The sequence below is a fragment of the Micromonospora sp. NPDC049060 genome, assembly GCF_040649055.1.
Lineage (GTDB): Bacteria > Actinomycetota > Actinomycetes > Mycobacteriales > Micromonosporaceae > Micromonospora > Micromonospora reichwaldensis.
This window is the reverse complement of the sequence record NZ_JBEZEV010000010.1, coordinates 56928-113475: the sequence shown is the minus strand read 5'-3', so window position 1 is coordinate 113475 and position 56548 is coordinate 56928. Positions and strand designations below refer to the sequence as shown.

54 protein-coding genes and 1 pseudogene (2 of these 55 only partly in view) are annotated in these 56548 nt (G+C 74.3%); 37 read left to right on the top strand and 18 right to left on the bottom strand.

All coding sequences use genetic code 11. The features are described from left to right. The 7 genes from AB0B83_RS07280 to AB0B83_RS07250 all read left to right on the top strand — a co-directional run. A protein-coding gene (locus tag AB0B83_RS07280; RefSeq protein WP_357577417.1) for an EAL domain-containing protein crosses the window boundary here: on the top strand, positions 1 to 1636 show its 3' portion. It extends 539 nt beyond the left edge of the window; the window shows 1636 of its 2175 coding nt (coding positions 540–2175); its start codon lies off the left edge, out of view; it ends in the stop codon at positions 1634 to 1636. Next, positions 1633 to 2133: a DUF456 domain-containing protein gene (locus AB0B83_RS07275; protein ID WP_151456927.1), complete on the top strand. Its 501-nt coding sequence runs from the start codon at positions 1633 to 1635 to the stop codon at positions 2131 to 2133. The genes AB0B83_RS07280 and AB0B83_RS07275 overlap by 4 nt, the downstream gene beginning before the upstream one ends. A gap of 586 nt (positions 2134 to 2719) precedes the next feature. Beyond that, a complete protein-coding gene (locus AB0B83_RS07270) occupies positions 2720 to 4081 on the top strand; it encodes a glutamine synthetase family protein (protein ID WP_357577416.1) in 1362 nt (453 codons plus the stop codon). A gap of 19 nt (positions 4082 to 4100) precedes the next feature. After that, complete coding sequence (locus AB0B83_RS07265; protein ID WP_357577415.1) at positions 4101 to 5456, top strand: aldehyde dehydrogenase family protein; 1356 nt, start codon at positions 4101 to 4103, stop codon at positions 5454 to 5456. 4 nt (positions 5457 to 5460) lie between these two features. Continuing rightward, positions 5461 to 6228, top strand: a complete 768-nt coding sequence (locus AB0B83_RS07260; RefSeq protein ID WP_327030800.1) for a 3-oxoacyl-ACP reductase — start codon at positions 5461 to 5463, stop codon at positions 6226 to 6228. Next, positions 6225 to 6938: a gamma-glutamyl-gamma-aminobutyrate hydrolase family protein gene (locus tag AB0B83_RS07255; RefSeq protein WP_357577414.1), complete on the top strand. Its 714-nt coding sequence runs from the start codon at positions 6225 to 6227 to the stop codon at positions 6936 to 6938. Before AB0B83_RS07260 ends, AB0B83_RS07255 begins: the two co-directional genes overlap by 4 nt. Positions 6939 to 7256: 318 nt before the next feature. Further along, on the top strand, positions 7257 to 10925 hold the full coding sequence (locus AB0B83_RS07250; protein WP_357577413.1) for a SpoIIE family protein phosphatase: 3669 nt from the start codon (positions 7257 to 7259) through the stop codon (positions 10923 to 10925). A 56-nt stretch (positions 10926 to 10981) separates the two neighbouring features. Here AB0B83_RS07250 and AB0B83_RS07245 read toward each other — a convergent pair whose 3' ends face one another. Then, a complete protein-coding gene (locus AB0B83_RS07245; RefSeq protein WP_357577412.1) occupies positions 10982 to 11299 on the bottom strand; it encodes an STAS domain-containing protein in 318 nt (105 codons plus the stop codon). Positions 11300 to 11394: 95 nt separating this feature from the next. On the opposite strand from AB0B83_RS07245, the gene map reads away from it, so the two are divergent. After that, entirely contained in the window at positions 11395 to 12252 is an 858-nt protein-coding gene (gene map / locus AB0B83_RS07240) for a type I methionyl aminopeptidase (RefSeq protein WP_357577411.1), read from the top strand. Continuing rightward, positions 12249 to 12965 (top strand): VIT1/CCC1 transporter family protein, encoded by a 717-nt coding sequence (locus AB0B83_RS07235; protein WP_357577410.1) that lies wholly within the window; start codon positions 12249 to 12251, stop codon positions 12963 to 12965. Before map ends, AB0B83_RS07235 begins: the two co-directional genes overlap by 4 nt. Before the next feature lie 50 nt (positions 12966 to 13015). Here AB0B83_RS07235 and AB0B83_RS07230 read toward each other — a convergent pair whose 3' ends face one another. The 7 genes from AB0B83_RS07230 to AB0B83_RS07200 all read right to left on the bottom strand — a co-directional run bounded on the left by AB0B83_RS07230 (position 13016) and on the right by AB0B83_RS07200 (position 19278). Next, the gene (locus AB0B83_RS07230; protein WP_357577409.1) at positions 13016 to 13741 is read right to left on the bottom strand and encodes a nucleotidyltransferase domain-containing protein; all 726 of its coding nucleotides are present in this window, start codon (positions 13739 to 13741) and stop codon (positions 13016 to 13018) included. A gap of 9 nt (positions 13742 to 13750) precedes the next feature. After that, on the bottom strand, positions 13751 to 14251 hold the full coding sequence (locus AB0B83_RS07225) for a nitroreductase/quinone reductase family protein (protein WP_357577408.1): 501 nt from the start codon (positions 14249 to 14251) through the stop codon (positions 13751 to 13753). Positions 14252 to 14279: 28 nt separating this feature from the next. Continuing rightward, complete coding sequence (locus AB0B83_RS07220) at positions 14280 to 16982, bottom strand: FtsX-like permease family protein (protein WP_357577407.1); 2703 nt, start codon at positions 16980 to 16982, stop codon at positions 14280 to 14282. Beyond that, the gene (locus AB0B83_RS07215; RefSeq protein WP_357577406.1) at positions 16979 to 17737 is read right to left on the bottom strand and encodes an ABC transporter ATP-binding protein; all 759 of its coding nucleotides are present in this window, start codon (positions 17735 to 17737) and stop codon (positions 16979 to 16981) included. Before AB0B83_RS07215 ends, AB0B83_RS07220 begins: the two co-directional genes overlap by 4 nt. Continuing rightward, on the bottom strand, positions 17734 to 18321 hold the full coding sequence (locus tag AB0B83_RS07210; protein WP_151455950.1) for a PadR family transcriptional regulator: 588 nt from the start codon (positions 18319 to 18321) through the stop codon (positions 17734 to 17736). Before AB0B83_RS07210 ends, AB0B83_RS07215 begins: the two co-directional genes overlap by 4 nt. A 64-nt stretch (positions 18322 to 18385) precedes the next feature. Next, positions 18386 to 18832, bottom strand: coding sequence for a ferritin-like domain-containing protein (locus AB0B83_RS07205; RefSeq protein WP_357577405.1), 447 nt, complete (start codon positions 18830 to 18832; stop codon positions 18386 to 18388). Further along, positions 18829 to 19278 (bottom strand): hypothetical protein, encoded by a 450-nt coding sequence (locus tag AB0B83_RS07200; RefSeq protein ID WP_357577426.1) that lies wholly within the window; start codon positions 19276 to 19278, stop codon positions 18829 to 18831. The genes AB0B83_RS07205 and AB0B83_RS07200 overlap by 4 nt, the downstream gene beginning before the upstream one ends. Before the next feature lie 229 nt (positions 19279 to 19507). On the opposite strand from AB0B83_RS07200, the gene rimP reads away from it, so the two are divergent. The 9 genes from rimP (at position 19508) to AB0B83_RS07155 (ending at position 27492) form a co-directional block, all read left to right on the top strand. After that, complete coding sequence (gene rimP, locus AB0B83_RS07195) at positions 19508 to 20209, top strand: ribosome maturation factor RimP (RefSeq protein ID WP_357577404.1); 702 nt, start codon at positions 19508 to 19510, stop codon at positions 20207 to 20209. Next, positions 20206 to 21249 (top strand): transcription termination factor NusA, encoded by a 1044-nt coding sequence (nusA, locus tag AB0B83_RS07190; RefSeq protein ID WP_357577403.1) that lies wholly within the window; start codon positions 20206 to 20208, stop codon positions 21247 to 21249. Before rimP ends, nusA begins: the two co-directional genes overlap by 4 nt. Before the next feature lie 16 nt (positions 21250 to 21265). After that, positions 21266 to 21598, top strand: coding sequence for a YlxR family protein (locus AB0B83_RS07185; protein ID WP_132232814.1), 333 nt, complete (start codon positions 21266 to 21268; stop codon positions 21596 to 21598). A 93-nt stretch (positions 21599 to 21691) separates the two neighbouring features. Beyond that, the gene (gene infB, locus AB0B83_RS07180) at positions 21692 to 24664 is read left to right on the top strand and encodes a translation initiation factor IF-2 (RefSeq protein ID WP_357577402.1); all 2973 of its coding nucleotides are present in this window, start codon (positions 21692 to 21694) and stop codon (positions 24662 to 24664) included. 87 nt (positions 24665 to 24751) lie between these two features. Then, positions 24752 to 25045: a DUF503 domain-containing protein gene (locus AB0B83_RS07175; RefSeq protein WP_101414636.1), complete on the top strand. Its 294-nt coding sequence runs from the start codon at positions 24752 to 24754 to the stop codon at positions 25043 to 25045. A gap of 157 nt (positions 25046 to 25202) precedes the next feature. Continuing rightward, positions 25203 to 25709: a 30S ribosome-binding factor RbfA gene (gene rbfA / locus AB0B83_RS07170; RefSeq protein ID WP_357577401.1), complete on the top strand. Its 507-nt coding sequence runs from the start codon at positions 25203 to 25205 to the stop codon at positions 25707 to 25709. Between the two features lie 101 nt (positions 25710 to 25810). Beyond that, the gene (locus AB0B83_RS07165; RefSeq protein WP_357577425.1) at positions 25811 to 26788 is read left to right on the top strand and encodes a bifunctional oligoribonuclease/PAP phosphatase NrnA; all 978 of its coding nucleotides are present in this window, start codon (positions 25811 to 25813) and stop codon (positions 26786 to 26788) included. 87 nt (positions 26789 to 26875) lie between these two features. Next, on the top strand, positions 26876 to 27283 hold the full coding sequence (locus AB0B83_RS07160) for a hypothetical protein (RefSeq protein WP_132232822.1): 408 nt from the start codon (positions 26876 to 26878) through the stop codon (positions 27281 to 27283). Continuing rightward, entirely contained in the window at positions 27283 to 27492 is a 210-nt protein-coding gene (locus tag AB0B83_RS07155; RefSeq protein ID WP_357577424.1) for a DUF6186 family protein, read from the top strand. Before AB0B83_RS07160 ends, AB0B83_RS07155 begins: the two co-directional genes overlap by 1 nt. Before the next feature lie 1263 nt (positions 27493 to 28755). On the opposite strand, the gene AB0B83_RS07150 is transcribed toward AB0B83_RS07155, so the two are convergent. Then, positions 28756 to 29385: a TetR/AcrR family transcriptional regulator gene (locus AB0B83_RS07150; protein WP_357577400.1), complete on the bottom strand. Its 630-nt coding sequence runs from the start codon at positions 29383 to 29385 to the stop codon at positions 28756 to 28758. A 61-nt stretch (positions 29386 to 29446) separates the two neighbouring features. On the opposite strand from AB0B83_RS07150, the gene AB0B83_RS07145 reads away from it, so the two are divergent. The 6 genes from AB0B83_RS07145 to AB0B83_RS07120 all read left to right on the top strand — a co-directional run bounded on the left by AB0B83_RS07145 (position 29447) and on the right by AB0B83_RS07120 (position 34747). Continuing rightward, a complete protein-coding gene (locus AB0B83_RS07145) occupies positions 29447 to 29749 on the top strand; it encodes a hypothetical protein (RefSeq protein ID WP_357577399.1) in 303 nt (100 codons plus the stop codon). Continuing rightward, a complete protein-coding gene (locus AB0B83_RS07140; RefSeq protein WP_357577398.1) occupies positions 29746 to 30729 on the top strand; it encodes an ATP-binding cassette domain-containing protein in 984 nt (327 codons plus the stop codon). Before AB0B83_RS07145 ends, AB0B83_RS07140 begins: the two co-directional genes overlap by 4 nt. Then, positions 30726 to 31553 (top strand): ABC transporter permease, encoded by an 828-nt coding sequence (locus AB0B83_RS07135; protein WP_357577397.1) that lies wholly within the window; start codon positions 30726 to 30728, stop codon positions 31551 to 31553. The genes AB0B83_RS07140 and AB0B83_RS07135 overlap by 4 nt, the downstream gene beginning before the upstream one ends. Positions 31554 to 31625: 72 nt before the next feature. Beyond that, positions 31626 to 32189 (top strand): SAM-dependent methyltransferase, encoded by a 564-nt coding sequence (locus AB0B83_RS07130; protein ID WP_357577396.1) that lies wholly within the window; start codon positions 31626 to 31628, stop codon positions 32187 to 32189. A gap of 232 nt (positions 32190 to 32421) precedes the next feature. Then, positions 32422 to 33375: an EamA family transporter gene (locus tag AB0B83_RS07125; RefSeq protein WP_357577395.1), complete on the top strand. Its 954-nt coding sequence runs from the start codon at positions 32422 to 32424 to the stop codon at positions 33373 to 33375. Positions 33376 to 33421: 46 nt separating this feature from the next. Further along, on the top strand, positions 33422 to 34747 hold the full coding sequence (locus AB0B83_RS07120) for an MATE family efflux transporter (RefSeq protein ID WP_357577394.1): 1326 nt from the start codon (positions 33422 to 33424) through the stop codon (positions 34745 to 34747). Between the two features lie 3 nt (positions 34748 to 34750). Here the strand turns inward: AB0B83_RS07120 and AB0B83_RS07115 are convergent, their stop codons facing one another. The 3 genes from AB0B83_RS07115 to AB0B83_RS07105 are packed head-to-tail and all read right to left on the bottom strand — an operon-like array spanning position 34751 to position 37180. Then, positions 34751 to 35839, bottom strand: a complete 1089-nt coding sequence (locus AB0B83_RS07115) for a hypothetical protein (RefSeq protein ID WP_357577393.1) — start codon at positions 35837 to 35839, stop codon at positions 34751 to 34753. A 10-nt stretch (positions 35840 to 35849) separates the two neighbouring features. Next, a complete protein-coding gene (locus AB0B83_RS07110) occupies positions 35850 to 36149 on the bottom strand; it encodes a hypothetical protein (RefSeq protein ID WP_357577392.1) in 300 nt (99 codons plus the stop codon). Between the two features lie 17 nt (positions 36150 to 36166). Then, positions 36167 to 37180, bottom strand: a complete 1014-nt coding sequence (locus AB0B83_RS07105; protein WP_357577391.1) for a hypothetical protein — start codon at positions 37178 to 37180, stop codon at positions 36167 to 36169. A gap of 232 nt (positions 37181 to 37412) precedes the next feature. Between AB0B83_RS07105 and truB the strand changes: the two genes are divergently transcribed. The 7 genes from truB (at position 37413) to AB0B83_RS07070 (ending at position 45265) form a co-directional block, all read left to right on the top strand. Further along, positions 37413 to 38297, top strand: a complete 885-nt coding sequence (gene truB, locus AB0B83_RS07100; protein ID WP_132232838.1) for a tRNA pseudouridine(55) synthase TruB — start codon at positions 37413 to 37415, stop codon at positions 38295 to 38297. 57 nt (positions 38298 to 38354) lie between these two features. Beyond that, on the top strand, positions 38355 to 39284 hold the full coding sequence (locus tag AB0B83_RS07095) for a bifunctional riboflavin kinase/FAD synthetase (protein ID WP_132232840.1): 930 nt from the start codon (positions 38355 to 38357) through the stop codon (positions 39282 to 39284). Positions 39285 to 39464: 180 nt separating this feature from the next. Then, entirely contained in the window at positions 39465 to 39734 is a 270-nt protein-coding gene (rpsO, locus tag AB0B83_RS07090; protein ID WP_357577390.1) for a 30S ribosomal protein S15, read from the top strand. Positions 39735 to 39960: 226 nt separating this feature from the next. Continuing rightward, on the top strand, positions 39961 to 42336 hold the full coding sequence (locus tag AB0B83_RS07085; protein ID WP_357577389.1) for a polyribonucleotide nucleotidyltransferase: 2376 nt from the start codon (positions 39961 to 39963) through the stop codon (positions 42334 to 42336). A gap of 50 nt (positions 42337 to 42386) precedes the next feature. After that, entirely contained in the window at positions 42387 to 43811 is a 1425-nt protein-coding gene (locus tag AB0B83_RS07080; RefSeq protein WP_357577388.1) for a pitrilysin family protein, read from the top strand. A gap of 137 nt (positions 43812 to 43948) precedes the next feature. After that, complete coding sequence (dapB, locus tag AB0B83_RS07075) at positions 43949 to 44722, top strand: 4-hydroxy-tetrahydrodipicolinate reductase (protein ID WP_357577387.1); 774 nt, start codon at positions 43949 to 43951, stop codon at positions 44720 to 44722. A 48-nt stretch (positions 44723 to 44770) separates the two neighbouring features. Continuing rightward, complete coding sequence (locus AB0B83_RS07070) at positions 44771 to 45265, top strand: GNAT family N-acetyltransferase (protein ID WP_357577386.1); 495 nt, start codon at positions 44771 to 44773, stop codon at positions 45263 to 45265. A gap of 5 nt (positions 45266 to 45270) precedes the next feature. On the opposite strand, the gene AB0B83_RS07065 is transcribed toward AB0B83_RS07070, so the two are convergent. After that, a complete protein-coding gene (locus tag AB0B83_RS07065; RefSeq protein ID WP_357577385.1) occupies positions 45271 to 45651 on the bottom strand; it encodes a VOC family protein in 381 nt (126 codons plus the stop codon). Between the two features lie 309 nt (positions 45652 to 45960). Next, positions 45961 to 46518, bottom strand: a pseudogene (locus AB0B83_RS07060) (GNAT family N-acetyltransferase); the annotation flags it as partial. 35 nt (positions 46519 to 46553) lie between these two features. Here AB0B83_RS07060 and AB0B83_RS07055 point away from each other — a divergent pair. Continuing rightward, a complete protein-coding gene (locus AB0B83_RS07055; protein ID WP_357577384.1) occupies positions 46554 to 47861 on the top strand; it encodes a glycosyltransferase 87 family protein in 1308 nt (435 codons plus the stop codon). Here AB0B83_RS07055 and AB0B83_RS07050 read toward each other — a convergent pair. Further along, entirely contained in the window at positions 47760 to 48311 is a 552-nt protein-coding gene (locus tag AB0B83_RS07050) for a GNAT family N-acetyltransferase (protein ID WP_357577383.1), read from the bottom strand. The genes AB0B83_RS07055 and AB0B83_RS07050 overlap by 102 nt on opposite strands. 78 nt (positions 48312 to 48389) lie before the next feature. Between AB0B83_RS07050 and AB0B83_RS07045 the strand changes: the two genes are divergently transcribed. The 5 genes from AB0B83_RS07045 to AB0B83_RS07025 all read left to right on the top strand — a co-directional run bounded on the left by AB0B83_RS07045 (position 48390) and on the right by AB0B83_RS07025 (position 54297). Then, positions 48390 to 49619, top strand: a complete 1230-nt coding sequence (locus AB0B83_RS07045) for a crosslink repair DNA glycosylase YcaQ family protein (RefSeq protein WP_357577382.1) — start codon at positions 48390 to 48392, stop codon at positions 49617 to 49619. A 5-nt stretch (positions 49620 to 49624) separates the two neighbouring features. Further along, the gene (locus AB0B83_RS07040) at positions 49625 to 50248 is read left to right on the top strand and encodes a DUF2752 domain-containing protein (protein WP_357577381.1); all 624 of its coding nucleotides are present in this window, start codon (positions 49625 to 49627) and stop codon (positions 50246 to 50248) included. Between the two features lie 591 nt (positions 50249 to 50839). Beyond that, entirely contained in the window at positions 50840 to 51583 is a 744-nt protein-coding gene (gene thyX, locus AB0B83_RS07035) for an FAD-dependent thymidylate synthase (protein ID WP_151457408.1), read from the top strand. Between the two features lie 46 nt (positions 51584 to 51629). Then, complete coding sequence (dapA, locus tag AB0B83_RS07030; RefSeq protein ID WP_357577380.1) at positions 51630 to 52556, top strand: 4-hydroxy-tetrahydrodipicolinate synthase; 927 nt, start codon at positions 51630 to 51632, stop codon at positions 52554 to 52556. A gap of 52 nt (positions 52557 to 52608) precedes the next feature. Beyond that, positions 52609 to 54297, top strand: coding sequence for a ribonuclease J (locus AB0B83_RS07025; protein ID WP_132232860.1), 1689 nt, complete (start codon positions 52609 to 52611; stop codon positions 54295 to 54297). Between the two features lie 175 nt (positions 54298 to 54472). Here the strand turns inward: AB0B83_RS07025 and AB0B83_RS07020 are convergent, their stop codons facing one another. The 3 genes from AB0B83_RS07020 to AB0B83_RS07010 all read right to left on the bottom strand — a co-directional run. Then, the gene (locus AB0B83_RS07020; protein ID WP_357577379.1) at positions 54473 to 55543 is read right to left on the bottom strand and encodes a hypothetical protein; all 1071 of its coding nucleotides are present in this window, start codon (positions 55541 to 55543) and stop codon (positions 54473 to 54475) included. Between the two features lie 78 nt (positions 55544 to 55621). Then, complete coding sequence (locus AB0B83_RS07015; RefSeq protein ID WP_357577378.1) at positions 55622 to 56455, bottom strand: isocitrate lyase/phosphoenolpyruvate mutase family protein; 834 nt, start codon at positions 56453 to 56455, stop codon at positions 55622 to 55624. Between the two features lie 82 nt (positions 56456 to 56537). Next, positions 56538 to 56548, bottom strand: the 3' end of a protein-coding gene (locus tag AB0B83_RS07010; RefSeq protein ID WP_357577377.1) for a YbjN domain-containing protein. Its footprint extends 1639 nt past the window's final position; the window shows 11 of its 1650 coding nt (coding positions 1640–1650); its start codon lies beyond the right edge, outside the window; it ends in the stop codon at positions 56538 to 56540.

The window sequence follows — 56548 nt, the reverse complement described above, 5'->3', positions numbered from 1 at the left end:
GATCATCGACGTCAACCAGGCGTTCGCGGACATGCTCGGCTACTCCATCGAGGAGCTGCGCGAGACCAACGTGGCCGCGCTGTTCCACGCCGACGACGCGGCCGGGATGTGGGAGCTCTACCAGGAGCTGATCGAGGGCAAGCAGGACCGGGCCCGGGTGGAGAAGCGCTACTACCGCAAGGACGGCAGCGTGGTCTGGACGGACCTGTCCGTCTCGCTGATCCGCCACGACGACGGCCGGCCCCGGTTCACCGTCGCGATGATCGAGGACATCACCGAGCGGCACGAACTCCAGCAGCGGCTGCGCTTCCAGGCGCTGCACGACCCGCTCACCGGCCTGCCCAACCGGACCCTGTTCTTCGAGACGCTGGGCCGGGTCTTCGACGTCGCCGACGCGGCCCGACGGGTCGGGGTCTGCTTCCTCGACCTGGACGGCTTCAAGGCGATCAACGACAGCCTCGGCCACGACCTCGGCGACCGGCTGCTCGTGGTGATCGCCAAGCGGCTGGCCGACTGCGTCGCGGGCCGCGGCCACCTCGTCGCCCGGATGGGCGGGGACGAGTTCGTCATCCTGGTCGACGACGGCGCCGGGATCGACGACGCGGTGGGTGTCGCCGAGCTGGCCCTGGCGGCGGTCTCCGCCCCGGTCCGCATCGGCGAGCAGCAGCTCGCGGTGTCGGCGAGCGTCGGGATCGTCGAGTGCCCGGTCGGCGGGACGAGCGCCTCGGAGCTGATGAAGGCCGCCGACACCACGCTCTACTGGGCGAAGGCGGAGGGCCGGGGCCGGTGGGCGGTCTACGACCCGGAGCGCGGCGCCCGGGACATCGCCCGTTCCGCCCTGGCCGCCGGGCTGCCGGCGGCGCTGGACCGGGGCGAGTTCGTCGTGCACTACCAGCCGATCGTGTCCCTGGTCGAGGGCTCGATGCTGGCCGTGGAGGCGCTGGTCCGGTGGCAGCACCCGGAGCTGGGGCTGATCGGGCCGGACCGGTTCATCGGGCTCGCCGAGGAGACCGGCCTCATCGTCCGGCTCGGCGAGTGGGTGCTGCGGCAGGCCTGCCGGGACGCGGAGGCGTGGCGGCGCGAGTTCCCCCGGGCGCAGCTGGTGGTCAGCGTCAACCTGGCCGCCCGGCAGGCCGACGACCCAGGGATCGTGGACACCGTGGCCGACGCGCTGGCCTCCACCGGGCTGCCGGCGGATCTGCTGCAACTGGAGCTGACGGAGAGCGCGGTGATGGGCACCGCCGGGGAGCCGCTGCGGTCGCTGCACCGGCTGGCCGCCCTCGGCGTACGGATGGCGATCGACGACTTCGGCACCGGCTACTCCAACCTGGCGTACCTGCGCCGGCTGCCGATCCACTGCCTCAAGCTGGCCGGGCCGTTCGTCGAGGGCATCCGGGGTGAGGACGTCGAGGCGGTGCCCGACCACCGGGACGAACGGATCGTGGACGCGTTGGTGCGGCTGGCGCACGCGCTGGAGCTGTGGGTGACCGCCGAGGCGGTGGAGACCGGGGTACAGGCCGAGCGGCTGCGCGCGCTGCGCTGCGACACCGGGCAGGGCCGGTTCTTCGGCCCGCCCGCACCGGCGGCGGAGATCACCGCCCGGCTACGCGACGACGACCGGGGAGCGACGGCATGAGCCTGACGGACAGCGAGGCGGCGGTCGCCGTACTCGCCGGGTTGGCGATCCTCGCCGGGCTCGCCGGGGTGGTGGTGCCCGGCCTGCCGGCGCTGCCGCTGTGCTGGGGCGGGGTGCTGGTCTGGGCGATCTTCGGCGGTGCCGGGCCCGGCCGCTGGGCGGTGCTCGCCGCCGCGACCGTGGTCGCCGCGGGCGGCACCGTCGTCAAGTACGCCTGGCCGGGGCGGAACCTGAAACGCACCGGGGTGCCCACCTCGTCGCTGCTCGCCGGTGGGCTGCTGGGCCTGGTCGGCTTCTTCGTGGTCCCGGTGATCGGGCTGGTGCTCGGCTTCGTCGGCGGGGTGTGGGCGGCGGAGCGGCTGCGGCTGGGCGACTCCCGGCTGGCCTGGCCGGCGACGAAGCAGGCGGTCGCGGCGGCCGGCCTGTCCATGCTCGTCGAGTTCCTCGCCGGCCTGCTCGTCGCCGCGCTCTGGGTCGCCGGGCTGCTGCTCACCTGAGCAGACGCGGGCGGCCGCGCCGGATCGGACCGGTGCGTGCCGCTTGCTCCGACGGAATCGGTGCGGTGTAGTGCGGATCGGACCGGTGCGGGCCGGGCCGGTCGCTCGGTTCGAGCCGATGCGGGTGCGGTGCGGGCGGCGCGGGGCGGGCGTCGGGTACGGCGCAGCGCCGTACGGTGAGAGAGAGGTGACGTGCCCCGCGCCGCCGCGTGCCGGGCGGTCCGAGCGCCCGGCGGTGGCCCGTCGCGATCGGGCCTGGTCACGGGCTCAAGCATGCGGTCCACGAGCCGGCGCGGCAAGGTAATTTGCCCGGCTCGGCCGGCCTGCCCACCCGCAGCGCCGGCCTGCCGGCCGGGGCCGCCGTGTGCCGTCTGGCACCCTGTCGAGCTGCCCCACCGCACGGGGCAGCTCGACAGGGGGCCGGTCGGACAGGGCGGGCGGCAAGGGCGGACGGACAGAGGCAGGGCGCAAGGGCGGGCGCTGCGAGGCGGGCCCGGGTGCGTTCCGGGGCGGTTGCCGGGATGCCTGGCGGGGCATTGACGGTCGACCGGTTCAGCCAGTAGACCTTGGTGATGGAGGCCCGCCGATGAGGAAAGCTCCGCTCACGTTGGAACAGCTGCGGGTCGCCGTCGCAGAGGGCGAGATCGACACCGTGGTGCTGGCCCTGGTCGACATGCAGGGCCGGTTGCAGGGCAAGCGGTTCCACGCGCCCTACTTTCTCGACCAGGTGGCCGCGCACGGCAGCGAGGGCTGCAACTACCTGCTCGCCGTCGACGTCGACATGAACACCGTAGACGGGTACGCGATGTCGAGCTGGGAACGCGGCTACGGCGACTTCGCCATGGTGCCGGACTTCGACACCCTGCGCCGGGTGCCCTGGCAGCCGGGCAGCGCGCTGCTCCTGGCCGACCTGGCCTGGCTGGACGGGGCCCCGGTGGTCGCCTCGCCCCGGCAGATCCTGCGCCGGCAGCTCGACCGGCTGGCCGCGCACGGGCTGACCGCGTACGCCGGCACCGAGCTGGAGTTCGTGCTGTTCCGGGACTCGTACGAGGAAGCCTGGCAGCGCGGCTACCGGGACCTGACCCCGGCCAACCAGTACAACGTGGACTACTCCCTGCTCGGCACCGCCCGGGTGGAGCCGCTGCTGCGCCGCATCCGGCGGGAGATGGCCGGGGCGGGGCTCACCCCGGAGAGCGCGAAGGGGGAGTGCAACCTCGGCCAGCACGAGATCGCCTTCCGTTACGACGAGGCGGTGGCCTGCGCCGACCACCACGTGATCTACAAGAACGGGGCGAAGGAGATCGCCGCCCAGGAGGGCATGTCGATCACCTTCATGGCGAAGCCGAACGCGCGCGAGGGCAACTCCTGCCACATCCACTTCTCGCTGCGCGACGCCGACGGCCGCTCGGCGATGCTCGGCGACGGGCCGGCGCACCTGTCGACGACCGGGCAGCGGGTGCTGGCCGGGCTGCTGGCCACGATGCGTGAGTTCAGCCTCCTGTTTGCCCCGAACATCAACTCGTACAAGCGCTACCAGCCCGGGTCGTTCGCCCCCACCGCGCTGCGCTGGGGCACGGACAACCGCACCTGCGCGTTGCGGCTGGTCGGGCACGGCCAGGGCATGCGGGTGGAGAACCGGGTGCCGGGGGCGGACGTGAACCCGTACCTGGCGATCGCGGCCCTCGTCGCCGGCGCGGTGCACGGCATCGAGCGCGAGCTGGAACTGGGCGAGGAGTGCACCGGCAACGCGTACGACGATCCGGCCGCCGAACGGGTCCCCGGCACGCTCCGCGACGCCCTGGCCCTCTGGGAGGGCTCGACGGTGGCCGCCGAGGCGTTCGGTGACGAGGTGACGGCCCACTACGCCAACCAGGCGCGCATCGAGCTGACGGCCTTCGACGCCGCCGTGACGGACTGGGAGCTGATCCGTGGCTTCGAACGCCTCTGACGGAGGGGAGGGGCCGGGCTTGAGTGAGGTGGTGGATCCGGCCACCGGGGAGGTCGTCGGGTTCGTGCCCGCCACGTCGGTCGGGGAGGCCGATGCGGCGATCGCGCGGGCGGACGCGGCCTTCCGGCGCTGGCGGGCGGTGGCGCCGGGGGACCGGGCGCGGGTGTTGCGGCGGTTCGCGGCGGTGGTCGACGCGCACCTGGAGGAGCTGGCGCGGCTGGAGGTGCGCAACTCCGGGCACACCATCGGCAACGCGCGGTGGGAGGCGGGCAACGTCCGCGACGTCCTCGACTACTACGCGGGCGCGCCCGAGCGGCTGACGGGGCGGCAGATCCCGGTGCCGGGCGGGCTGGACGTGACGTTCCACGAGCCGCTCGGCGTGGTCGGGGTGATCGTGCCGTGGAACTTCCCGATGCCCATCGCCGCCTGGGGCTTCGCGCCGGCGCTCGCGGCCGGCAACACGGTGGTGCTCAAGCCCGCCGAGCTGACCCCGCTGACGGCGCTGCGCCTGGCGGAGCTGGCGCGTGAGGCGGGCGTGCCCGACGACGTGTTCACCGTGCTGCCGGGCGCCGGGTCCGTGGTGGGGGAGCGCTTCGTCACCCATCCCGCCGTCCGCAAGGTCTGCTTCACCGGTTCCACGGAGGTGGGCACCCGGATCATGGCCGGCTGCGCCGCGCAGGTGAAGCGGCTGACCCTGGAGCTGGGCGGCAAGAGCGCCAACCTCGTCTTCGCCGACGCGGACCTGGAGCGGGCGGCGGCCACCGCCCCGTACGCCGTCTTCGACAACGCCGGCCAGGACTGCTGCGCCCGGTCGCGGATCCTGGTCCAGCGGCCGGTGTACGACCGGTTCCTGGAGCTGCTCGAACCGGCGGTGCGCGCGCTGCGGGTGGAGGACCCGGCCCGGGACACGGCCGAGATGGGCCCGTTGATCTCCGCCGCCCAGCGGGACCGGGTGGCCGGGTACGTCGACGGGGCGAAGGTCGCCTTCACCGGCTCCCGCCCCGACGGCCCCGGCTTCTGGTACGCCCCGACGGTGCTGCTCGCCGACTCGACGGCGGACCGGCACTGGCGCGAGGAGATCTTCGGCCCGGTCGTCTCGGTGCTCCCGTTCGACGACGAGGCCGACGCGATCCGCCTCGCCAACGACACCGAGTACGGCCTCTCCGGCTCGGTCTGGACCCGGGACGTGGGCCGGGCGGTGCGGGTGGCGCGGGCCGTGGAGGCCGGCAACCTCAGCGTCAACTCGCACTCCTCGGTGCGCTACTGGACGCCGTTCGGCGGGATGAAGCGTTCCGGGCTGGGCCGCGAGCTGGGCCCCGACGCGCTGCACGCCTTCACGGACGTCAAGAACGTGTTCATCGCGACGGAGGAGTGATCAGGTGCGGGGTCGACTTGAGGGCCGGGTGGCCGTGGTCACCGGGGCGGGCAGCGGGATCGGGCTGGCCACCGTGCGGCGCTTCGCCGCCGAGGGGGCCCGGGTGGTCTGCGTGGACGTCGACGCGGAGGCGGGTGGGCGGGCCGCCGAGGAGGTCGGCGGCGAGTTCGTCGCCACGGACGTCGCCGACGAGGCGGCCGTACGGGACCTCTTCGACGGCGTGGCCGAGCGGCACGGACGCATCGACGTGGCGTTCAACAACGCCGGCATCTCCCCGCCGGAGGACGACTCCATCCTGACCACGGGGCTGGACGCCTGGGAGCGCGTGCTGCGGGTCAACACCACGAGCGTCTACCTCTGCTGCAAGCACGTCATCCCGCACATGCGCCGGCAGGGCAAGGGCTCGATCATCAACACCGCGTCGTTCGTGGCCCTGATGGGGGCGGCCACCTCGCAGATCGCGTACACGGCGAGCAAGGGCGGGGTGCTGGCGATGACCAGGGAGCTGGGCGTGCAGTTCGCCCGGGAGGGCATCCGCGTCAACGCGCTCTGCCCCGGCCCGGTCGCCACCCCGCTGCTGCTGGAACTCTTCGCCGCCGACCCGGAGCGGGCCGCCCGCCGGCTGGTGCACGTGCCGATGGGGCGGTTCGGCGAGCCGGAGGAGATCGCCGCCGCGGTGGCGTTCCTGGCCAGCGACGACTCGTCCTTCATGACCGCCGCGCAGTTCGTCGTGGACGGCGGCATCACCGGCGCGTACGTCACTCCGCTGTGAACCGGCCACTGATCGGGATCACCGCGTACGTCGAGCCGGTCGGTTGGGGGGTGTGGCGGGACGTGCCGGCGGTGCTGCTGCCCGAGGCGTACGTCCGGGCGGTCACCGCGGCCGGGGGCCGGGCGGTGGTGCTGCCCCCGGACGACCGCGACGCGGACGTGCTGCGGGTGCTCGACGGGCTGGTCCTGGCCGGCGGCGCGGACGTCGACCCGGCCCGGTACGGCCAGCCGCCGGCGCCCCGCACCGAGAGCCGGCCCGGCCGCGACGCGGGCGAGCTGGCCCTGCTCACCGCGGCGCTCGACACCGACCTGCCGGTCCTCGGGGTCTGCCGGGGGATGCAACTGCTCGCCGTCGCCGCCGGTGGGGCGCTGCACCAGCACCTGCCGGACCTGGTGGGGCACGACCTGCACCGCCCCGCCCCCGGCGTCTACGGCGGGCACGGCGTGCGGTTCGCCCCGGCCAGCCTGGCCGCGACGGTGATGGCCGGGGTGGACCGGGTCAACTCCTACCACCACCAGGCGGTGGCCGACCCGGGCCGGCTGGCGGTGACCGGCTGGTCCGACGACGGGGTGGTCGAGGCGGTCGAGGATCCGCACCGGCCCTTCCTGCTGGGCGTGCAGTGGCACCCGGAGAACGAGCCCGATCCGCGACCGATCGCCGCCCTGGTGCGGGCCGCCCGGGAAGGCCGGGTCGGCCCGGCGCGCCGGTGACACACTCCCCGCCACCGCTGCGGCGGGCGGGTGGGGTGTCGCACATCACAGTCGCCTCCCGGGGTGGCTCCCACCCGGGGCCGTATCGTCCCGTGCACGGGACTGACATGCGGCGCTGGTCCAGATTCGGGTGACCAGCCGTCCTGTGTGGACCCGGCCCCGCGACGCCGCGGTCAGGGGGTGCCGGCCCGGTGCGGCGGACGTGAACAGCGCACGCCGGGCGGTATGCGTTACGTTGCTCGTCCGTCGGGGTACCAAGCGGGGCACGGCCGGTCGGATCACCGGGCCGAGGCGGTGACGGCCGGAGCGGGAGGAACTATGAGCTCGGCCCAGGGGGGCATGGACGAGGGTTGCCCGTCCGAGGTGGGCCAGGAGGTTGATCTTCCCCCGTTGCTGGCTGCCGCCTTCGCCGGTGGCGGCGAGATGGGCGGGTTGATGGGCAGCCTCGACTGGTCCGCCCACCCGCTCGGCACCCCCGACCGGTGGCCGCCGGCGCTCTGCTCGGCGATCGGCCTGATGCTCGCCTCCAGCGCGCAGATCGTCATGTTCTGGGGCGAGGACGAGCTCGCCTTCTACAACGACGCCTACCGCCCCACGATCGGTGGCAAGCACCCGGACGTGCTGGGCCAGCCGGCCCGCGAGCACTGGGCGGAGACCTGGAGCGTGCTCGGGCCGCTGCTGGAGGGCGTCCGGCGGGACAGCCGGTCGTACCGCGCGCAGGACCACCCCTTCCCGCTCGACCGGCGCGGCTTCCTGGAGGAGACGTACTTCGACGTCTCCTACGACCCGATCCTGGCCGCCGACGGCACCGTCGCCGGCGTCTTCTGCATCGTCAACGAGACCACGGGCCGGGTGGTCGGGGAGCGCCGGCTGCGGCTGCTGGCCGAGCTGGGCACCGACCTGGCCGAGGTGGACAGCCGGCCCGAGCTGGGCAGGGTCGCGGCGGCGGTGCTCGACCGGCACCGGCCGGACGTGCCGTTCTCGCTGGTGTACCTGCCCGACGAGGCCGGGAACCTGGTCCTGACCGGGTGCGGCGGCGTCGGCCCACGGGCGGTCGCCACGCCCCCGCCGGCGCGGCTCGCCGAGGTCACCGTCGCCGGCACCGCCGCCACCGTCGCCGTCACGGACCTGCTCACCGAGGTTCCGGCCGACGCGACCGGTGAGGCGCTGGTGCTGCCGGTCACCGCCGGGAACGAGACAGTGGGCGCGCTGGCCGTCGGCGTCGCCCGCCGACAGCCGCTCACCGACGAGTACCGGGACTTCTTCGACCTGGTCGCCGCGCAGCTCTCCCGGGCCGTCGGGCGGCAGCAGGCGTACGAGCAGGAACGCACCCGCGCCGCCGAGCTGACCGCCCTGGACCGGGCCAAGACCAACTTCTTCGCCAACGTCAGCCACGAGTTCCGCACCCCGCTGACCCTGGTGCTCGGCCCGCTGGAGGACCTGCTGGCCGACCCGGCGCTGCCGGAGGCGTACACCGAACGGCTCACCACCATGCACCGCAACGCGCTGCGGCTGCTCAAGCTGGTCAACACGGTGCTCGACTTCTCCCGGCTGGAGTCCGGGCGGCTGGCCGCCCGCTACCAGCCCACCGACCTCGCCGACTACACCGCCCGCCTGGCCAGCACGTTCCGGTCGGCCACCCAGCGGACCGGGCTGCGCCTGGTCGTGGACTGCCCGCCGCTGCCGGCGCCGGTCTTCGTGGACCGGGACATGTGGGAGAAGGTCGTCCTCAACCTGGTCTCGAACGCGGTGAAGTTCACCTTCGACGGCGAGATCCGGGTGCGGATCCGCGCCGTCGACGGGGCCGCCCGACTGGAGGTCACCGACACCGGCGTCGGCATCGTGCCGGAGGAACTGCCGCAGATCTTCGAGCGCTTCCACCGGGTGCCCGGGGTGCGTTCGCGCAGCCACGAGGGCACCGGGATCGGCCTGGCACTGGTCCGCGAGCTGGTCGAGATGCACGGCGGCGAGGTGGCCGTGCGCAGCCGCGTCGACGAGGGCAGCACGTTCACCGTGACCGTTCCGTTCGGCGCCGGGCACCTGCCGGTCGAGCGGGTCGTCGACGCCGGCCCTCCGGCGCAGGTCGAGCTGGCGCGGGCCGACCTCTACGTCGCGGAGACGGCGCTCTGGACCGGCGCCGCCGGGTCGGCCGACGGTGCCGGCTCGGCCCGGGGGACCGGCGCCGCCGGCCGGATCCTGGTCGCCGACGACAACGCCGACCTGCGCGAGCACGTCACCCGGCTGCTCTCCCCGTCCTGGGAGGTGGTCGCGGTCACCGACGGCGTGGAGGCGCTGCGGCACGCCGTCGACGGCTCGTTCGACCTGGTGCTGACCGACGTGATGATGCCCCGGCTCGACGGGTTCGGGCTGGTGGCCGCGTTGCGCGCGGATCCGCGTACCCGGCACCTGCCGATCGTGCTGCTCTCCGCCCGGGCCGGCTCCGCCGAGGAGGTCGCCGGGCTCGCGGTCGGCGCCGACGACTACCTCACCAAGCCCTTCTCCGGCCAGGAGCTGACCGCCCGGGTACGGGCCAACGTCGAGCTGGGCCAGCTCCGCGGCCAGATCATCCGTGGGCTGAGGGCCCTGGCCGACGCGGCGGTCGCGGTCAACACCGCCCGCTCCACGGCCGACGTGCTCCAGGTCGCCGCGCGGCACGCCCTGAGCCTCGCCGAGGCCGCCCGGGTGGTGGTCTCCGCCACCGGGATGCGCTTCGAGGCCGACGGCGGCGGGCTGGCCTCGATCGAGCCGTCCTTCGTGCTGCCGCTGACCGGCACCACCGGCGAGCGGCTCGGCGAGCTGCGGGTCTGGCGTCCGGACGGCGACGGGACCCACACCGACGAGGCCGCGCTCACCCAGCTCGCCCGGCTGGTCGGCGTGCGGCTGGAGAACGCCCAGCTCTACGAAGCCGAGCACCGCATCGCCACCACGCTCCAGCACAGCCTGCTGCCCCGGTCGCTGCCGCAGCTGCCGGGCGCCCTGGTGGCCAGCCGCTACCTGCCGGGCAGCGCCGACGCGGAGGTCGGCGGGGACTGGTACGACGTCGTCGCGCTCGGCGACGACGAGCTGGTGCTGGCGATCGGCGACGTGGTCGGCAAGGGCGTGCGGGCGGCCGCCGCGATGGGCCAGCTCCGCAACGCGCTGCGGGCGTACGTCCTGGAGGGCTTCGGTCCCGGCGATTCGCTGACCCGGCTCAACCGGCTCGTCGGCACCAACGAGGGCCGCTCCTTCGCGACGGTGTTCTGCCTGTGGTTCAGCCCCCGTACCAGCCGGATGCGGTACGCCAGCGCCGGTCACCCGTCCCCGCTGCTGATCCGGGGAGACGACGTGGCGTTCCTGCACGACCGGGCGCTCGGGCCGCCGGTCGGGGCGATCCCCGACACGGCCTACCGGACGGTCGAGGGGGAGCTGGCCGCCGGGAGCCGGCTGCTGCTCTACACCGACGGGCTGATCGAGGACCGGCAGCTCGGCATCGACGCCGCGCTGGCCACCCTGCGGCAGGACGCGGCCACCCCCGGCGAGCACGTGACCGACCTGATCGACGCCGTGGTGGAGCGGGTCGCCGGGCGGCCGTTGCGCGACGACGTCGCGGTGCTCGCCCTGGAGGCCGCGGAACTCAACCGGTTCGCGCTGCGGCTGCCGGCCGATCCCACCCGGCTCAGCGTGCTGCGCAAGCGGCTGGAGGACTTCCTCGTCGCGCACAAGGTCAGCGAGACGGACCTGTTCGACCTGACCGTCGCCGTCTCCGAGGCGGCCGCCAACGCCATCGAGCACCCGGTCGACCCGGTCGAGCCGACGATCGGCGTCGAGGTGACCATCTCCGACCGGACGGTGGTCGCCACGGTGCGCGACAGCGGCCGGTGGCGGGAGTCGACCGGATCGGGCTTCCGGGGGCGGGGGCTGTCCCTCATCGAGGCGCTGGGGGAGCTGTCGGTGCACCGTACCGCCGAGGGGACCGAGGTGACGCTGCGCCGGCGGCTGGCGGACTGAGCGCGGCCGGCGGTGCTCCGGCGCGCGACCGGCCGTGCGGCGCGGGGCGTGGGGGTTCAGGCCGGGCGGAGCCAGGCCTGGTCGGCCAGGCCGGAGATGTCCAGCACCCGGTGGACCTGCCGCGACGGCAGCACGGTGAGCGCGCCGGGGAGGTGCTGGGCCAGCCGGACCACGGCGTGGATGGCCGCCGAGTCGAAGAAGGTGACCGCCCGCAGGTCGAGCGTCACCCGCTCGGCCGGCTCCCGCAGCGCGGTCTGGAACATGACGTCGGCGGTGGCCATGTCGACCTCGCCGGTGACCAGGACGCGGAGGTGGTCACCGTCGATCTCCGCGCTGGCGGAGAAGACGGGAGACGTGCCGCCCCCTTGATCCACGGAGCCACAATCGCACAGCGGACCGGGCACGGCAACAACCGCTCCGGGCGGGCGGTGGCGGGGGTCACCACCGGGCGCGGCGATAAACTCGCGTCATGACCGTCCGTGCGCCGCTGACCCCCGGCACGCTCACCCCGTTGCGGCCCGTGCCCGCCCACATCGTCCGCCCGGAGTACGTGGGCAAGAAGCGTCCCCTCCAGTGGCGCGGCTCGCACGTGCAGACCCCGGAGACCATCGAGAAGATGCGGGTCGCCGGTCGGCTCGCGGCGCAGGCCACCCAGCTCGCCGGCGAACACTGCAAGCCGGGCGTGAGCACCGACGAGATCGACCGGGTCGTGCACGAGTTCCTCTGCGACCACGGCGCCTACCCGTCGACGCTGGGCTACCGGGGCTTCCCGAAGTCCTGCTGCACCAGCCTCAACGAGGTGATCTGCCACGGCATCCCCGACTCCACCGTGCTCGCCGACGGCGACATCATCAACGTCGACGTGACCGCGTACCTCGACGGGGTGCACGGCGACACGGACGCCACCTTCTGCGTGGGCGAGGTCGACGAGGAGGCCCGGCTGCTGGTCGAGCGCACCCACGAGGCGATGATGCGCGGCATCCGCGCCGTCGCCCCGGGCCGCCAGATCAACGTGATCGGCCGGGTCATCGAGTCGTACGCGAAGCGCTTCGGCTACGGCGTGGTGCGCGACTTCACCGGCCACGGCATCGGCGAGGCGTTCCACAGCGGGCTCTACGTGCCGCACTACGACAGCCCCCGCCCCACGGACGTGATGGAGCCGGGGATGACCTTCACCATCGAGCCGATGATCACCCTCGGCACCCACGAGTACGACATGTGGGACGACGGCTGGACCGTGGTGACGAAGGACCGCAGGTGGACGGCCCAGTTCGAGCACACCATCGTGGTGACCGAGGACGGCCACGAGATCCTCACGCTGCCGTGACGGAGACCCCGGCGGCGCTACGTGAGGCGCACCACGCGGACGTCTCCGGCGGTTGGCTGCGCCCCGCCGTCTTCGGGGCGATGGACGGGTTGGTCACCAACATCGCCCTGATCGCCGGGGTGGCGGGCGGCGGGGTGTCGCCGCGCAGCGTCGTGCTCACCGGCGTGGCCGGCCTGGTGGCCGGCGCCATCTCGATGGGGCTGGGGGAGTACACCAGCGTCCGATCGGCGAACGAGCAGGTCGCGGCCGAGGTCGCCAAGGAGCGTCGCGAGCTGGAGCGGCACCCTGAGGCGGAGGCGCGCGAGCTGGCCGAGGCGTGGGTCGCCCGGGGACTGCCGCCCGACCTGGCCATGGAGGTCGCCCAGGCCGTCCGGCGCAACCCGGAGGAGGCGCTGCGGGTGCACGTCCGGGAGGAGCTCGGCGTCGACCCGGACGAGCAGCCCAGCCCCTGGGCCGCCGCGATCTCGTCGTTCCTGTTCTTCTCGGTCGGGGCGCTGGTGCCGCTGCTGACGTACCTGTTCGGCGCGACGAGCCTGGGGCTGGCGCTCGCGGTCGGCGGGCTCGGGCTCTTCGTGGCCGGGGCGGTGGTCGCCCGGTTCACCGCCCGGCCCTGGTGGTCCGGCGGTCTGCGTCAGCTCCTGCTCGGCGCGGCGGCGGCCGGCGCCACGTATCTCGTCGGCACCCTCATCGGCGTGCAGGGCGGGCTCGGCTGACCGTCCCGCGCCGGCTCTCCCGCCACCGACGGGCGCCGTCGGGCGCGGTGTCAGCCGTCGAGAAGGTCGTCGACCGTGCCGTCGACGGGGCGGCCCCGGGCTGCCAGCTCGTCCGCCTGGCGGGTCAGGACGACGCCCACCTCGGTCATGTCCGCGCCCGCCAGTCCCGTCCGACGCACCGCGTCGCCCGGGTCGCGGAAGTAGGTGCGGCTGAGCAGGCCGGCGACCGTGGCCGCCGCCAGCCGCGCCTCGCCGAGCATCAGCAGCGCCTGGTCGGTCTCGTACCACTCGGCCAGCCGGGCGGCCCGGGCGTGCGCCGCGCCGCCCCGGTACCAGGCCCGGCGGGCCGCCGTGCTGAACTCGGCCGGCCGGGCCCGGGCCAGCCGGCCCAGGTGCTCGTCGCGCAGCGTGCGCAGCCAGCCGGTGGGGTCGTGCAGCGCCCGGGTGCTGACGTACCGGTCGGCGGTCAACGGCCAGAGCGGGGAGATCACCCGGGCCTGGCACAGGTAGTCGTCGGCGCAGGCCACGGTCAGGTCGACAAGCACGCCGTCGACCCGCCGGGTCGCCGGGGACGGCCCGCCGCCGGGCCGGTACGTCACCACCAGCAGCCCGACCTCGCCGTCCCCACCGCCGTCGTCGTCGCCGTGGGCGAGCGGGCCGTGCACCGCGACCGCCAGCACGTCGGCCGGGAACCGTCGACGCACGGCGTCGGCGACCCGTTCGGCCACCGCCCACCGTGGATCGTCGGGGTGGGGTTCGCCGTCGGCGCCGGTCACCGCACCAGCCTATTCGCGGGCGGTCGACCCGCCCGGCACGCCGCGCCCGGTGGGCACCAGCCGGAAGACCATGATCTCCCGGCCGCCGGCCCGCTGGGCGTACGCGCGGTAGGCGGGCCACTCGGTGACCAGCAGCGTCCAGAGGCGGTCCCGTTCGGCGCCGGTGGCCACCTCGGCGCGCACCGGGACGCGGCGGCCCTTGACGGCCACCTCGGCGGCCGGATCGGCGCGCAGGTTCATCGCCCAGCCGGGCTGGTGGGTCTGGCCGAAGTTGGAGCCGACCACCACGTACGCGTCGCCGTCGGGCACGTAGAGCAGCGGATTGCTGCGCGGCTTGCCGGAGCGGCGGCCGGTGGTCGTGATGACCAGCGACGGGATGAGCCCGAGCGCGACCACCCGCCCCCGGGTGAGCCGCCCCACCATCCGGTCGGCGGGGACGAGCAGGCGGACGGCGGCGCCGAACCAGCGGTGGTGACCGACACGGCGGGTCAGGGCTCCCAGTACGGGCACGGCGACCAGTGTGCCCCTTCGCGGCCCGTCAGTCGAGACGTCGCTCGACCGGCAGCCGGGACCGGGTGAAGAAGCCCGCGCCGAGCATCGCGACCAGCGGCACCACCACCAGGACGCCGAGCGTGGTCCAGGGGACCACCACCGGGTACGGCTCCGTGACCGGCCACAGCGCGGCGTACCGGCGGTTGAGGGCGGTCAGGATGATCGACGCGGAGCCGAGCCCGGCGACGATGCCGAGCGCGGAGCCCAGTACGGCGATCACCCCGGACTGGCAGAGCGAGAGCAGCCGGCGCAGTCCCGGGCCGGCGCCGACCGCCGCGAGGGTGGACAGGTCGGCCCGCCCCTCGGCCGCCGCCAGCCCGGTGGCGATGGCGGCGGCGCCCAGGGTGATCACCCCGGCGGCGGCGGCCAGCAGGAGCAGCAGCGGCCGCCCCGCGTCGCCCTGCGTGCCCCGGTCGATCTCGACCTGCGCGTGCAGCGGGCGTACGGCGGCGACGAACCGGTCCTGCCGGTCCTCGTCGGGCACGCCGTCGGCGGCGATCGCCCAACCGAGCGGGTGGACGTTCAGGCCGAGCCGCCCGGCGGCCGCCGGGGAGAGCAGCAGCCGCTCCGCCCCCAGCGCGGTGGGCAGCGGGTACCCGGCGACGGTGGTGACGGCCCGGGGGTCGGGCCGGGCCTGCCCGGCGCGGGTCACCCGCACGTCGACCCGCCCGTCGCGCACGTAGCGCGGATCGGTCACGACCGCGCCGCCGGCCCGCAGCACGGCGGTGGCGGCGGCCACGTCGGCGGGGGCGGCTCCGGTGAGCGCCGGCAGGGCCGTGCCGTCGTCCACCAGGACGTGGAAGTACCGGCCGAGGTGGTCCTCGGGTTCCGCGCAGCGGGCGTCGGCGCGGGCGCGGCGCTGCTGCTCCGGGGTGAGCCTGTCGCCCGGCGTCCACGGGCAGACGCGCTCGGCGGGCAGCACCGGCGAGACCACGCACAGGTCGGTGGCCGTCCCGCACCGGGGCTCCGCCAGCGGCGCCACCGTCCGGACCCCCAGGTGGGCGCGCGCGGCCTCGCTGACCCCGGGCAGGTCGGGCAGGGTCTCCCCGTCCGACCCGGTGACCAGCACCGTGGTGGCCGGCAGGGCCGGCAGGTACATCGTGGCCGACCGGGCGTCGTCGCTGGCCAGGTACACCCCGATGGCGACGCTGCCGGCGACCGCGGCCATCACGGCGGAGATCGCGGGCGCGGTCGACGACCGGTTGCGGCTGGCGTCGCGCAGCGCGATCCGGGGCGCCAGCGGCAGCGACCGCCCGAGGCGGGCGAGCAGGCCGACAAGCGTCGGGGTGGCGAAGACCAGGCCCAGCTCGCCGAGGACGAGGCCGGCCAGGATGACCGCCGGCGCCGTCCGGGCCGCCCCGAACGCGGCCACCGCGGCCCCGGCGGCGGCCAGGACCGCCCCGACGGTCAACCAACGTCGCCGGTGCGCCGGCGGGGTGCGCCGGCCGGCCAGCCCCGCCACCACGTCCTGCCGGGCGGCCGTCCAGGCCGGGGCCAGCGCGGCCAGCACCCCGGCCAGCACCGCGACGGCGGCGATCGCCGCGAGCGCCTCCGGCCAGCAGCGGTACGCGCCGAAGCGCGCGCCGAAGAGGTGCTGCTCCACCAAAGAGCGGCCGGCGAACGCGGCGGCGACGCCCAGGGCGACCCCGAGGGCGGCGCCGACGGCACCCAGCACCACGCCGTCGGCCAGCACGATGCGGCGCAGGTGGGCGTCGTCCCCGCCCGCCACGGCGACCAGCGCGAGGTCCCGGCGCCGTCGCCGTACGCCGACCGCGAAGGCCGGCCCGACGAGCAGCACCACCTCCAGCAGCCCCAGCCCGCCGACGAGCACCGAGACGCTCATCCCCTCCACGTCCATGGCGGAGCGGCCGTACGGCGCGAACGTGACGCTGTCCGACGCCGGTGCGGGGACCCGGGCGTGCACCACGACGCCGTGGGCGTTGAGCCGGCGGAACAGCTCCTCGTCGGGGTCGCCGGGCAGGTCGACCAGCCAACTCGTGCCCGGCTCGGCCTCCATCCGTCCCTCCGACGGGTGCAGCGTCACCACCGGGCCCAGGTCGTCGGGGTACTCGGCCACCCCGACCACCCGCCAGGAGCGGGCGCCGTCGCCGGAGGTGACGGTGCCGCCGAGGCGGGCGTCGAGGCGGCGCAGGGCCGCCGGGCTGACCACGATCTCGTCCGGCCCGGCCGGCGCCCGCCCCGAGTGGAACCGGACCAGCCCCCGCCCGAGCGGGTCGGTGAGGTCCACGGCGCGGCCCGTGAGCGTGTCGTCGACCCGCTCGCCGACCAGGGCGTCGAACGACACCCAGCGGCGCAGCGGGACCACCCGGCTCCCGGCCGGCAACAGGGCGGCCACCTGCCCGGCGGTGACGGGCCCGGCCGAGGGACCGTCGTCCGGGTCGGTACGCCAGGTCTCGGCCCAGGTGCTCTGCGCGAGGGGGGTCCGCGTCACCCAGCTCAGCTCCGCGTCGGCCGCGCCGAGCTGGCGGTCGGCCCGCTCCACCGGGGTCAGCTCGGACATCCGCCAGCTCACCGCGGTGAAGCTCAGCACCAGCACCGGCAGCGCGATCATCGCGAGCACCAGCGCCGTACGCCCCCGGGCCCGCCGGGCCTCCCGCCGGGCGATCCGCAGCGCGGCCCACCAGGAACCGGCGGCCCGGGCGAGCCGGCCGCCCCGGCCCGCGCTCACCGACCGCTGCCGCTCAGCAGCTGCTCCACGCTGCCCAGCGGGGCCGTCGTGTCGACAAGCACCCCGTCGCGCAGGAAGACCACCCGGTCGGCCCAGGCGGCGTGGCGCGCCTCGTGGGTGACCAGCACGGCGGCGGCCCCGGCGTCGACGCGCCGGCGCAGCAGGTGCAGCACCGCCTCGCCGGTCTGCGAGTCCAGCGCGCCGGTCGGCTCGTCGGCGAGCACCAGCCGGCGCTCCCCGACGAGCGCGCGGGCGATGGCCACCCGCTGCTGCTGCCCGCCGGAGAGCTGGTCGGGGAACCGGTCGCCCAGCTCGGGCAGTCCCACCTCGGCCAGCGCGTCCAGCGCGAGGCGGCGGGCCCGGCGTACGCCCGTGCCGTCGAGTTCGAGGGGGAGGGCGACGTTCTCCACGGCGCTGAGGCTGCCGAGCAGGTTGAGGTCCTGGAAGACGTAGCCGATGCGGCGGCGCCGCACCTGGGCCAGCCGCCGCCGGTCGAGGGCGCCGAGCGGCTCGCCCTCCACGTACACCTCGCCCGCGGTCGGGCCGTCCAGCCCGCCGGCCAGGGCGAGCAGGGTCGACTTCCCCGAGCCGGAGGGTCCCATCACGGCGACGAGTTCCCCCGCGCGCACGGCGAGGCTCACCCCACGCAGCGCGTGCACGGCCGCCGCGCCGGCGCCGTGGGTGCGATGCACGTCACGCACGTCCAGCACCGGCGTGGTCGGGCTCCCGTCCGCCGGCCGGTTCCCCGTGCTCACCGTCGCGCCTCCTCGTCCGCCCGGTCCACCGCCTCGGCAGGCGTCGTCGGGACGCGGCCGGGCTCCGCCGGACGGTAGCGCACGAGGCTGGTCTCGCAGTGGTCCAGCCAGCGCACCTCGGCCTCGGCCTGGAAGACCATGGCGTCCAGCACCAGCCGCCACGGCAGGTCCTCGGGGCGGTCGCTGGCGTACTTCAACCGGGTCAACTCCTGCAACGTCCGCATGGTCGCGCTGCGCTGGGTCTGCACCACCGACCGGACGTCCACCCCGGGGGTGGTCAGCGCGAGGGCGAGCTTGATCGCCAACTCGTCCCGGGGCCGGTCGGTGCGGCTGATCGGAGTGGCGAACCACAGGGCCAGGTCCGTCCGCCCGGCGTCGGTGATCTCGTACGGGCGCTGCCCCGTCTCGCTCTCGGGCAGCGACCGGACCAGCCCGTCCCGCTCCAGCCGGGACAGGGTGGTGTAGACCTGCCCGATGTTCAGCGGCCAGGTCGAGCCGGTCGACTCCTCGAACGCGGCGCGCAGCTGGTAGCCGTACATCTGGCCGCGTTCGAGCAGGGCGAGCAGCCCGTGACGGATGGACATGGCAACGGAGTATGCATACCTGGTATGCGACCCGCAACCGGAGTGGGCGTCGGGGGCCGTCCGGTCAGGCGGGTCGGCCCGGGAACGGCACCGTCAGCGGGGTGATCCCGGCCGTCCGTCGCCAGCGGGTGGCCCGTACGGCGTACTCGACCAGGGCGGCCAGGGCCCTGTCCCGGTCGGCGCCGCTGGTGACCGGCACCACCGCCCGCCAGAACGCGGCCGTGCGCTCCTCCACCTCGGCGGCCAGCCGCAGCGCGCTCGCCCGGTCGGTGACCGGGAACGGCAGCGTGTAGCCGGCCCGGTCCGGCGGGACGTTCCCGCCACCGGCGCTCAACTGCACGATCAGGTCGTCGCGGCGGCGCCGGTGCGCGGCCTCCGCCTCCTTCGCGGCGGTCCGGGCGGCGCCGGTGAGGCGTACCCCGATGGGCCCGTAGGCCCAGATCGCGGCGTACTCGGCGGAGAGCGCCGCACCCAGCGCCCCGGCCGGCCCCGGCGGTGTCGGCGCGGTCACCTCAGCGCCTCCACGTGCGTGGCCCGGGCGGCGGCGATCGAGGCGAGCAGCGCGGCCCGCTCCGCCGGCGCCGTCGCGCAGGCCCGGGTCGCCGCCTCCCGGGCGGCGCGTTCGTCCTCGCGCAGCGCGGCCCGCGCCGCCGCCGGATCGCCCGGCGCGGCGGGCGTGGCCGCGGCGGAGGCCGAGGGCAGCGGTACGCCGATGAGCCGGGCCAGTTCGGTCGCGTGCGCGCGGTGCGCCTCGGCGATCGGCGTGAGCAGGCCGGCGAGCGTGGGGTGCGCGGCGGCGGCGTCCCGGTGCCCGGCGGCGAGCCGGAGCGACTCGTCGAGCAGCGGCGTGAGCGGATCCGGCCCGGGGGCGGGGTCGTCGTCGCGGCTCAGGAGGCCGCAGCCGGTCAGCGGCGCCGCCGCTCCGCCGAGCGCCAGGAGCATCCCGGCGCGCAGCACCTTTCGCCGGGAATGCCCGGTTGCCTCGCCGCGTCGTGTCGTTCTGCCCGTCGCCACCGGACAAGTCAACACCATCACCGGCCGTACGTGGGCGACCGGCGTCGGTGCGCCGCCCGGCCCGACGCGCGGCAGGCGCGTTACGCTCTGCGCAGCCGCCGGCGCGTCAGCTCCGGTGGCGTGCCGGCATGGCGGCCGACCGGGTGCCGTCGATCAGCAGGAGGGTGCGGAGATGACGCAGCGTGGCCGTGCCACGAGGTCGACGGGTCCGGCGGGGAGACCCCGACGCGCCGACGCCCCACGGGGCGGGGAGCGTGCCGGCGGCCCGCGCGGCGACCTCGCCGCCCGGCGGGCCCGGCTGCGCGAGGTGATCGAGCCGGTGATCATCGGCGCCGGTTACGACCTGGAGGAGCTCTCCGTCTCCCGGGCCGGCCGGCGGCACGTGGTGCGGGTGATCGTGGACGCCGACGGCGGGATCAACCTGGATGCCGTCGCCGAGGTCTCCCGGGCCGTCTCCGCGGCCCTCGACGCGGCCGAGGAGGCCTCCGGTGACCTCGTCGCCGGGGAGTACCAGCTGGAGGTCAGCTCCCCCGGCGTGGACCGGCCGCTCACCCTGCCCCGGCACTGGCGGCGCAACGTCGGCCGGCTGGTGAAGGTGACCGCCCGCGGCGCGGGCGCCCCGTCCGGCCAGGGGGCCGGGCAGCCCACCGGCGACCGGCAGGTCACCGGCCGGGTGGTCGAGGCCGACGACGAGCGCGTGGTGCTGGAGACCGACGCCGGCCGCGCCGCGTGGACGTACGCAGAACTCGGCCCCGGCCGGGTGCAGGTCGAGTTCCACCGCCTCGACGAGATCGAGGAGACGGACGAACCCGACGACATGGACGACACCGACGACTTCGACGACGAAGATGATGTGGAGGACGAGGAGAGGTGAACATCGACCTCGCGGCGCTGCGCGCACTCGAGCGCGAGCGGGAGATCCCGTTCGACACGATCCTCGCGGCGATCGAGACCGCGCTGCTGACCGCCTACCGGCACACCGAGGGGGCGGAGTCGCACGCCCGGGTGGAGATCGACCGCAAGTCCGGCGCGGCCCTGGTCTACGCGCAGGAGCTGGACGACGACGGCACCGTCGTACGGGAGTGGGACGACACCCCGCACGACTTCGGGCGGATCGCCGCCATGACGGCCAAGCAGGTGATCCTCCAGCGACTGCGGGAGGCCACCGACGAGGTGCACTTCGGCGAGTACGTGGGCCGCGACGGTGACCTGGTCACCGGCGTGGTGCAGGCGCACGAGGCGCGCAGCGAGAAGGGCATCGTCAGCGTCGACCTCGGCAAGCTGGAGGGCGTCCTGCCGCAGTCCGAGCAGGTGCCCGGCGAGCGCTACGCGCACGGCGAGCGGATCCGCTGCGTGGTGGTGCACGTGGCCAAGGGGATGCGCGGGCCGCAGATCACCCTCTCCCGGTCGCACCCGGCGCTGGTCAAGAAGCTCTTCGCGCTCGAGGTGCCGGAGATCGCCGACGGCACGGTCGAGATCGGCGCGATCGCACGTGAGGCGGGTCACCGTACGAAGATCGCGGTCCGCTCCACGACCCAGGGGGTCAACCCCAAGGGCGCCTGCATCGGTCCGATGGGGCAGCGGGTACGGGCCGTCATGAGCGAGCTGCACGGCGAGAAGATCGACATCATCGACTGGTCGGACGACCCGGCGACGTTCGTCGGCAACGCCCTGTCGCCGGCCAAGGCCCTGCGGGTCGAGGTGGTCGACCTGGCCACCCGCACCGCCCGGGTCACCGTCCCGGACTTCCAGCTCTCCCTCGCCATCGGCCGGGAGGGGCAGAACGCCCGACTTGCTGCCCGGTTGACCGGTTGGCGGATCGACATCCGGTCCGACGCCGAGCAGTCCGGTGCCGCCGGCCGGGGCGGAGCTGATCACGTCCCGGAGCCGGGCGGCGCGATCTCGGGCTCCTAGGGGTAGACTTTCTCCAGTGGTACGACGCGCGCTGCCGGAACGCACCTGTGTGGGTTGCCGACGACGTGCGCCGGCCAGCGAATTGCTGCGGATCGTCGCGGTTGGCGACGAGGCTGGTCACAGCCTCCGGCCCGACCCGGCCCGCAGGCTGCCGGGTCGGGGAGCGAACATGCACCCGGATCCGGCCTGCTTCGCGCAAGCGGTGCGGCGACGCGCTTTCGGGCGTGCGCTGCGCCTCACCGGGGTCCCTGACCACGGTGAGCTTGCGGAGCACGTCGATGCGCCAACCACTACGTCCGGTCAGCCCGACCGGGCGAGGGTCGCTAGCAGGGTAGGACGACCGACATGAGCACACGATGAAGTCCCTGAAATGACCAGGCTTCAAGTGCACGAGTGAGGTCGCTGCGGGTGCTGCCCGCACGACCTCGGAGTGAGGAGTGCAGTGGCAGGTAAGGCCCGCGTACACGAGCTTGCAAAAGAGCTCGGGGTCGAAAGCAAGACCGTTCTCGCCAAGCTCAAGGAGATGGGCGAGTTCGTGAAGTCCGCGTCCAGCACCGTCGAGGCGCCCGTCGCCCGACGGCTGCGTAGCGCATTCGTCGCCGGCGCCGGTTCTCCGGCACCGGCCGCCCCACCGGCGGCCGCCCCGGCGCCGACCCCGACCCCGACGACGCCCTCCCCGGCCCCCGGTGGGCCCCGGGTCTCGGCCAAGCCGATGCCGCCCCGGCGGCCGGCCGCGCCGGCACCCGGTCCCAAGCCCAAGGGCCCGGTGCCCGGTCCGCCGCAGCCCGCGGCCCCGGTCGCCAAGCCGGCGAGTGCCCACGACATCGAGGTGGCGGCCGCCGAGGCGCGTGCCGCCGCGCTGAAGGCCGAGCAGGAGGCGGCGGTCAAGGCCGCCCAGGCCGCTCGGCAGCAGCAGCGTGAGAACGTCCGCCGGGAGCCCCCGGCGGACGGTGGCAACCGTCCCGGTCCCCGACCGGGTCCGGGTGCCATGCCGCCCCGCCCGGGTTCCCCGGCCGCCGGTCGTCCCGGCACGCCGGCACCGGGCCCGGGTGGTCGTCCGGGCGGGCGTCCGCCGGCGCGCGGCGCCGGTAACAACCCGTTCGGCATCCAGGGCAGCCAGCAGCAGCAGCGGCCTCCGGCCGCCGGTCCGGGTGGCCCCCGGCCCAGCCCGGCCGGCATGCCGCCGCGTCCGAGCCCGGCCTCCATGCCGCCCCGTCCGAGCCCGGCCTCCATGCCGAGCCAGCGTCCCGCTACCGGTCGCCCCGGCCCCGGTGGCGCCGGTCGCGGTCCCGGTGGCGGCGCGGGTCGTCCCGGTGGCGGCGGCGGTGGCGGTGGCTTCCGCGGCGGTCCCGGTGGCGGCGGCGGTGGCGGTGGCTACCGTGGCGGTCCCGGTGGCGGCGGCGGTGCGCCGGGCGGCGGTTTCCGTCCGGGTGCTCCGGCCGGCGGCGGCGGTCGTCCGGGTGGTGGCGGTCGTGGCCGTGGCGGCGGCGCCGCGGGTGCCTTCGGGCGTCCGGGTGGCCGGCCGACGCGCGGTCGCAAGTCCAAGAAGCAGCGCAGACAGGAGTTCGACAACCTGTCGGCCCCGACCATGAGCTCGGGTGCCCCCCGGGGTCAGGGTCAGGTCGTCCGGCTCTCCCGTGGCGCCTCGCTGTCGGACTTCGCCGACAAGATCAACGCCAACCCGGGTTCGCTGGTCCAGGAGATGTTCAACCTGGGCGAGATGGTCACGGCGACCCAGTCGTGCTCCGACGACACCCTGCTCCTGCTGGGTGAGCACCTCGGCTTCAACGTGCAGATCGTCAGCCCGGAGGACGAGGACCGCGAGCTGCTCGCGCAGTTCAACATCGACCTCGACGCCGAGGTCGCGGAGGACCGCCTGGTCGACCGCGCGCCGGTCGTGACCGTCATGGGTCACGTCGACCACGGTAAGACCAAGCTGCTCGACGCGATCCGCAAGGCGAACGTCGTGGCCGGCGAGGCGGGTGGCATCACCCAGCACATCGGTGCCTACCAGGTCCACGTGCCGCACGAGGGCGAGGACCGCGCGGTGACCTTCATCGACACCCCGGGTCACGAGGCGTTCACCGCCATGCGTGCCCGTGGTGCCCAGGTCACCGACATCGTGGTGCTCGTCGTCGCGGCCGACGACGGTGTCATGCCGCAGACGATCGAGGCGTTGAACCACGCCAAGGCGGCCGACGTGCCGATCGTGGTGGCGGTCAACAAGGTCGACAAGCCGGAGGCGAACCCGGACAAGGTCCGCCAGCAGCTGACCGAGTACGGCCTGGTCGCCGAGGAGTACGGCGGCGACACCATGTTCGTCAACGTGGCGGCGAAGCCGGGCATCGGCATCGACGAGCTGCTCGAGGCGGTCCTGCTGACCGCCGACGCGTCGCTGGAGCTGACCGCTCCGATCGACGGGCCGGCGCAGGGTGTGGCCATCGAGGCGCACCTGGACAAGGGCCGCGGTGCGGTGGCGACGGTGCTGGTGCAGAAGGGCACCCTGCGGGCGGGCGACTCCATCGTCGCCGGTGGGGCGCACGGCCGGGTCCGGGCGATGCTCGACGAGAACGGCAACCAGGTCGCCGAGGCGGGTCCGGCCCGTCCGGTCCTGGTGCTCGGTCTGACCGCGGTGCCCGGTGCCGGCGACACGTTCCTGGCGGCCGAGGACGACCGCACGGTGCGCCAGATCGCCGAGCAGCGGCAGGCACGGCGGCGGGCGGCGTCGTTCGCCAACTCCCGCGGCCGGGCCACCCTCGAGACGCTCATGGAGCAGCTCAAGGAGGGCGAGAAGACCTCGCTCAACCTGGTGCTCAAGGGCGACGTCTCCGGTTCCGTGGAGGCCCTCGAGGACGCGCTGTTCAACCTCGACATCCCGGAGGAGGTCCAGCTCAGGATCATCCACCGGGGCGTGGGCGCGATCACCGAGAGCGACGTCATGCTCGCGAGCGCGTCGTCCGAGCCGGTCACGATCATCGGTTTCAACGTGCGGGCCGCCAACAAGGTCCGCGAGATCGCCGACCGCGAGGCTGTGGAGATCCGGTACTACACCGTGATCTACCAGGCCATCGAGGAGATCGAGGCCGCGCTCAAGGGCCTGCTCAAGCCGGAGTACGAGGAGGTCGAGCTGGGCACCGCGGAGATCCGCGACGTCTTCCGCTCGTCCAAGATCGGCAACATCTCCGGTTGCATCGTCCGGTCGGGCATCATCCGGCGCAATGCCAAGGCGCGCCTGCTGCGGGACGGGTCGGTGGTGGCGGACAACCTCACCGTCAGCTCGCTCAAGCGGTTCAAGGACGACGCCACGGAGGTGCGCGAGGGCTTCGAGTGTGGTCTGACCCTGGGTGGTTACAACAACGTCCAGGTCGGCGACATCATCGAGACCTTCGAGATGCGGGAGAAGGTTCGCGCCTGATCCGCTGAACCACTGATCGAGGGGTTTGCGCCGAAAGGCGTAAACCCCTTGATCATGTGGGGGGTCGTGCGGGTATCGTCCGGGGCGATGTTCACCGGAACCGCGGTCTTCGACCTGCTGCTGCCGGGCGACTCCAGGTCGCTCAAGGCCAAGAGATCATACGTACGGCCGATCGTGGCGGCGCTGCGCCGTTTCGAGGTGTCGGCCGCCGAAGTGGGAGCGCTCGACCTGCACGGTCGGGCGGAGATCGCCGTGGCCGTGGTGGCCGCCGAGGCGTCGCACGTCCGCGAGGTGCTGGACTCCTGCGAGCGCCTGGTGGCCGGCCGGCCGGAGACCGAGTTGCTCTCGGTGCGCCGGCGGCTGTACGGCGAAGAGGACTGACCCGGCGGCACCTGTCCGCCGGGTGGCCGGGACGGTGCCGGCGGCGCGCGGCGCGGGTGGCCGCGCGGGTAGTGTTCGAGTTGTTGGGCCGTCGGCTCCGGGGCGCTCCGCGTCGCCGGGCGGCGGCCGGGAGCGGTACGCCGTGGAGGTGGCGAAGATGTCGGATCCGGCCAAGGTACGCCGGCACGCGGAGCGGGTGCGTGAACTGGTGGCGTCGGTGGTGCGCAGCCAGATCAAGGATCCCCGGCTCGGCATGATCACCATCACCGACGCCCGGATCACCGCCGACCTGCGCGACGCGACCGTCTTCTACACGGTGCTCGGCGACGCGGCGGCCCAGGCGGGCACGGCGGCGGCGCTGGAGAGCGCCAAGGGCATGCTGCGCAGCACCGTCGGCAAGGCGCTCGGGCTGCGGCACTCGCCGACGCTGACCTTCGTCCTGGACGACGTGCAGGATCAGGTCAAGCACATCGACGACCTGCTGGCCCAGGCCCGCAACGCCGACGCCGAGGTGCAGCGCATCGCCGCCCGGGCCGAGTACGCGGGCGAGCCCCAGCCGTACCGGCTGGACGAGGACGAGGACGCCGACGAGGCGCGCGACGCCGACGAGGACGCCGACGAGGACGCCGACGAGACCCCGCCCCGGGGCGGGGACCCGCGGTGACCGAGCCCTCCGGCGGCACGACCGGTGGCGCCCTCGCCGAGGCGCCGCCACCGGTCGACTCCGGCCCGACCGAGGCGGACTGGGCCGCCGCCGTCGCGGCCGTGCGGGGCCTGCCGCCGGACGGGCGGGTGCTGCTGATCTGCCACGTCAACCCGGACGGGGACGCGCTGGGCAGCATGCTCGGCTTCGGGCTCGGGCTGCGCCGGCTGGGCGTGCGGCGGATGCAGGCGACCTTCCCCGGCCCGCCGGAGGTGCCGGAGCCGTTCCGGGGGCTGCCCGGGCTCGACCTGCTGGTGCCGGCGACCGAGGCGTACCCGGACCCGGACCTGGTGATCTGCTTCGACGCGGCCAGCGAGTCACGCCTCGGCGACCTGGTCGACCGGCTGGAGACCGCCGGCGCCGCGCTGGTGCTCGACCATCACGCGTCGAACACCCGCTTCGGCCGGATCAACCTGGTGGACCCGCACGCGGCGGCCACCTCGGTGGTCGCCGAGGGCCTGCTCGCCCGGCTCGGCGTCCCGCTGGACGCCGGGATCGCCGAGTGTCTCTACGTCGCCCTGAGCACCGACACCGGCTCGTTCCGGTTCGAGGCGACCACCCCGGCGGTGCACCAACTGGCGGCCCGCCTGCTGGCGACCGGCATCAGGCCCGGTGACATCTCCCGCCGGATCTTCGACACCCGGCCGTTCGGCGCCGTCCGCCTCTTCGGCGAGGTGCTCGGCCGGGCCCGTCTGGAACCCGCCGGGGCCGCCGGGCACGGTCTGGTGTGGACGTACGCGACCCAGGACGACCTGGCCCGGCACGACCAGCGCCCGTACGTGCTGGAGGCGCTGATCGACTCGGTCCGGTGCACCGCTGAGGCCGATGTGAGCTGCGTGGTCAAGCAGACGCCGACCGGCGACTGGGCGGTGTCGATGCGCAGCAAGGGCGCGGTCGACGTCAGCCGGGTGGCGGTCGCGCTGGGCGGCGGTGGGCACCGCTTCGCCGCCGGTTTCACCGGTTCGGGGACGGTCGACGAGGTCGTCGACCGGATCCGCGCGGAGCTCGACGGCGCGCTGACCGGCCCCGGCCGGCTCTGATCGGAAGGGCCCGGCACTCCGAAGATCAGGGAGAGCTCGGGGAGTGTCCGTCTTCCCGGTTGCGGCGAGTACGGGGAGAATCGCGGGATGGAACAGCCCCACGACCTCACCGTCGAGGCGCCCCGCGCCTGGGACCGTCCCGCCGTCACCGTGCCGGTGCTCGTCTGCCTCTCGCTGGTCGGCGGCCGGTTCCCGTCCTTCTCGACCGAGGCCAACCTCTGGACCCTCGGCACCGGCGGGGTGTTGATCTGGCTGGGCCTGAGCAACCGGGTGCCCCGGCGGCCCGCGCCACGCCGGCTGGGCACCCCGGCGGCCTGGTGGGCCCTGCCGGTGGTGGTCTTCGGGGTCTTCGAGGGGACCACGTTCGTGCTGGCGGCGGGGGACGACTTTCCCACCTTCTCGCGGCTGGCCGATCCGCTGCTGGAGGACCAGCTGGTCCGCTCGGCGGTCTGGCTGGGCTGGCTGTCGGCGTTCTGGGGGCTGGTGCGGCGATGATGCGGATGCTGGCCATCGGGGGCTTCGTGGCCTCCCTGGTGCTCTTCGCCGCCGTCGAGTGGGCGGCCCGCCGCGAGGGCTCGCGGATCCCCACGATCGGCGAGGTCTGCGCCTACGTGATGCGCTACGAGGTGGGCCCGGTGCCGGTCGGCCGGATCGGCCTGTTCGGCTTCTGGTGGTGGCTGGGCTGGCACTTCCTGGCCCGCTGACCGCGCGCACCGCATCCCGTCGGGGACCATGCCGCGCGCCGGCTCCGGACGAACGTGAGTCCAAATCGCGGGAACACCGGGCAGCATGTGGAACTGAACGATAGCTTGGGAATCGGTCGGCGTCGTGTGGCGGCGCTGGCCGTGGGCGGTGTCGCCGCACCCGGTGGCGCCTCCCTCCAGGGTCGGACCGACCCGGGCTCTCGCTGCCCACAGCCGTTCCGGTGACCCCGGACCGTTGCCGGGCGCGCAGCACGACCGCCCGTGAGGGCTGCCGCCGGTCGGCGGCCCACGCCCTGGAAGGGGACCACCATGCCGAGCAAGCCCAAGCCGCAGACCACCGACGAGGCCCGCGAGCAGATGCGCCGCGCGCTGCAGACCTCCATGGACACCCGTCAGTGACCGAAGCCGACCGGCGGTGACGCCGCCGGCGTCCCGCGCCGACAGCGTCACCGCCCATCCGGCTCCGGGCGCGGCTCTCCGCCCGGACCACCGGTAGGTCGGACAACTTCGCCGGTGCGCCCGCCAGCCGGTCGGCCCGGGCGTCGCGCAACTGAGCCGTGACGGTTCCGCGTGCGTCGGGTCCCCGTCGTCGGCAACGCGGGCCCGGTAGGAGCACCCTGTCCCGTGAGGTCGCCCGCCGGCTCGGCCTTCCACTGATCCACCTGGGCCGGCAGTGCTGGCAGCCCGGCCGGGTAACCCCGGGCGACGCCCGCTGGCGGACCGCAGTCGCCGATCCACCTGGACCGGCAGTGTCGGCAGCCCGGCTGGGCAACCCGGGTGACGCTGCTGGCGGGCCACGGTCGCCGAACCCGCCGACCGGCCGGCCTGGTGCTGGACTGCAACCACGGGGCACGCCCGACCTTCACCTGCCCCCGTGCCGATTTCCCCGTCTTCCGTGACCTCGGCCGGCTGCTCTGCCGCCGCTGGGCGCGCCGCGCCACGCCCGTCCCGACCTCCCGCCTGGGCTGCCCGGAGACGATCGACGCCGAGTTCCTCCGGTACGTGCGGCGCTGTCCAGGCCGGTCCCGTCCGTGGCTGCTCACCGCGATCGCCACACACTCGCCGGCGCTCCCGGCGGCCCGGCGCTCCCGGCTCCGCACCCGCGCCGAGGCGCGCCGCTGGCTCGACTCCCTGTCAGGCCTGAGCGTCCGCGTCTCCGGCGTGGTCGTCCAGTCTCCCGGCCCGCTCCGGCCCGAGCGTCTGCGTCTCCCGGCCCGAGCGTTCGCGGCTTCCGGCCTGAGGGTCCGGGTCTCCCGGCCAGCGTCAGTCGCAGAGCTGTGCGCGCAGCGTGTCGTGGGCCCACTGCTGCCAGCGTTCCGGCGTCCATCCCCGGTCGCGGACGAAGAGGAGATACAGCTCGGGACTCAGCAGCCCGAAGAGCACGTCGGCGGCGTCCTCGACGGAAAGCTGCGCCCGGGCGCCGGGTTTGGCCAGGAGGCTGCGCGCCGCGGCGGTCTGGACCTCGAGGCGCGGATCGCTGTCCTGCTGCCACAGGCCGGCCAGGCTCGGGTCCTGCCCGCCGGCGGCACGCAGGACGTCCATGATCGGCGCGACCCGCTGGAGCACCTCGCACGTGCCGCGCACGTGCGCCCGTAGCTGCGCCTCCGCGGTGTCGGCCGCGACGGCGTCGAGGAACCAGGCTCGCTGCAACGTGGGAACCGGCTCGTCGTCGCCGGCGATGGTGACGTCGACCAGCTCCTTGAGCAGCGAGGGCTTGTTGCCGAAGGCGAAGTAGATGGTCTGCACGGAGACGCCGGCGCGCTCGGCGACGCCCTGCAGGGTCGTCGCCCCGTAACCCTGGTCGACGAACAGTTCGTACGCCGCCTGGAGGATCCGTCGCCGGGTCTGCCGCGACCGCTCGCCCTTCTTGCCGGCGCTCTTGACCAGTTGCATAGCCTTACTGTAACACTAGAGTCGCACTCTAAAAACAAACTCTAGAGGAAGGCTCAAAGACATGACTCTCATCCGGACGACCAGGTTCACGGCCGAGCCGGCCGACGCCGACACCGTGCTGGAGCGGCGCGCGAAGCTCCTCGAGGCGATCCGGGCGGTGTACGACGGCCCGACCGAGACCCGACTGGTCCGCGTCGACGAGCGGACCTGGGTGGACATGTGGCGGTGGGACTCGCCCGAGACCCTGCGGGCGGCGCTGGCGGGCGCCCCGGGCCTGCCGGAGGCCGCTGCGGCGTTCGCCGTCGCCCGCGACGTCACCGCCGAGCAGGGCGACCTGGTCGACGAGGACGTCTGGGCCCGATGACACCCTCCAGCCACCTGGCCGTCGAAGCCTCGGGCCTGGTGAAGACCTTCGGCGCGACGCGGGCCGTCGACGGCATCGACCTGAGCATCCCCGCCGGCTCGGTGTACGGGTTCCTCGGGCCCAACGGCGCCGGCAAGACGACCACCATCCGCATGCTGGCCACGCTGCTGCGCCCCGACGCGGGCACCGCATCGGTGTTCGGCCACGACGTGGTCCGCAACGCCGTCGCGGTACGCGACCGGATCGGCCTGACCGGCCAGTACGCCTCGCTCGACGAGGGCCTCACCGCCCGCGAGAACCTCGTCCTGCTCGGCCGGCTGCACGGCCACCGCCCGGGGGACGCCGCAAGCCGGGCCGAGGAACTGCTGGCCGCGTTCGCCCTGGCCGGGGCGGCCGACCGGCTGGTCAGGACGTACTCCGGCGGCATGCGGCGCCGGCTGGACATCGCCGCCGGCCTCGTCGTGACGCCCGACCTGCTGTTCCTGGACGAACCCACCACCGGGCTCGACCCGCGCAGCCGCAGCGACGTGTGGGGGGTCGTCCGGGCGCTCGTCGCCGAGGGCACCACGGTCCTGCTGACCACCCAGTACCTCGACGAGGCGGACCAGTTGGCCGACCGCATCGCCGTCATCGACCACGGCGCCGTCGTCGCCGAGGGCGCCAGCAGCGAACTCAAGGCGTCGGTCGGCGGCGGGACGCTGCATGTCCGGCTGGCCGACCCGGACGACCGGGCCACCGCCGACCGGCTGCTGACCGAGGCGCTCGGCGGGCCCGTGACGCCGGCCCCCGATCTCGCGGCCCTGACCGTCCAGGTGCCGACGGACACCGGTGCGGCGCTACGCGCGCTGACGGAGCTGGCACGGGCCCGGATCGCGGTCACCGAGTTCGGCCTCGGGCAGCCGAGCCTGGACGAGGTGTTCCTGGCGCTGACGGGGCACCCGAGCACCGTGGACGCCACCGCGAGGGGGAAGACCGGATGACCGCGCTCGACGCCGTCGCCGCCGCCCGGCCGTCGCCCGGGGCGCTCGCCAGGCGTCCACGTCCTGCCCGGGCGGGCACGCTGAGCGCCTGCCTGACGTTCGGCCGACGGGCCCTGCTGAGGATCAGGCGTACCCCTGTCCAACTCTTCGACGTCGCCGTCCATCCGGTGGTGTTCACCGTGATGTTCACGTACCTGTTCGGCGGCGCGGTCGGCGGCTCGACCGGCAGGTACGTCGGCTACCTGGTCCCGGGGATCCTCGTCATGACGCTCCTGGTGACCACCGCCACCACCGGCGCCGCCCTGAGCGTCGACGTCGCCAGCGGCGTCTACGACCGGTTCCGTACGCTCTCGATCCGGCCCGTCGCCCCGCTCGTCGGGGCCCTCCTCGGCGACGTGGTGCGCTACCTGCTCGCCTCGGCGGTGGTCGTGGGGCTCGGCCTCGCGCTCGGCTTCCGCCCGGGCGGCGGCGTGGTCGGTGTGGCCGCCGCCGTGCTGCTCGTCGTGGCCTTCAGCGTGAGCCTGTCCTGGGTGTGGACGGCGCTGGCGCTGCTCATGCGCTCGCCGGGTGCCGTGCTCGGGGTGACCCAGGCCGCGCTGTATCCGCTCTCCTTCTTCAGCAACGTCTTCATCACCCCGGCGACCCTGCCCGGGCCGCTGCGCGCCTTCGTCGACGTCAACCCGGTCACCCACCTGGTCACCGCCGCCCGGGAACTCATGGCGGGGGCCCTGCCCGGCCGGCAGATCGGCTGGATCCTCGTCGCCTGCGTCGCCCTGACGGCGGTCTTCGCGCCGCTGTCGGTACGCCTGCTCCGCACCCGTTGATCCGGCGCGGGCGAGGGGTCGTGCTTCCCACGACACCCCTCGCCCGCGCCACCTTTGAACGAAGGGATTCCGATGACCGACCCGAAGAAGACCGACGAGTGCCTCGCGACCGGGGCGACGATCACCGTGACCCCGATCGGTCGGGTTCACAACGGGCGGGTGGACCCGGGCGAGTCGGACCACTGGGGCGACGTGGTGAGCACCATCGTGGTCGAGCCGCGCTTCGGGGAGACATGTCTCACCGGGCTCGCCGACTTCTCCCACGTGGAGGTGGTCTTCTTCTTCGACCGCCTCGCCGAACGGCAGGACTACCGGCCGCCGTCGCGGCCCCGGGGCCGGGCCGACCTGCCCGAGGTCGGGGTGTTCGCCGACCGCGGTCCGCGACGGCCCAACCGGATCGGCTGCACCGTCTGCGAGGTCGTCTCGGCAGACGGTCGAAAGCTGCGGGTACGCGGGCTGGACGCGGTCGACGGCACCCCGGTCCTCGACGTCAAGCCGGTGATGCGGCAGTTCCTCCCGGAAGGTGTCCGGCAACCGGAGTGGGTCGACCGCCTGATGGCGGAGTACTTCGACGGCCAGCCCGAGCCGCCGACGGGCACCGAAATCCCGGGGCACGCCGGGACGGTGCTGCGCTAGGGTGCGGGCATGAGGCCGTTCCAGGGCGTTCTGCCCCCGCCGCGCTCCTGACCGGAGCGCCCCACCACCGGTCGCGTCCCCGCGTGCGGCGACTGCGGCCGGTCCTCCGCACGGCGGCCCGCCTGACCGGGGCCGCAGAACCCAGGTGGTAACGCCCGCCTCTTCTTCGTCGTGCGTGCGCTCCGACAGACGTCGTCCCTGTCAGCGTTTCGATCCGCCCTGGAGCGCACCTGTGTCCCGAACGTCCCTGTCTGGCCCCTCCGCGTCCCCGTCCATTCCGCACCCGCGCCGCGGCCCGGCCGGCGGCGTACGCCGAGGGCTGCTGTACGTCACCGGCGCCGCCGTGCTCTGGGGCACCACCGGCGTCGCCGTGCAGCTCGTCCGCGAGTCCACCACGCTCACCCCGACGGCCATCGGGTTCCACCGCCTCGCCATCGGCGCGCTGGTGCTGGTCGCCCTGCTCGCGCGCCGCCTCGGGCCGGTGCTCACGGCGCTGCGGTCGGAACCGGTCGCCCTCGTCGGCGTCGGGATCGGGCTCGGGGGCTACCAGGCGTTGTACTTCCTCGCCGTCGCGTCGGGCGGCGTCGGGGTGGCCACCGTGGTCAGCCTGGGGCTCGCCCCGGTCCTCATCTTCGGCTGGGAGTCGCTGCGCGCACGGCGGCTGCCCGGGCGGACGATGCTGGGTGCCCTGGTGGCGGGCGTCATCGGCCTCGTGCTGATCACGGTGTCGGTCGGGGAGCCGGGCACGACCGCGCCGCGCCCCCTGCTCGGGCTGCTCGCGGCGTTCGGCTCGGGGGTGGGCTACGCCGCCAGCACGGTGCTGAGCCGGCACGCCGCACAGCGCGTCGCGCCGATGACGCTCACCACCGTGTCGGCGGCGGTCGGCGCGTTGGCGCTGGCCCCGATCGCGCTGGCCGAGGGGATCGGCGTCCCGGCCCGGCTCGCGCCGATCGGCCTGCTGCTTCACCTCGGGGTGGTCACCACGGCGGTGGCGTACGCCCTGTTCTACGCCGGGTTGCGCAGCATCACCGGCAGCGTCGCCGCGCTGGCCACCCTGGCGGAGCCGCTCACCGCCGTGCTGCTCGCGGGCTTGATCGTGGGTGAGTCGCTGCCCGTGCCGGTGCTCGTCGGGGGAGTGCTCCTGCTCGGTGCGGTGACCGTCGTCCACCTCTCTCCTGGTAAGTAACCATGCCGCTTGCGATCCTTACCTGACCGTGCCAGGATCGGCGGCGATGAGCCAATCCGTCGCCTTCGAACCCCGCGCCGTCGCGCCCCGCCGGATCGCCGCGCTGGCCCTTCCGGCGCTGGTGGTGCTGGCCGCCGAACCGATCTACGTGCTCGTGGACACGGCGGTGGTGGGGCACCTCGGCCGGGTGCCGCTGGCCGCCCTCGCCGTCGGCGGCACGGTGCTGACGCTCATCGCCTGGCTCGGCACCGTGGTCGCGTACGGCACCACGGGGCGGTCGGCCCGGCGGTTCGGGGCGGGCGACCGGGCGTCCGCCGTCGCCGAGGGCGTGCAGGCGTCGTGGTTGGCCCTCGGGGTGGGGGTGCTGGTCGCGCTCGGCATGCAGATCGGCGGCGGGGCGTTGGCGCGTACCCTCGCCGGAGGCCCCGGCGAGGTGGCCGACGCCGCCGCGCAGTGGCTGCGGGTCGCGGCGCTCGGCGCGCCCGGGCTGCTGCTCGCCGCCGCCGGCAACGGCTGGCTGCGCGGCGTGCAGGACATGCGCCGCCCGCTGATGTTCGTGCTCGGCCCGAACGTGCTCTCCGCCGTGCTCTGCCCGCTGCTGGTCTATCCGGCCGGGTTCGGACTGGTCGGCTCCGCCGTGGCCAACGTGATCGCGCAGACCATCGGCGGGGTGCTCTTCGCCGGGGCGCTGGTCGCCGAACGGGTCTCGCTGCGCCCCCGCCCGAGGCTGATCGGGCAGCAATTGGCGCTCAGCCGGGACCTGCTGATCCGGGGCGTCGCGTTCCAGGCCAGCTTCCTCTCCGCCACCGCCGTCGCCGCCCGCTTCGGGGCCGCCGCCGTCGGCGCGCACCAGATCGCCCTGCAACTGTGGTTCTTCACCGCCCTGGTGCTCGACGCGCTCGCCATCGCCGCCCAGTCCCTGATCGGCGCCGCCCTCGGGGCCGGCGAGGACGCCGCGGCCCGGCACCTGGCCCGCCGGATCGCGCTGCTCGGCGGCGCCTGCGGCGTGGCGTTCGCCGTGCTCGTCGCCGCCGGCGCCGGTGTGGTCCCCGGCTGGTTCAGCTCCGATCCGCAGGTACGCGAGCAGGCCATGCTCGCCTGGCCGTGGTTCGTGGCGATGCTGCCGCTGGCCGGCGTCGTGTTCGCCCTCGACGGGGTGCTGATCGGCGCGGGCGACGTCCGCTACCTGCGCAACCTCACCCTCCTGGCCGCGCTCGGCGGCTTCCTGCCCGCCATCTGGCTGGCGTACGGGCTCGACCTCGGCCTCGGCGGCATCTGGGCGGGCCTCACGCTCTTCGTGGTGCTCCGGCTGATCGCCCTGCTGCTGCGGCTGCGCTCCGGGGCGTGGGCCGTGGTCGGCGCCGTGCGCTGAGCCTCAGCACCTCGAGGTGGACGCCATCGGGGCGGCCAGGTCGAAGAAGTCGCCCGGATCACCACCCGGCACGCGAGGGCCGTGCAGGTCCGGCAGCCACTGCATCACGTTCACCCAGCCGTCGCGCAGCAAGGCGCAGTCGGCGTTCCAGGTGACGGCCTTCGCGGACGCCAACCAGAGCCCTCGGGACGACGCCGGAACGTCCTTCGGGTGCGGCACCTGCCAGACCACCCGGTCCCGGACCGCCACCAGGCCGGCGCCGGCCGGTGCCCGGCGCATCACGTCGAACGGGTACGCCCAGACGAACTCGGTGGTCACCTCCAGCAGGCGGACTCCGGCCACCGTCCTGGCGCGGTAGCTGATCCGTCCCTGCGCGCGGATGTCGTACTCCCAGTCCGCCCGGGATCCGATCCTCGTGGCGACGTGCAGGAAACGCGAGTTGTCGAAGTGCGGCCGCATCTCCGCGCGGGAGTCTGGCGCCAGCAGGCCGAGGAAGGGTTCGGTGTCGCCGACCAGCATCGCGGTCTCCAGCCGGCTCTCGATGAGCGCCTTCCGTACCGAGTCGAGCGCGGCGCGTACCTGGACCTTGTCGAACGGACCCTGGGCGGTGGCCGCAGGCAGGACGATCGCCTTCTCCCGGAGGGCGAAGGACGCCGCCGGGGTGCCGGTGAACAGATCGCGTGGGGTGCCGACGGCGCTGATCGGCTCGGGCGTCGCGCTCGCGCTCGCGCTCGGTGCGACGGTCGCCGTGCGACGCCAGTCGGCCACCTGAACGACCATCCACCCGGCCGCGACGACCATCAGCAGCGCCAGGGCGAACGCGAAACCGACCGCCAGCGGGCCGTTGTGCCGGGCCTGGAAGAAACGCACCCGGTCCAGCCCGGTCGGTTGGTGTTCCGGCCCCGGCGACCGCATCCAGTCGGGCAGCCGCACCGGCTCGGCCTCGGCGAACAGGACGTCTCGTCGCCCCTCGGCCGCACTGGCGGGAGGCTGCTGGTCGGCGGCCGGCGGCACGTCGGCGGCGGAGGGCCGTTCGGCCGGCGGCGCCTGATCGGTGGTCCCGGGAGTGCCGGCGACCGGGTCGGTGTGCATCGGGTCCGCCTCAGATCGTGTCGCGCAGGGTCAGGTAGAGCCAGTAGAAGAGCCCGGCGAACAGGGCGAACGTCGCCGTCGCGGTGACGAGGAACACGACCACCGAGATCATCGGGCGGGACTCGGTAAGCCTGTCGCGGTCCCGCCACCGCCACAGCGACCGCCGGGCCGCACGCAGCCCGGGCAGCCGCTCGACGAGGTCGGTGACGCGACGGCCGAGGGTCCGTCGCGGTGGTGTCGGGTTACGCATCCAGTCCGGGAGGTCGACCCGGGCGTGGTGGTCGTGCGCGCGTCGTGTGTCGGGTGTCATGAGTGCTCCGGTCCGGGTCAGCAGGTGTCTGCGACGTCCAGCGAACGATCGGGGTCGAACACTGCGTCCGGGTCCTCCGTGTCGACCGGAAGGCCGTAGCTCGGGGCGCCGAGATCCAGCAGACCCTTGTCGAACGACGCGCAGTCCATGTTCGAGGCGTACGAGTCCGCCTTCCAGAGCCAGAGCCCGACGCCCGCCTTCGTGACGTCGTCGGAATGCGGCACATGCCAGACGACGGTGTCGTGGACGACCACCACACCGGCGCCCGGAGTGGGGTCGAGGGTGTGGAACGCGTACGCCCAGACGAAGTTGGTGGTGATCTCCAGCACCCGGATGCCGTCGCTGTCCCGGGTCGCCCGGTAGGTGACCCGGCCCTTGACCCGGGGCTGGTCGGCGGTCAGCCGGGCGCCCGGGGCCAGCCGGGTCGCGTACGTGGCGAAGGAGTCGCTACGGAAGTCGGCTCGCATGCTCGACCGGATATCCGGAGCGAACATCCGCACGAACCGGTCCAGCTCCCCACCGGCCAGGAACTTCCGGTCCAGCCGTGCGAGCAGCAGCACCGCGCGGACGTCGGCGAGGGCCGCCGCCACCTCGGTGGCGCTGAACGCACCCGTCCGCCGGGCGGGCGGCAGCGTGATCCCGGCCGCCCCCTTGGCGAAGGCCGCCGCCGGGGTGCCCGCGAAGCTGTCGGCGGGCGACGCGGGCGGTGCGGGCGATGCGGCGCTCGTCGCGGAGACGCCCGGCGGCGGGCTGGTCGTCGGGTAGCTGCGCGGCGGCTCCCCGGCCCGCCGCCACAGGTCGAACCACCCCACGCCGAGCAGGAGTACGAGGACCAGTCCGCCCCCGACCACGGCGGTGACCGCCCGGGTGTGCTCCTCCCAGAACAGGCGGAGCCGTTCCGGGGCGCCGACCGGATGCTCCTCGGCCGGCTGGCGCAGCCACTCCGGAACCTGCCCCGACTCGTCGCCGGAGGTCAGGGGAGCCGGCCCGACTGACGGGGACGGCTCGTCCGGCGGCGGGGGACTGGTCATCGGCATGTCCTTGGTGAACGGTCTATCGAGGGCGCATGATCTTCGCACCCGGCCGCCCGGGACGTGATCCCGTACGCCCCCGCCGCCGTGATCCCGCCCGAGTGGCTGACGGCACATCGGCCGACCATCGGAGGCGGCCTCCACCGCCGCGCCGGCGGCGAGCGGCTCCGGTGCCGCTGCGGACGTACGGCGGCGGCGGGGCGTCCGGCCCGGTCTGGCAGGCTTGGGTGTCGTGAGCACAGACGGTCTGATCGTGGTCGACAAGCCCGGCGGCATGACGTCGCACGACGTGGTGGCGCGCATCCGCCGGTTGGCGCGCACCCGCCGGGTGGGGCACGGGGGCACCCTCGACCCGATGGCCACCGGCGTCCTGGTGATCGGGGTCGGCCGGGCCACCCGCCTGCTCACCTACGTGATCGGCGCGCACAAGAGCTACACCGCCACCGTCCGGCTCGGCCAGGCCACCGTCACCGACGACGCCGAGGGCGACGTGATCGCCACCACCCCGGCCGGGCAGGTCACCGACGAGGCGGTCCGGGCGGCCCTGGCCGCGCTGACCGGGGAGATCGACCAGGTGCCGAGCGCAGTCAGCGCCATCAAGGTCGACGGGCAGCGGGCGTACAAGCGGGTGCGCGAGGGGGAGAGCGTCGAGCTGCCCGCCCGCCGGGTCACCGTGTCCCGGCTGGAGCTGCTGGCGGTACGCCGCGACGCGCCCGACGTCGTCGACGTGGACATCGACGTGACCTGCTCCTCCGGCACGTACATCCGGGCGATCGCCCGGGACGCGGGCCTGGCGCTCGGGGTGGGCGGGCACCTGACGGCGCTGCGCCGTACCGCCGTCGGGAACTTCGCCCTCGCGGAGGCCGCCACCCTCGACGAGCTGGAGCAGCGCGCCCCCGAGGTGGTGAACCTGCCGCTGGCGGCGGCGGCCGACCGGTTCTTCCCGCGCCGCGACGCCGGCGCCGACGAGGCGAAGGTGCTCTCCCACGGCGGGCCGCTCGACCCGGTGGGAATCGCCGGCCCCTACGCGGTCTTCGGCCCCGACGGCGGGCTGATCGCTATCGTCAGCGAGCGGGACGGCCGGGCCCGCGCGGAGATCGTGCTCGCCCCCGCCTGACGGGGGCGGGGGACGGCGGCCGGTGCGGGCCGCCGCGGAAGGCAGGGGAGGAGCGGCATGCAGCGGTGGCGGGGGTACGACGCGGCGCCCGGCGGCTGGGGGCGGTCGGTCGTCACCATCGGCGTCTTCGACGGTGTGCACAAGGGACACCAGGCGACCATCGGGCACGCCGTGTCCCGGGCCCGCGAGCTGGGCGTGCAGTCGGTGGTGGTCACCTTCGACCCGCACCCGGCCGAGGTGGTGCGCCCCGGTTCGCACCCGGCGGTGCTCACCGAGACCGCCCGCAAGGCCGAGCTGATCGAGGCGCTCGGCGTGGACGTGCTCTGCGTGGTGCCGTTCACCCCGGAGTTCTCCCGGCTGCCCGCCGAGGCGTTCGTGCACGACATCCTGGTCGAGCACCTGCACGCCGCGCTTGTCGTGGTCGGCGACAACTTCCGCTTCGGGCACAAGGCCGCCGGCGACGTGGCGCTGCTGGAGCGGCTCGGGCGCACCTTCGGCTTCGCCGTGGAGGGCGCCCCGCTGGTCGCCGAGGCGGGCACGGTCTACTCCTCCACGTACATCCGCTCCTGCGTCGACGCGGGGGACGTGACGGCGGCGGCCGCCGCGCTCGGCCGCCCGCACCGGGTCGAGGGCGTGGTGGTACGCGGCGACCAGCGCGGCCGCGAGCTGGGCTTCCCCACCGCCAACCTGCTCTGCCACCGGTACGCGGCGGTGCCCGCCGACGGCGTCTACGCCGCCCGGCTGGTGCGCCGGGGCCACGCCGAGCCCCTGGCGGCGGCGGTGTCGGTGGGCACCAACCCGACCTTCTCCGGCCGGGAGCGGCGGGTGGAGGCGTACGTGCTCGACTTCACCGGCGACCTCTACGGCGAGCGGCTGGCGCTGGACTTCGTGGCGCACCTGCGCGGGCAGATCCGCTACGACGCGATCGAGCCGTTGATCGCCCAGATGAACCAGGACGTCGAGCGGACCCGGCGCGTGCTCGGCTGACCGCGTCGCGGCCCTTGACAGGTCGCCGCCCGGCAGGGCTGGTAGTCTGGCGGGGACGTCGGCTGACCGACGTGGGGCCTCGCGTGCCTGCACGACGCCGCGGGTGCGAGGTACCGGTCCGTTCCGGTCCACTGACCGATCCGACGGACATCATCGAACAACCCACGAAACAGGGAGAACATGGCGCTCGACCAGGAAGCCAAGGCCAAGATCCGCGCGGAGTACGCGACCGCCGACGGCGACACCGGTTCGCCGGAGGTGCAGGTCGCGGTCCTCACCAAGCGGATCGCCGAGCTGACGGAGCACCTGAAGGTGCACAAGCACGACCACCACAGCCGCCGTGGGCTGCTGCTGCTGGTCGGCCGCCGCCGTCGGCTGCTCAACTACGTCCACAAGAAGGACATCAACCGCTACCGGTCGCTCATCGAGCGGCTCGGTCTGCGCCGGTGACGTGACGGGGGAGTGGCCCGACCGGGCCGCTCCCCCGCTTCGCCGCCACACGAAAACCGGGCCGCGCGACCACCTGAAAAGGGAGCCGGTCAGCGTACCGGTCTCCGGTAGTGGCCCCCGGGCACCCCGGCCTCGCGCCGGCCACCCGGGCGCTTCGATCGAAGACCGGCCGTCTGAGCAGCTCCCCGCGTCGTGGGCCCCCGATGCGAAGGAGCACGACAGCACCATGACCGAGACCAACCTCGGCACCGAATCCCGCACCGCCGTGATCGACAACGGGTCCTTCGGCACCCGTGAGATCACCTTCTCCACCGGCCGGCTGGCCCGTCAGGCCGCCGGCTCCGTCGTCGCCCAGCTCGGCGAGACGGTCGTCCTCTCCGCCACCACCGCCGGCAAGCAGCCGAAGGAGCAGTTCGACTTCTTCCCGCTGACCGTCGACGTCGAGGAGCGGATGTACGCCGCGGGCCGCATCCCCGGCTCGTTCTTCCGCCGCGAGGGCCGCCCCAGCGAGGACGCGATCCTCACCTGCCGGCTGATCGACCGGCCGCTGCGCCCGTCCTTCGTCAAGGGCCTGCGCAACGAGGTCCAGGTCGTCGAGACCATCCTCGCGCTCGACCCGCAGCACCCCTACGACGTCGTGGCGATCAACGCCGCCTCGATGTCGACCAAGCTCTCCGGCCTGCCGTTCTCCGGCCCGATCGGGGCGACCCGGGTCGCGCACATCGACGGCCAGTGGGTCGCCTTCCCGACCCTGGAGGAGCTGGCCCGGGCCACCTTCGACATGGTCGTGGCCGGCCGCTCGCTGCCGGACGGCGACGTCGCGATCATGATGGTCGAGGCCGAGGCGACGCCGCACGCCGTGACCCTGATCGCGGGCGGCGCGACCGCGCCGACCGAGGAGATCGTGGCCAGCGGCCTGGAGGCCGCGAAGCCGGCGATCCGTGAGCTGTGCCGCGCGCAGAGCGAGCTGGCCGAGGTGGCCGCCAAGCCCGTCGCCGAGTTCCCCGTGTTCCTGGACTACCAGGACGACGTCTACGAGGCGGTGGCCGACCTGGCCCGCGCCGAGGTCGCCGAGGCACTTCAGATCGCCGGCAAGGCCGACCGCGAGGAGGCCCTCGACCGCATCAAGGCCAAGGTCGCCGAGGAGCTCGGCGGTCGCTTCGAGGGCCGGGAGAAGGAGCTCAGCGCCGCCTTCCGGTCGCTCACCAAGTCCGAGGTGCGCAACCGGGTGCTGCGCGAGCAGGTCCGCATCGACGGCCGCGGCCCGCGCGACATCCGCCCGCTGACCGCCGAGGTCGGCGTGCTGCCCCGGGTGCACGGCTCGGCGCTGTTCGAGCGTGGCGAGACCCAGATCCTGGGCGTCACCACGCTGAACATGCTGCGCATGGAGCAGATGGTGGACACCCTGTCCCCGGAGAACCGCAAGCGCTACATGCACAACTACAACTTCCCGCCGTACTCGACCGGTGAGACCGGCCGGGTCGGCTCGCCGAAGCGGCGCGAGATCGGCCACGGCGCGCTCGCCGAGCGGGCGCTGATCCCGGTGCTGCCGTCGCGCGAGGAGTTCCCCTACGCCATCCGGCAGGTCTCCGAGGCGCTCGGCTCCAACGGCTCCACCTCGATGGGCTCGGTCTGCGCCTCGACGCTGGGCCTGCTCTCCGCCGGTGTGCCGCTGAAGGCGCCGGTGGCCGGCATCGCCATGGGGCTCATCTCGGACGAGGTGGACGGCAAGACCGAGTACGTGACGCTCACCGACATCCTCGGCGCCGAGGACGCGTTCGGTGACATGGACTTCAAGGTCGCCGGCACGCCCGAGTTCGTCACCGCGCTCCAGCTCGACACCAAGCTCAACGGCATCCCGTCGGACGTGCTGGCCGCCGCGCTGCAGCAGGCGTACGAGGCCCGGCAGACCATCCTCGACGTGATGCAGGCGGCGATCGAGGCCCCGGCCGAGATGTCGGAGTACGCCCCGCGGGTCACCACCGTCAAGATCCCGGTCGACAAGATCGGCATGGTGATCGGCCCGAAGGGGCAGACCATCAACGCGATCCAGGACGAGACCGGCGCCGAGATCTCCATCGAGGACGACGGCACGATCTACGTCGGCGCCACCAACGGCCCGTCGGCCCAGGCGGCGGTGGACCGGATCAACGGCATCGCCAACCCCACGCTGCCGAAGGCCGGGGAGCGCTTCCTCGGCACGGTGGTCAAGACCGCCGCGTTCGGCGCGTTCATCTCGCTGCTGCCGGGCCGCGACGGCCTGCTGCACATCTCCAAGGTGGGCGACGGCAAGCGGGTCGACAAGGTCGAGGACTTCCTCAACGTCGGCGACCGGGTCGAGGTCGAGATCGCGGACATCGACGCCCGCGGCAAGATCTACCTGGACAAGGTCCGTCCGGAGGGCGCCGAGGCGCCGGCCGCCGGCGAGGCCGCCGGCGGCGAGCGTCCGGCCGGTCGGGACCGGGACGACCGGGCTCCGCGCGACCGGGGCGACCGTGAGCGCGGCGGCGACCGGGGCGGTCGTGGACCGGGCGGCGGCGAAGGCGGCGGCGAGGGTGGCGAGGGCGGCGAGCGTCCGCGTCGCCGCACCCGGCGCAGCTGACGCACCGCACCATCGCATCACCCCACCCCTCGTCGATCTGGGAGCAACACGTGAGTCGGGCCGTCAGCGCGCCGTTTCCGCCGGATCGACGGGGGGTGGCGTCCGTCCCGGGCCCCGCAGGAGGCTCGCACCGGGGCGCCGGGACGGCCCGCTCCGGCGGCGCCGCCCGGGCGGTGACCCGCACCATCAGCGACGACCCGCTGGGCGGCACGGTACGCCGTACCGTGCTGCCCAGCGGGCTGCGCGTGCTCACCGAGGCGATCCCGGCGATGCGCAGCGTCTCGTTCGGCGTCTGGGTCGCGGTCGGCTCGCGCGACGAGACCGGCCCGCAGGCCGGCGCGGCGCACTTCCTGGAGCACCTGCTCTTCAAGGGCACCAACAAGCGCAGCGCGCTGGAGATCTCCGCGGAGATCGAGGCGGTGGGCGGCGAGACCAACGCCTTCACCACCAAGGAATACACCTGCTACTACGCCCGCGTGCTGGACGAGGACCTGCCGCTGGCCATCGACGTCATGTGCGACGCGGTCGCCGACTCGCTGCTTGAGCCGGCCGACGTGGAGACCGAGCGGGGCGTGATCCTCGAAGAGATCGCCATGCACGACGACGAGCCCGGCGACGAGGTGCACGACCTCTTCGCCCGGGCCGCCTACGACGACCACCCGCTGGGCCGGCTGATCTCCGGCACCGAGGAGACCGTCACGCCGATGACCCGGCGGCAGATCCAGGGCTTCTACCGCCGCCACTACACCCCGCCGCGGATCGTCGTCGCCGCCGCCGGCAACCTCGACCACGCCACGGTGGTCAAGCTGGTCCGCCAGGCGCTGCGCGGCACCCCGCTGGACACCGACCCGGCGACGCCTGCGCCGCACCGGTCGGCCACCCCGGCCGTACGCACGAAGCCCGCCACCACCCTGGTGGAGCCGAAGGAGACCGAGCAGGCGCACGTCATCCTCGGCTGCCCCGGCATCGACCGGCTCGACGAGCGGCGCTTCGCCCTCGGCGTGCTCAACAACATCCTCGGCGGCGGCATGTCGAGCCGGCTGTTCCAGGAGATCCGTGAGCGGCGCGGCCTGGCCTACTCGGTCTACTCCTACGCCAGCCAGTACGCCGACAGCGGCCTCTTCGCCGTCTACGCCGGCTGTGCCCCGGGCAAGGTCGACGAGGTGCTGGAGCTGACCCGGGCCGAACTGGCCCGGGTGGCCGCCGACGGCCTGACCGAGGCCGAGGTGGCCCGCGGCAAGGGGATGAGCAAGGGCTCGTTCGTGCTGGGGCTGGAGGACACGGGCTCGCGGATGAGCCGGCTGGCCAAGGGCGAGCTGCTCTACGGCCACCTGATGCCGGTCGACGAGCTGCTCGGCCGGGTCGACGCGGTCACCGTGGCCGACGTCAACACCCTGGCCGCCGAGCTGCTGAGCCGGCCGATGTCGCTGGCCGTGGTCGGCCCGTTCGGCGCGAACGACTTCGCCGCCCGCTGACCCGTCCCGCACTCCCGCCCGGGGCCCGCCCGCCCGGATGCCCGCGCCCCGGCGGCCGACGGTCCGCCCGGATGCGCGTCCCGGCCGCTGACGGTCCGCCCGGATGCGCGCGTCCCGATTGGGATAGGTTGTGCCCCGTGACTGACGAGCAGGAGAAGAGCCCGGACGAGCTGATCCGGGTCGGCGTGCTGGGCGCCAGGGGCCGGATGGGCGTCGAGGTGTGCCGGGCCGTGGACGCCGCCGCCGACATGGAGCTGGTGGCCATGGTCGACGAGGGTGACGGCCTGTTCGCCGCGTCCGACGCCGGGGCCGAGGTGGTCGTCGACTTCACCACCCCCGACGTCGTCATGGACCACCTGCACTGGTGCATCGACCAGGGCATCAACGCGGTGGTCGGCACCACCGGCTTCACCGAGCAGCGGCTGGAGCGGGTGCGCGGCTGGCTGGCACACAAGCCCGGGGTGGGTGTGGTGATCGCCCCCAACTTCGGCATCGGCGCGGTGCTGATGATGCAGTTCGCCGCCCGAGCCGCCCGGCACTTCGAGTCGGTCGAGATCGTCGAGCAGCACCATCCCCGCAAGCTGGACGCCCCCAGCGGCACCGCCAGGCACACCGCGCGGCTGGTCGCGGCCGCCCGCGCCGAGGCCGGGCTCGGCCCGGTGCCGGACGCCACCAAGGACGAGGTCGCGGGCGCCCGGGGCGCCGACATCGACGGCGTACGCGTGCACGCCGTGCGCGCCACCGGCCTCGTCGCCCACCAGGAGGTGCTCTTCGGCACCGTGGGGGAGACGCTGACCATCCGGCACGACTCGTACGACCGGGTCTCGTTCATGCCCGGCGTGCTGCTGGCCGTCCGCGCGGTCCGCACCCGGCCCGGGCTGACCGTCGGCCTGGACGCCCTGCTCGACTGACGGGCAATCCCGTGGCGGCGGCGCCCGGGCGGCCCCTAGGCTGCCCGGGTGATCGATTCTGGAATCTCCGACCGGGCCGGGCGCCGGGTGACCCTGCGCCCGGTCGACGACGACAACTGGCGGGCCGTGGCCGACGTCGCCCCGCGCGACGACCAGCGCGGCTGGGTGGCGGCGCTGGCCGCCCGCTACCTGCTGCTGACCATGCGCTCCGACGTGTGGACCTCACTGGCGGTGTACGCGGACGAGACCGTCGCCGGGCACGTCATGTGGGGCGTCGACGACGACGGGTCCCGCTGGATCGGCGGCATGGTGGTCGACGCGGCCGAACAGGACCGGGGCGTCGGTCGGGCGGCCGTGCGCACCCTGGCTGCGTGGCTGGGCGGCCAGGACGGCGGTCACCCCGTCCGGCTCTCCTACCACCCCGACAACGCCCAGGCCGCCCGCCTCTACACGAGCCTCGGCTTCGTGCCCACCGGGGCGATGGAGGACGACGAACTGGTCGTCGAACTCGTTGCGCCCACCCAGGCCTCGCCACGCGCCTGACCGGGTCAGCCTTCCTCGATCACCGACATGATGTTGCCGGCCGGGTCGGTGAACCACGCGATCGTCGGCCCGTTGCCGCGCATGACGCCCTTGTCGTCCTGGGGCATGCCGGGGTAGTGCGCGAACCGCACCCCGCGCGCGGTCAGCTCGTCGACGGCCCGGTCGACGTCGTCGACGGGGAAGTTGAGCACCGTGTGGGCCGCGGGGGTGTGGTCCGCCTTCGGGTAGACCATCACGTCCCGGCCCCCGGCGAGGTGCAACGTCAGCAGGCCGCCCATGGCGTCGTCCCGCGACACCCGCAGGCCGAGCGTGTCGGCGTAGAACCGTTCGGCCCGGCCGGGGTCGTCCACCGAGAAACTGCTCCACGCCATCGTGTCCGCGAACATGCCCGATGCCTCCCTCTCGTGGACGTCGCCACCGCGACCATGGGGTCACGGTAGGCGACACCCCCGACAGTGTCCGGCGGATCGCCGGCACCGGCGGGCCGGGGAGCGCGGCCCGGTGCGATCCGGGCGCGGGGACGCCCGGCCCGGTGCGATCCGGGTCCGGGGGACGCCCGGCCCGGTGCGGTCCGGGCCCCGGACCGCTCGGCCCGGTCAGTCCCCGGGCGTCGCCGGTGTCGGCGACGACGCACCCGGCGTCAGGTCCGGGAGCGTCGCCTCGGTGGGCGTCGCGTCCGCCGGATCCGCCTCTCCCGGCACCGCCACGTGCAGCCGCACCTGCGGGACGAGCATGTCCTCCACGTCCAGCGCGCGGGCCGCGCCGTCGGGCTCCCAGCCGGTGCTGGTGAGGAACTTGCGGGTCGCCGCGTCGCCGTCGAAGGCCCAGGCCAGCGCGCGGGTGAACCCGTCGGCACGCCACAGGTCGACGGTCGCGGCGAGCAGCCGGCTGCCGTGCCCCCGCCGGCCCCAGCGCGGCTCCACCAGCAGGTCCGTCACCGCGGCGACGTCCGGCCCGAGGACCTCCGCCGGCTCACCCGGGGCGAGCGCCTCGGCGTCGGCCGGACCGGAGGCGGCGAACCCCACCAGATAGGATTGCTCGGCCTGTTCGACGGCGACCAGCACCCGATGGGCGCCGGAGGGCGGCTCCTGCACGGCCGCGCTCCACCGCCTGGCGAGCCACGCCTCGTCCAGGTTGTCGAGCACGTGCCGGGGCAGGATCCGACGATAGGCGACCCGCCAGGTCGCGAGTTGGATGCGTGCGATCTCGCCGGCGTCTTCCGGACGCGCCGGGCGGACGTACCCGAGAGCCATGGGACGGAAGCCTACGCAGGGCGAGGGAGGCGATGGTGGCGCAGGGTCCCCCACGGACGATCCAGCAGGTCGTCGGCGTCGTCGCGCTCGCCCTCGTGGTGACCGCCTTCCTGTCCGTCGCGGCCGTCCGGCACGGCTTCTTCGACCTCAAGGTCTACTACGGCGCGCTGACCTGGTGGGTGCACGACGGCGGGGAGATCTACGACTTCCTCAAGCCCGGCACCCAGTACGGCTTCACGTACCCGCCCTTCGCCGCCCTGGTCATGCTGCCGATGGCGTACCTGCCGTGGTGGGCGGCCATCGCGGTGAGCGTGGCCGCCAGCGTGGTGGTCACCGCAGTGCTCTTCTGGTGGCTGATCGACCCGGTATCCCGCCGCTCCGGCTGGACCCGCTGGTTCGCCCTCGCCGTGGCGCTCTGCCTGGCCGCCGCGTACGAGCCGATGCGCGAGACGGTCAACTTCGGCCAGGTCAACATGCTGCTGCTCTTCCTGGTCGCGATCGACCTGCTCCGGCTGCTGCCGGCCGGCAACCGCTGGGCGGGCGTGGGCATCGGGCTGGCCACCGCGATCAAGCTGACCCCGGGCATCTTCATCGTCTACCTGCTGGTCACCCGCCGCTGGCGGGCCGCGGTCACCTCGATGGCCACCGCGGCCAGTGTGACCCTGCTGGCCGCCGCGCTCTTCCCCGACGCCTCACGGGAGTTCTGGACGGAGGCGCTGTGGAACACCGGCCGGGTGGGTGAACTGGCGTTCGTCTCCAACCAGTCGCTGCGCGGCGTTGTCGCCCGGCTCAACCCGGAACACCCGAGCACCCTGGCCTGGCTGGCGCTGGTGCTCGCCACGCTGGCGCTGTGGGCCTGGCGCTCCCGCGCCGCCGTGGCCGCCGGCGACGAGGCGACCGGCCTGGCGTTGACGGGCGCGGTGATGTGCCTGGTCAGCCCGGTCACCTGGGTGCACCACCTGGTCTGGTTGCTGCCCGCGCTGATCCTGCTTGTCGACAACGGGATGGCCGCGCCCGCCGGCAGCCGCCGGCGCCGCGTCCTGCTGGGCGCCGCGATCGTCGGGTACGGCTTCCTGATCAGCCGGATCGTCTGGGCCTGGGAGAAGGACTTCACCGGGCTCGACGGCTTCCTCGGCAGCAACACCTACGTCTGGATCAGCCTGGCGCTGCTGGCGTTCCTGCCGGTCCGGCGGGTGGGCGACACCGACCCGGTCGACCGGCCCCGGGAGAGGCCGGCCGGGTCAACCGCCGAGGCGTCCGGCGTACCGCAGCTCGACCAGCCCGACCGGCGGGCGCCCGCCGGCCAGCGGCACCGGATAGGTCGACCGCTCACCGTCCGGTGACAGCCCGGCCCGCTCGTAGAACCGGCGGGCCCGGTGGTTGGCCTCCAGGACCCAGAGCCGGTAGTCCGACCAGCCCCGGGCGACCAGCCCGTCGCGCGCCGCGGCCAGCAGCGCCCGCGCCGTGCCGTCGCCCCAGCGGGCCGGCTCGACGTACATCGCCACCACCTCGCCGTGCGCGGCGTCGAGGTCGCCACGGTCCTGGTTGTTGCGGTACGGGCCGAACGTGGTGAACCCGGCCAGCGTCCCGTCGACCTCGGCGAGCAGGGTGGTGAACGGGTGTTCTGGGTCGGCGGTGCCGAGGTCCCGGCGGCGCTGCGCCCAGGCCGTGACGTTGAGCCGCCGCAGCACCTCCTCGGGCATGATCCCGGCGTAGCCGGCCTGCCAGCCGTGGATGTGCACCCGGGCGACCGCCTCGGCGTCGTCGGGCTCCTCGCGGCGGATCGTGAGCATGCGTCCGTTCTATGCCCCGGCGGGTGACGGGTCCAGCGTCCGCACCGGTGTCGTACCTGTGGATTAGGGTGCCCGACGATGGCCGCACCGGAATCGCTCTCGCTCGCCCAGGCACGCCGGGTGGCGCTCGCCGCCCAGGGCTTCGCCGACCCCGCGCCCACGGGCGCGCCCACCCGCCGGCACCTGCGCCGGGTGCTCGACCGGGTCGGGCTGATCCAGATGGACTCGGTGAACGTGCTGCAACGGGCGCACTACCTGCCGCTCTACAGCCGGCTCGGGCCCTACCCGACCGCGTTGCTCGACGACGCCGCCTACCGCCGCCCACGGGAGCTGTTCGAATACTGGGGCCACGAGGCGTCGCTGGTGCCCGTCGGGCTGCATCCGGCGCTGCGCTGGCGGATGGCCCGGGCCCGCTCGGAGTCCTGGGGTGGGATGCGGCGGATCGCCCAGGAGCAGCCCGACCTGGTCGCCTGGGTCCGCGACGAGGTGGCCGCCCGGGGGCCGCTCACGGCCGCCGAGATCGAGCACGACGCGCCCCGGGAGACCGGCAACTGGGGGTGGAACTGGTCGGCGGTCAAGCGGGCGCTGGAGTTCCTGTTCTGGGCGGGGGAGGTGACGGCCGCCGACCGCACCACGTCGTTCGCCCGCCGCTACGACCTGCCGGAGCGGGTGCTGCCGGCCGCCGTGCTCGACGCGCCGACGCCGACCGACGCGGAGGCCCACCGCGCGCTGGTGGGCATCGCCGCGCGGTCGCTCGGGGTGGCCGCGGAGCCGGAGCTGCGCGACTACTTCCGGCTGCCGGTGGCCGGGGCCCGGCAGGCCATCGCCGAGCTGGTCGAGGCGGGCGAGCTGTTGCCGGTCGCCGTGCAGGGCTGGCAGCGGCCGGCATGGCTGCACGCCGGGGCGCGGCTGCCCCGCTGGGTGCGCGGCAACACCCTGGTCAGCCCGTTCGACCCGGTGGTCTGGGAGCGGGCCCGCGCCGAGCGGCTCTTCGACTTCAGCTACCGCATCGAGATCTACGTGCCGGCGCCGCAGCGGGTGCACGGCTACTACGTGCTGCCGTTCCTGCAGGGGGAGCGGTTCACCGCCCGGGTCGACCTGAAGGCCGACCGGAAGGCCCGCGTGCTGCTGGTGCCGGCCGCCTGGGGCGAGCCGGGCGTCGACCGGGGCGAGACCGCGCTGGCGCTGGCCGCCGAGCTGCACCGCCTCGCCGGCTGGCTGGGCCTGGACGCGGTGGCCCCGCCCGCGGCCGGCGACCTGGCCGTTCCGCTGGCCGCGGCGCTGGCGGGCGTGGCCGGTGTACGGTGAGCGACGTGACGAGCGTTGACGGACCGGCCTCCCCGCCGCATCCGCAGACGGGTGGGCTCGACGCCCCGCCCCAGGCGGGCCCGGCCGCACCGGCCGACGGACGGCCCACGGACCAGCCACCGCCCCACCCGGGGACGGCCTATCCGGGGGCCTATCCGGCGGCTCCCTATCCGGTGGCCGAGCCGGACCGGCTCACCCGCTTCGTCGTCCGCCTCTACGAGCGCTCCCCGCGCTGGGCGGTGCCGCTGGCCGCGCTCGGCTGCGTCGCCGCCGGCATCGGCTACGCGCTGATCAGCGACCCCACCCGCTCGGCGCCCGACGCCGCGCCGAGCTGCCTGCTCAAGCTCACCACGGGGCTGGACTGCCCGGGCTGCGGCGGCACCCGCGCGCTCTGGTACGTCCTGCACGCCGACCTGCCGGCCGCCGCCCGGCACCACTTCCTCTTCGTCTTCGCGCTGCCCTTCCTGGCCTACCTCTTCGTCGCCTGGGCCGGGAAGCAGGCGTTCGGCTGGCGGCTGCCCGAGCTGCGGATCAGTTCCCGGGCGATCGGCGTCTTCCTGGCCGCCTGGCTGGCCTTCACGATCCTGCGCAACCTGCCCTGGGCACCCTTCACCTCCCTCTACGTCTGACGGGTGCGCCACTGACGGGTGCGCCTACCGGCGTGCGCGCCGTCCGGGCTGCGGTCGTGTCGGACGGGGTCGTCCGGGTCGCGCGGAGCCGGAATGTCACGAGCTTCCTGGATCTCGTCTCGACCGGGCCGGTCACCCTGCCTGGACCAAGGGCCGGCCCTGACGGTGCGGGTGCCCGTGCCCTGTCGAGCTGAATCGTTTGCGACATCGCGCTCCCGATGCCTGTCCGCCCCGACGCACGCACCGACGGGCCGTCCGGCGCGCCGGCGGACGCGGGGACCCGGCTGAGCTGAGGGCACGGTGGCGGGCCGCCGAGCCGAGGACCCCGCCGCTCGCTGATGTCGTAGACGATTCAGTTCGACAGCGTGCGACAGCCGATGCGCCGGGCCGACCCCCGCCCCCCGTCGTGACGTCCGATGGGCCTCGTGCCGATGCTGGCCACATTCCTGCCGGGTCATGACTCCCGACGCGGCGGATGGAACGCGGCCGGCCCGCGGGCGACCGCGTCGTTTCGGTGACCGACGTTGCACTTGGGCGAGGCTGGCTTGGGCGGGCGGGGGCCACGGCACTACAGTCCCAGGAATGCCGGAGATGGTGCAGCCCCAGGTCAAGCTCGTCGCGTGGACGCACTTCGAGGCCCCCGACGACGTGCCGTGGTCGACCGACGCCGAGGGCGGCCAGGCGCTCGCGGAGTTCGCCGGCCGGGCCTGCTACCAGAGCTGGAAGAAGCCGAACCCTGCCACCGCCACCAACGCCGGTTACCTCGCGCACATCCTGGAGGTCGGCCACCTGAGTGTGCTGGAGCACGGCTCGGTCAGCTTCTACTTCAGCGGGGTCTCCCGCTCGTTCACCCACGAGCTGATCCGGCACCGGCACTTCTCGTACTCGCAGCTCTCCCAGCGGTACGTGCCGGAGCGCGACGCCGCCATGGTCGAGCCCTCGGTGATCGCCGACGACCCGGAGCTGCACAAGAAGTTCGTGGAGGCGGCCGAGGCGAGCGTGCGCGCGTACAACGAGCTGCTGGAGGGGCTGGAGCGGCGCTTCGCCGACGTGGAGAACGCCACGCTGCGGCGCAAGCAGGCCCGCCAGGCGGCCCGCGCCGTGCTGCCCAACGCCACCGAGACGCGCATCGTGGTCACCGGCAACTACCGGGCCTGGCGGCACTTCATCGCCATGCGCGCGACGGAGCACGCCGACGTGGAGATCCGCGAGCTGGCGGTGGAGTGCCTGCGGCAGCTCCAGGGCGTCGCCCCGAACGTATTCGCCGATTTCGTCATCTCGGCCCTGCCCGACGGCACCGAGGTGGCGGCGAGCCCGCACGCCGAGCTGTCCTGAGGGCTTCCCCGGCGGGGCGCCGGTGGTCGTCCGCTAGGTTGGTGGCATGACGCACGACCACCCTGACACGCCCGCCCGGGCGGTGTCCCGCCCCTTCGGGCGAGTGCTCACGGCCATGGTGACCCCGTTCACCGCCGACGGCTCCCTCGACCTCGACGGCGCCGCGCAGCTCGCCAGCTACCTGGTCGACGAGCAGGGCAACGACGCGCTGGTGGTCAACGGCACCACCGGCGAGTCGCCGACCACCACCGAGGCCGAGAAGGAACAGCTGATCCGGGCCGTGGTGGAGGCCATCGGTGACCGCGCCAAGGTCGTGGCCGGGGTCGGCACCAACGACACCCGGCACACCATCGAGCTCTCCACGGCCGCCGAGAAGGCGGGCGCGCACGGCCTGCTCGTGGTCACGCCCTACTACAACAAGCCGCCGCAGAGCGGCCTGCTGCGGCACTTCACCGCCGTCGCGGACGCCACCGGGCTGCCGGTGATGCTCTACGACATCCCGCACCGGGCGGGCGTGCCGATCGACACCGAGACGATGGTGCGCCTGGCCGAACACGCCCGGATCGTCGCGGTGAAGGACGCCAAGGGCGACCTGACCGCCACGAGCTGGGTCACCAGCCGGACGAACCTCGCCTTCTACAGCGGCGAGGACGCGCTCACCCTGCCCGCGCTGGCCGTGGGCGGCGTGGGCGTGGTCGGCACCTCGACCCACTTCACCGGCGCGCTCACCAAGCAGATGATCGAGGCGTACGACGCGGGGGACACCGCCACCGCGCTGAGCCTGCACCGGCGGCTGCTGCCGCTGTTCACCGGCATCTTCCGTACCCAGGGCGTGATCCTGGTGAAGGCGGGCCTGGCGGCCGCCGGGAAGCCCGCCGGGCCGGTGCGTCTGCCGCTGGTCGAGGCGACCGACGACGAGATCGCCCAGCTCCGCGCGGACAGCGCGGCGGCGGGCCTGGAACTGCCCGAATGACCGAACGACACGACGGACGCCGAGTGACGGCGTCGCAGAATGAGGTGGACGCGTGACCGAGGCGCACTTCGAGACGGAACTGCCCCCGCCGCTGCCGGAGGGTGGGCTGCGGATCATCCCGCTCGGCGGGCTCGGCGCCATCGGTCGCAACATGACCGTCTTCGAGTACGACGGCAAGCTGCTGGTGGTCGACTGCGGGGTCCTCTTCCCCGACGTGGAGCAGCCCGGGGTCGACCTGATCCTGCCCGACTTCGGTCCGATCCTGGACCGGCTCGACGACGTCCAGGCGATCGTGCTGACCCACGGCCACGAGGACCACATCGGCGCGGTGCCCTACCTGCTCGCGCACAAGCCCGACATCCCGCTGGTCGGCTCCCAGTTCACCCTCGCCCTGGTCGAGGCGAAGCTCGCCGAGCGGCGGATCCAGCCCTACACGCTTACCGTGCGGGAGGGCGGCCGGGAGCGGCTCGGCCCGTTCGAGTGCGAGTTCTTCGCGGTCAACCACTCGATCCCCGACGCGCTCGCGGTCGCCATCCGCACGCCGGCCGGCCTGGTGCTGCACACCGGCGACTTCAAGATGGACCAGCTCCCGCTGGACGGTCGGATCACCGACCTGGCCGGGTTCGCCCGGCTCGGCGCCGAGGGCGTGGACCTGCTGCTCTCGGACTCCACCAACGCGGAGATCCCCGGCTTCGTCACCCCCGAGCGGGAGATCGGGCCGGTGCTCGACTCGATCTTCGCGAAGGCCAAGGGGCGGATCATCGTCGCCTCCTTCGCCTCGCACGTGCACCGGGTGCAGCAGGTGTTCGACTCCGCCGCCGAGCACGGCCGCAAGGTCGCCCTCATCGGCCGGTCCATGGTCCGCAACATGGGCATCGCCCGCGACCTGGGGCTGCTCAACATCCCGTCCGGGCTGGTCGTCGGGCTGGAAGAGGCGACGAACATGCCGCCCGAGCAGATCGTGCTGATGTCCACCGGGTCGCAGGGCGAGCCGATGAGCGCCCTGGGCCGGATGGCCAGCGGCGACCACCGGCACATCACCATCGCCCCCGGCGACACCGTGGTGCTCGCCTCGTCGCTGGTGCCCGGCAACGAGACCTCGGTCTACCGGGTGATCAACCGGCTGGCCCGGGCCGGCGCCGTGGTGGTGCACAAGGACGTGGCCAAGGTGCACGTCTCCGGCCACGCCCCCGCCGGCGAGCTGCTCTACCTGCTCAACGTGGTCCGTCCCAGCAACCTGATGCCGGTGCACGGCGAGTGGCGGCACCTGCGCGCGCACGCCCGCCTCGGCATCGAGTCCGGCGTCGCCCCCGACCGGGTGGTGCTCTGCGAGGACGGCGACGTCGTCGACCTCGTCGAGGGCCGGGCCAGCCTGGTCGGCCACGTGAAGAGCCGCTACGTCTACGTCGACGGCCTCGCCGTCGGCGACGTCAGCGAGTCGCTGCTCACGGAGCGCCGGATCCTCGGCGACGGCGGGTTCATCGCCACCACCGTGGTGGTCGACTCGGTGACCGGCAAGGTGGTGGGCGGCCCGACCCTGTCGGCGAAGGGCTTCTCCGAGGACCCGGAGGCGTTCAGCCCGGTGATTCCGCTTGTCACCGAGGCCCTGAACCGGGCGGCCTCCGACGGCATCACCGATCCGCACCAGCTCCAGCAGATCGTCCGGCGCACCGTGGGACGGTGGGTGAACGACGCGTACCGCCGTCGGCCCATGATCGTCCCCACTGTCGTCGAGGTCTGACCCCGCACCGCCGACGACGCCCGCCCGCACCCCGTGTGCCGGCGGGCGTCGCCGTGCGGCGGGCCGGCCCGGCGGCTCACCCCGCGGCACCACGACCGGCCGGCCGCCGACATCCCCGTGCACGTCGGCGACCGACCCGGAGCCCGGCCTGGGGCCGGCCCCCGGCCAGCGGAACTCAGTGGCGGCCGAGCCGGCGGCGCAGCAGCAGCAGCAGCAGACCGGCCCCGAGGGCCAGCAGCGCCGCACCGAACAGGGCGTACGTGGTGCCGGCCGGACCGGTGCGGGGCAACCCGGCCCCGTCCCCGGCGGGCGTCGTCGGAGTGGACGTGGTGCTCGGCGTCGACGTGGCGCTCGGGGTCGCCGCCGGCGGAGTCGTCGGGGCGCCGCCCCCCGTGCCGCCCGGCACGGGCACGGTGACCGAGGTGTCCTTGTTGGTGTACCGGTTGGTGGGCGCCAGATACAGGCGGATGCTCCCCGCCCTCTCGCTGACGGCGAGGCGGATGTGCACCGTGTCCGTGGCACCCGCCTTCAGCTCGCCGGACCGGATGATCTCGCAGCCCTTGCCGGCCATCCGACCGCTGTCCGAGCACAGCGGCCAGATCACCTGCACACCCTTCGGGGGGACGAGGTTCAGCGAGTAGCCGCCGAGAGCGAAGGTGCCGGTGTTGCGTACCCGGGCCGTCACCCCCATCGACCCGTCGACGACCGGGCTGGCGGTGGCCCGCAGCCGCAGCGACGTCCGGTCCGGCCAGTTGACGCGGAAGTCGGTGGGGCCCTCCGTGCCACCGGCGGCGTCCCGGCCGGCGACGGACCCCCAGCTGCTCACGCCGAAGACCGGCTCGGCCGCCGTCGCCCTCAGCACCAGCCGGTACACCTGCCGACCACCGGCCGGCACCTGCGTGCCACCGCAGAGCCAGGTCCGGGGCGACCCGGCGCCGCGGCAGTCGCCACCAGAGGTCACGGTCAGCCCGGACGGCAGACGTAGGACGAAGAAGCCCTTCGCCGTCGCCGTTCCGGCGTTGCTGACAAGGACCTCCAGGGGACCCGTCGGGTGCCACGGGTCGCCGCTGAGGAAGACCAGATCCGGGCGGGCGACGATGGTCGGCTCGGCGGCCGTGGTCGGGGTGGGTGTGGGGTCGTGTGCCGACGCGGGCGGGGCGGGGGCGACCAGCGCCAACAGGACGGCGGCCGCCAGGGCCAACAGGGCGGTGGCCGCCACGGCGCCGGCGCGGAACGGATGCGTCATCGTGAACTCCCGGGATTCGGTGTGGGTGATGGAGAGACCACCCGGACCGACCTCCGGTTGCACGGTGTCGGAAGCCCGTCAGGCCAGCAGCGCGTTCAACTCGCCGTAGCCCATCGCACCGGCCAGCGAGTCGTACGACCCGGAGCGCAGCGCCTCCGTGGCGGCCCGGCGGACCAGCCCGTACGCGGCCTCGGCGAGCGCCGAGCCGAGGCTGACCCGGGCCACCCCCAGCCCCGCCAGCGTGGCGACGGGGAGCCCACCCGGCCCGGTGAGCACGTTGACCGGCCCCTCGATGCCGGCGACCAGCGCGCCGATGGTCTCGGCGTCGGCCACGCCCGGCACGAAGATCCCGTCCGCGCCCGCCGCCCGGTACGCGACCGCGCGGCGCAGCGTCTCCGCCAGCCGGTCCGCCGGGTCGCCCACCGCCCGCAGGAACACGTCGGTGCGGGCGTTGACGAAGAGCCGTACCCCCGCCGCGTCCGCGGCCTGCCGGGCTGCCCCGATCCGGGCGCACTGCTCGTCGACCGGGCGCAGCGGGGACGTCCCGGCCGGCGCGGCGTCCTCGATGTTCACGCCGACCGCGCCGGCGGCCAGCACCCCGGTCACGGTGTGGGCGACCCCGGCCGGGTCGGCGGCGTACCCGCTCTCGATGTCCGCGGTGACCGGGACCGTGACGGCGGCGGCGACGCGGGCGACCACCGCCAGGGCGCGCTCGCGGTCCAGCTCGTCCCCGTCCGGGGCGCCCAGGCTCCACGAGACGCCGGCGCTGGTGGTGGCGACCGCCGCCGCGCCGCAGTCGGCCACGATCCGGGCGCTCGCCACGTCCCAGGCGTTGGGCAGGACGAGCGGGGCGCCGGGGCGGTGCAGGGAGTGCAGGAGCAGGGCGGTGCGCTGGTGGTGCGTCGTCGTCATGGGTGCCAGTCCAGCAGGGCGGCAGGAGATCGTCCGGCGGGTTTCGGACCTCACCGGTGGGCCGCCGCCCGGCCCGACAGGGTCAGGGCAGGG

What these genes read in the sequence shown, in the direction of transcription:
- AB0B83_RS07250 (WP_357577413.1), top strand. Translation starts at nt 7,257, where the DNA reads ATGAGCTCGGCCCAGGGGGGCATGGACGAGGGTTGCCCGTCCGAGGTG.
- rpsO (WP_357577390.1), top strand. Translation starts at nt 39,465, where the DNA reads ATGGCGCTCGACCAGGAAGCCAAGGCCAAGATCCGCGCGGAGTACGCG.
- AB0B83_RS07155 (WP_357577424.1), top strand. Translation starts at nt 27,283, where the DNA reads ATGCGGATGCTGGCCATCGGGGGCTTCGTGGCCTCCCTGGTGCTCTTC.
- AB0B83_RS07110 (WP_357577392.1), bottom strand. Translation starts at nt 36,149, where the DNA reads ATGACACCCGACACACGACGCGCGCACGACCACCACGCCCGGGTCGAC.
- AB0B83_RS07020 (WP_357577379.1), bottom strand. Translation starts at nt 55,543, where the DNA reads ATGACGCATCCGTTCCGCGCCGGCGCCGTGGCGGCCACCGCCCTGTTG.
- AB0B83_RS07140 (WP_357577398.1), top strand. Translation starts at nt 29,746, where the DNA reads ATGACACCCTCCAGCCACCTGGCCGTCGAAGCCTCGGGCCTGGTGAAG.
- AB0B83_RS07270 (WP_357577416.1), top strand. Translation starts at nt 2,720, where the DNA reads ATGAGGAAAGCTCCGCTCACGTTGGAACAGCTGCGGGTCGCCGTCGCA.
- AB0B83_RS07085 (WP_357577389.1), top strand. Translation starts at nt 39,961, where the DNA reads ATGACCGAGACCAACCTCGGCACCGAATCCCGCACCGCCGTGATCGAC.
- rimP (WP_357577404.1), top strand. Translation starts at nt 19,508, where the DNA reads ATGACGCAGCGTGGCCGTGCCACGAGGTCGACGGGTCCGGCGGGGAGA.
- AB0B83_RS07120 (WP_357577394.1), top strand. Translation starts at nt 33,422, where the DNA reads ATGAGCCAATCCGTCGCCTTCGAACCCCGCGCCGTCGCGCCCCGCCGG.
- dapA (WP_357577380.1), top strand. Translation starts at nt 51,630, where the DNA reads ATGACGCACGACCACCCTGACACGCCCGCCCGGGCGGTGTCCCGCCCC.
- AB0B83_RS07175 (WP_101414636.1), top strand. Translation starts at nt 24,752, where the DNA reads ATGTTCACCGGAACCGCGGTCTTCGACCTGCTGCTGCCGGGCGACTCC.
- AB0B83_RS07145 (WP_357577399.1), top strand. Translation starts at nt 29,447, where the DNA reads ATGACTCTCATCCGGACGACCAGGTTCACGGCCGAGCCGGCCGACGCC.
- AB0B83_RS07105 (WP_357577391.1), bottom strand. Translation starts at nt 37,180, where the DNA reads ATGACCAGTCCCCCGCCGCCGGACGAGCCGTCCCCGTCAGTCGGGCCG.
- AB0B83_RS07135 (WP_357577397.1), top strand. Translation starts at nt 30,726, where the DNA reads ATGACCGCGCTCGACGCCGTCGCCGCCGCCCGGCCGTCGCCCGGGGCG.
- AB0B83_RS07160 (WP_132232822.1), top strand. Translation starts at nt 26,876, where the DNA reads ATGGAACAGCCCCACGACCTCACCGTCGAGGCGCCCCGCGCCTGGGAC.
- rbfA (WP_357577401.1), top strand. Translation starts at nt 25,203, where the DNA reads ATGTCGGATCCGGCCAAGGTACGCCGGCACGCGGAGCGGGTGCGTGAA.
- AB0B83_RS07050 (WP_357577383.1), bottom strand. Translation starts at nt 48,311, where the DNA reads ATGCTCACGATCCGCCGCGAGGAGCCCGACGACGCCGAGGCGGTCGCC.
- AB0B83_RS07150 (WP_357577400.1), bottom strand. Translation starts at nt 29,385, where the DNA reads ATGCAACTGGTCAAGAGCGCCGGCAAGAAGGGCGAGCGGTCGCGGCAG.
- AB0B83_RS07045 (WP_357577382.1), top strand. Translation starts at nt 48,390, where the DNA reads ATGGCCGCACCGGAATCGCTCTCGCTCGCCCAGGCACGCCGGGTGGCG.
- thyX (WP_151457408.1), top strand. Translation starts at nt 50,840, where the DNA reads ATGGTGCAGCCCCAGGTCAAGCTCGTCGCGTGGACGCACTTCGAGGCC.
- AB0B83_RS07065 (WP_357577385.1), bottom strand. Translation starts at nt 45,651, where the DNA reads ATGTTCGCGGACACGATGGCGTGGAGCAGTTTCTCGGTGGACGACCCC.
- AB0B83_RS07015 (WP_357577378.1), bottom strand. Translation starts at nt 56,455, where the DNA reads ATGACGACGACGCACCACCAGCGCACCGCCCTGCTCCTGCACTCCCTG.
- AB0B83_RS07130 (WP_357577396.1), top strand. Translation starts at nt 31,626, where the DNA reads ATGACCGACCCGAAGAAGACCGACGAGTGCCTCGCGACCGGGGCGACG.
- map (WP_357577411.1), top strand. Translation starts at nt 11,395, where the DNA reads ATGACCGTCCGTGCGCCGCTGACCCCCGGCACGCTCACCCCGTTGCGG.
- AB0B83_RS07210 (WP_151455950.1), bottom strand. Translation starts at nt 18,321, where the DNA reads ATGTCCATCCGTCACGGGCTGCTCGCCCTGCTCGAACGCGGCCAGATG.
- AB0B83_RS07275 (WP_151456927.1), top strand. Translation starts at nt 1,633, where the DNA reads ATGAGCCTGACGGACAGCGAGGCGGCGGTCGCCGTACTCGCCGGGTTG.
- AB0B83_RS07115 (WP_357577393.1), bottom strand. Translation starts at nt 35,839, where the DNA reads ATGCACACCGACCCGGTCGCCGGCACTCCCGGGACCACCGATCAGGCG.
- AB0B83_RS07095 (WP_132232840.1), top strand. Translation starts at nt 38,355, where the DNA reads ATGCAGCGGTGGCGGGGGTACGACGCGGCGCCCGGCGGCTGGGGGCGG.